The sequence below is a fragment of the Amycolatopsis sp. NPDC104863 genome (assembly GCF_055582965.1).
In genome coordinates this window covers 458,875-513,668 of the sequence record NZ_JBVJOW010000004.1, presented here as the reverse complement: position 1 = coordinate 513,668, position 54,794 = coordinate 458,875, and the positions used below count along the sequence as shown (strand labels likewise).

Annotated in this window: 54 protein-coding genes, 1 pseudogene and 1 riboswitch (1 of these 56 running past the window's edge); of the genes and pseudogenes, 26 read left to right on the top strand and 29 right to left on the bottom strand. The window is 71.0% G+C overall.

Annotated elements, in window-relative coordinates:
- The 3 genes in view from ACZ63J_RS24005 to ACZ63J_RS23995 are tightly spaced (at most 59 nt apart) and all read left to right on the top strand, a layout consistent with a single transcriptional unit that may run on beyond the window.
- Positions 1-956: the 3' portion of a DUF445 family protein gene (locus ACZ63J_RS24005; RefSeq protein WP_465406064.1), read on the top strand. Its footprint begins 274 nt before the window's first position; the window shows 956 of its 1,230 coding nt (coding positions 275-1,230); its start codon lies beyond the left edge, outside the window; its stop codon occupies positions 954-956.
- A gap of 59 nt (positions 957-1,015) precedes the next feature.
- A complete protein-coding gene (locus tag ACZ63J_RS24000) occupies positions 1,016-2,191 on the top strand; it encodes a DUF445 domain-containing protein (RefSeq protein ID WP_465302728.1) in 1,176 nt (391 codons plus the stop codon).
- A 36-nt stretch (positions 2,192-2,227) separates the two neighbouring features.
- Entirely contained in the window at positions 2,228-3,436 is a 1,209-nt protein-coding gene (locus ACZ63J_RS23995; RefSeq protein WP_465406043.1) for a DUF445 domain-containing protein, read from the top strand.
- Between the two features lie 403 nt (positions 3,437-3,839).
- Here ACZ63J_RS23995 and ACZ63J_RS23990 read toward each other — a convergent pair whose 3' ends face one another.
- The 3 genes from ACZ63J_RS23990 to ACZ63J_RS23980 are packed head-to-tail and all read right to left on the bottom strand — an operon-like array spanning position 3,840 to position 6,475.
- Complete coding sequence (locus tag ACZ63J_RS23990; protein ID WP_465301387.1) at positions 3,840-4,715, bottom strand: metal ABC transporter permease; 876 nt, start codon at positions 4,713-4,715, stop codon at positions 3,840-3,842.
- Between the two features lie 3 nt (positions 4,716-4,718).
- Positions 4,719-5,570: a metal ABC transporter ATP-binding protein gene (locus tag ACZ63J_RS23985; RefSeq protein ID WP_465301385.1), complete on the bottom strand. Its 852-nt coding sequence runs from the start codon at positions 5,568-5,570 to the stop codon at positions 4,719-4,721.
- A 2-nt stretch (positions 5,571-5,572) separates the two neighbouring features.
- Positions 5,573-6,475, bottom strand: a complete 903-nt coding sequence (locus ACZ63J_RS23980; protein WP_465406041.1) for a metal ABC transporter solute-binding protein, Zn/Mn family — start codon at positions 6,473-6,475, stop codon at positions 5,573-5,575.
- A 177-nt stretch (positions 6,476-6,652) separates the two neighbouring features.
- On the opposite strand from ACZ63J_RS23980, the gene ACZ63J_RS23975 reads away from it, so the two are divergent.
- From ACZ63J_RS23975 to ACZ63J_RS23955, 5 genes are all read left to right on the top strand, one after another.
- Positions 6,653-7,753 carry a LacI family DNA-binding transcriptional regulator gene (locus ACZ63J_RS23975; protein ID WP_465406039.1) on the top strand — a complete coding sequence of 367 codons (1,101 nt, stop codon included), beginning with the start codon at positions 6,653-6,655 and terminating at the stop codon, positions 7,751-7,753.
- A 110-nt stretch (positions 7,754-7,863) separates the two neighbouring features.
- Positions 7,864-8,355, top strand: coding sequence for a beta-class carbonic anhydrase (locus tag ACZ63J_RS23970; RefSeq protein WP_465334149.1), 492 nt, complete (start codon positions 7,864-7,866; stop codon positions 8,353-8,355).
- The gene (locus tag ACZ63J_RS23965) at positions 8,352-9,242 is read left to right on the top strand and encodes an aldo/keto reductase (RefSeq protein ID WP_465406038.1); all 891 of its coding nucleotides are present in this window, start codon (positions 8,352-8,354) and stop codon (positions 9,240-9,242) included. Before ACZ63J_RS23970 ends, ACZ63J_RS23965 begins: the two co-directional genes overlap by 4 nt.
- Before the next feature lie 23 nt (positions 9,243-9,265).
- The gene (locus tag ACZ63J_RS23960) at positions 9,266-10,141 is read left to right on the top strand and encodes an HhH-GPD family protein (RefSeq protein WP_465406037.1); all 876 of its coding nucleotides are present in this window, start codon (positions 9,266-9,268) and stop codon (positions 10,139-10,141) included.
- Between the two features lie 62 nt (positions 10,142-10,203).
- The gene (locus ACZ63J_RS23955) at positions 10,204-11,160 is read left to right on the top strand and encodes a peptidoglycan recognition protein family protein (RefSeq protein ID WP_465406036.1); all 957 of its coding nucleotides are present in this window, start codon (positions 10,204-10,206) and stop codon (positions 11,158-11,160) included.
- On the opposite strand, the gene ACZ63J_RS23950 is transcribed toward ACZ63J_RS23955, so the two are convergent.
- Positions 11,150-11,896 (bottom strand): alpha/beta fold hydrolase, encoded by a 747-nt coding sequence (locus tag ACZ63J_RS23950; RefSeq protein ID WP_465406034.1) that lies wholly within the window; start codon positions 11,894-11,896, stop codon positions 11,150-11,152. The two genes, ACZ63J_RS23955 and ACZ63J_RS23950, sit on opposite strands and share 11 nt — an antisense overlap.
- A gap of 75 nt (positions 11,897-11,971) precedes the next feature.
- Here ACZ63J_RS23950 and ACZ63J_RS23945 point away from each other — a divergent pair, with 75 nt between their 5' ends.
- On the top strand, positions 11,972-13,378 hold the full coding sequence (locus tag ACZ63J_RS23945) for a M1 family metallopeptidase (protein ID WP_465406033.1): 1,407 nt from the start codon (positions 11,972-11,974) through the stop codon (positions 13,376-13,378).
- On the opposite strand, the gene ACZ63J_RS23940 is transcribed toward ACZ63J_RS23945, so the two are convergent.
- Positions 13,364-14,752, bottom strand: a complete 1,389-nt coding sequence (locus tag ACZ63J_RS23940; RefSeq protein WP_465406031.1) for an AAA family ATPase — start codon at positions 14,750-14,752, stop codon at positions 13,364-13,366. The two genes, ACZ63J_RS23945 and ACZ63J_RS23940, sit on opposite strands and share 15 nt — an antisense overlap.
- Before the next feature lie 51 nt (positions 14,753-14,803).
- Between ACZ63J_RS23940 and ACZ63J_RS23935 the strand changes: the two genes are divergently transcribed.
- Genes ACZ63J_RS23935 through ACZ63J_RS23925 form a run of 3 tightly spaced genes read left to right on the top strand, consistent with a single transcriptional unit; the run spans position 14,804 to position 17,032 of the window.
- Positions 14,804-15,115: an antibiotic biosynthesis monooxygenase family protein gene (locus tag ACZ63J_RS23935; RefSeq protein WP_465301367.1), complete on the top strand. Its 312-nt coding sequence runs from the start codon at positions 14,804-14,806 to the stop codon at positions 15,113-15,115.
- Positions 15,108-15,956 carry an SIR2 family NAD-dependent protein deacylase gene (locus tag ACZ63J_RS23930; protein WP_465406029.1) on the top strand — a complete coding sequence of 283 codons (849 nt, stop codon included), beginning with the start codon at positions 15,108-15,110 and terminating at the stop codon, positions 15,954-15,956. Before ACZ63J_RS23935 ends, ACZ63J_RS23930 begins: the two co-directional genes overlap by 8 nt.
- On the top strand, positions 15,953-17,032 hold the full coding sequence (locus ACZ63J_RS23925; RefSeq protein ID WP_465406028.1) for a hypothetical protein: 1,080 nt from the start codon (positions 15,953-15,955) through the stop codon (positions 17,030-17,032). Before ACZ63J_RS23930 ends, ACZ63J_RS23925 begins: the two co-directional genes overlap by 4 nt.
- 39 nt (positions 17,033-17,071) lie before the next feature.
- Here ACZ63J_RS23925 and ACZ63J_RS23920 read toward each other — a convergent pair whose 3' ends face one another.
- Complete coding sequence (locus ACZ63J_RS23920) at positions 17,072-18,031, bottom strand: endonuclease/exonuclease/phosphatase family protein (protein WP_465406026.1); 960 nt, start codon at positions 18,029-18,031, stop codon at positions 17,072-17,074.
- 162 nt (positions 18,032-18,193) lie between these two features.
- On the opposite strand from ACZ63J_RS23920, the gene ACZ63J_RS23915 reads away from it, so the two are divergent.
- Both ACZ63J_RS23915 and ACZ63J_RS23910 read left to right on the top strand, forming a co-directional pair.
- Positions 18,194-19,174 carry an ATP-binding cassette domain-containing protein gene (locus ACZ63J_RS23915; RefSeq protein WP_465301359.1) on the top strand — a complete coding sequence of 327 codons (981 nt, stop codon included), beginning with the start codon at positions 18,194-18,196 and terminating at the stop codon, positions 19,172-19,174.
- Positions 19,171-19,977 (top strand): ABC transporter permease, encoded by an 807-nt coding sequence (locus ACZ63J_RS23910; protein WP_465301357.1) that lies wholly within the window; start codon positions 19,171-19,173, stop codon positions 19,975-19,977. The genes ACZ63J_RS23915 and ACZ63J_RS23910 overlap by 4 nt, the downstream gene beginning before the upstream one ends.
- 67 nt (positions 19,978-20,044) lie before the next feature.
- Here the strand turns inward: ACZ63J_RS23910 and ACZ63J_RS23905 are convergent, their stop codons facing one another.
- Entirely contained in the window at positions 20,045-23,209 is a 3,165-nt protein-coding gene (locus tag ACZ63J_RS23905; protein WP_465439610.1) for an AfsR/SARP family transcriptional regulator, read from the bottom strand.
- A gap of 163 nt (positions 23,210-23,372) precedes the next feature.
- Here ACZ63J_RS23905 and ACZ63J_RS23900 point away from each other — a divergent pair, with 163 nt between their 5' ends.
- From ACZ63J_RS23900 to ACZ63J_RS23890, 3 genes are all read left to right on the top strand, one after another.
- Positions 23,373-24,812, top strand: a complete 1,440-nt coding sequence (locus ACZ63J_RS23900) for a M1 family metallopeptidase (protein ID WP_465406022.1) — start codon at positions 23,373-23,375, stop codon at positions 24,810-24,812.
- A gap of 69 nt (positions 24,813-24,881) precedes the next feature.
- Positions 24,882-25,520: a pyroglutamyl-peptidase I gene (pcp, locus tag ACZ63J_RS23895; RefSeq protein ID WP_465406020.1), complete on the top strand. Its 639-nt coding sequence runs from the start codon at positions 24,882-24,884 to the stop codon at positions 25,518-25,520.
- The gene (locus ACZ63J_RS23890; protein ID WP_465406018.1) at positions 25,517-25,951 is read left to right on the top strand and encodes a hypothetical protein; all 435 of its coding nucleotides are present in this window, start codon (positions 25,517-25,519) and stop codon (positions 25,949-25,951) included. The genes pcp and ACZ63J_RS23890 overlap by 4 nt, the downstream gene beginning before the upstream one ends.
- On the opposite strand, the gene ACZ63J_RS23885 is transcribed toward ACZ63J_RS23890, so the two are convergent.
- On the bottom strand, positions 25,948-26,604 hold the full coding sequence (locus ACZ63J_RS23885) for an Ig-like domain-containing protein (protein ID WP_465406016.1): 657 nt from the start codon (positions 26,602-26,604) through the stop codon (positions 25,948-25,950). The two genes, ACZ63J_RS23890 and ACZ63J_RS23885, sit on opposite strands and share 4 nt — an antisense overlap.
- A gap of 159 nt (positions 26,605-26,763) precedes the next feature.
- Here ACZ63J_RS23885 and ACZ63J_RS23880 point away from each other — a divergent pair, with 159 nt between their 5' ends.
- From ACZ63J_RS23880 to ACZ63J_RS23870, 3 genes are read left to right on the top strand one after another with little or no spacing between them, the layout of a single operon-like run.
- Entirely contained in the window at positions 26,764-27,144 is a 381-nt protein-coding gene (locus tag ACZ63J_RS23880; protein WP_465406014.1) for a hypothetical protein, read from the top strand.
- Position 27,145: 1 nt separating this feature from the next.
- Positions 27,146-28,207, top strand: a complete 1,062-nt coding sequence (locus ACZ63J_RS23875; protein ID WP_465334119.1) for a hypothetical protein — start codon at positions 27,146-27,148, stop codon at positions 28,205-28,207.
- Positions 28,200-28,664 carry a YbaB/EbfC family nucleoid-associated protein gene (locus ACZ63J_RS23870; RefSeq protein ID WP_465406012.1) on the top strand — a complete coding sequence of 155 codons (465 nt, stop codon included), beginning with the start codon at positions 28,200-28,202 and terminating at the stop codon, positions 28,662-28,664. Before ACZ63J_RS23875 ends, ACZ63J_RS23870 begins: the two co-directional genes overlap by 8 nt.
- 30 nt (positions 28,665-28,694) lie before the next feature.
- Here the strand turns inward: ACZ63J_RS23870 and ACZ63J_RS23865 are convergent.
- The 4 genes and pseudogenes from ACZ63J_RS23865 to ACZ63J_RS23850 form a co-directional block, all read right to left on the bottom strand.
- Positions 28,695-29,834 (bottom strand): annotated as a pseudogene (locus ACZ63J_RS23865) (Hsp70 family protein); the annotation flags it as partial.
- A gap of 58 nt (positions 29,835-29,892) precedes the next feature.
- On the bottom strand, positions 29,893-30,255 hold the full coding sequence (locus ACZ63J_RS23860; RefSeq protein ID WP_465334116.1) for a helix-turn-helix domain-containing protein: 363 nt from the start codon (positions 30,253-30,255) through the stop codon (positions 29,893-29,895).
- 62 nt (positions 30,256-30,317) lie between these two features.
- Entirely contained in the window at positions 30,318-30,521 is a 204-nt protein-coding gene (locus ACZ63J_RS23855; protein ID WP_465406010.1) for a hypothetical protein, read from the bottom strand.
- 105 nt (positions 30,522-30,626) lie between these two features.
- Positions 30,627-33,185 (bottom strand): ATP-dependent Clp protease ATP-binding subunit, encoded by a 2,559-nt coding sequence (locus tag ACZ63J_RS23850; RefSeq protein WP_465301341.1) that lies wholly within the window; start codon positions 33,183-33,185, stop codon positions 30,627-30,629.
- 343 nt (positions 33,186-33,528) lie between these two features.
- On the opposite strand from ACZ63J_RS23850, the gene ACZ63J_RS23845 reads away from it, so the two are divergent.
- Positions 33,529-34,293 (top strand): (2Fe-2S)-binding protein, encoded by a 765-nt coding sequence (locus ACZ63J_RS23845; protein ID WP_465406009.1) that lies wholly within the window; start codon positions 33,529-33,531, stop codon positions 34,291-34,293.
- Here ACZ63J_RS23845 and ACZ63J_RS23840 read toward each other — a convergent pair.
- Positions 34,290-34,856 (bottom strand): TIGR03086 family metal-binding protein, encoded by a 567-nt coding sequence (locus tag ACZ63J_RS23840; protein ID WP_465406007.1) that lies wholly within the window; start codon positions 34,854-34,856, stop codon positions 34,290-34,292. The two genes, ACZ63J_RS23845 and ACZ63J_RS23840, sit on opposite strands and share 4 nt — an antisense overlap.
- 35 nt (positions 34,857-34,891) lie before the next feature.
- Here ACZ63J_RS23840 and ACZ63J_RS23835 point away from each other — a divergent pair, with 35 nt between their 5' ends.
- Positions 34,892-35,752, top strand: coding sequence for a DUF6597 domain-containing transcriptional factor (locus ACZ63J_RS23835; protein ID WP_465406005.1), 861 nt, complete (start codon positions 34,892-34,894; stop codon positions 35,750-35,752).
- A gap of 138 nt (positions 35,753-35,890) precedes the next feature.
- Here ACZ63J_RS23835 and ACZ63J_RS23830 read toward each other — a convergent pair whose 3' ends face one another.
- Together ACZ63J_RS23830 and lysS are read right to left on the bottom strand one after the other, a co-directional pair.
- Positions 35,891-36,241, bottom strand: coding sequence for a histone-like nucleoid-structuring protein Lsr2 (locus ACZ63J_RS23830; protein WP_465301335.1), 351 nt, complete (start codon positions 36,239-36,241; stop codon positions 35,891-35,893).
- 135 nt (positions 36,242-36,376) lie between these two features.
- Positions 36,377-37,888: a lysine--tRNA ligase gene (gene lysS / locus ACZ63J_RS23825; RefSeq protein ID WP_465406003.1), complete on the bottom strand. Its 1,512-nt coding sequence runs from the start codon at positions 37,886-37,888 to the stop codon at positions 36,377-36,379.
- 77 nt (positions 37,889-37,965) lie between these two features.
- On the opposite strand from lysS, the gene ACZ63J_RS23820 reads away from it, so the two are divergent.
- The 3 genes from ACZ63J_RS23820 (at position 37,966) to ACZ63J_RS23810 (ending at position 39,588) form a co-directional block, all read left to right on the top strand.
- Positions 37,966-38,715, top strand: a complete 750-nt coding sequence (locus ACZ63J_RS23820; RefSeq protein ID WP_465406001.1) for a class I SAM-dependent methyltransferase — start codon at positions 37,966-37,968, stop codon at positions 38,713-38,715.
- A 34-nt stretch (positions 38,716-38,749) separates the two neighbouring features.
- Positions 38,750-38,810: riboswitch (guanidine-III (ykkC-III) riboswitch) on the top strand.
- Between the two features lie 28 nt (positions 38,811-38,838).
- Entirely contained in the window at positions 38,839-39,153 is a 315-nt protein-coding gene (locus tag ACZ63J_RS23815; protein WP_465405999.1) for a DMT family transporter, read from the top strand.
- A gap of 33 nt (positions 39,154-39,186) precedes the next feature.
- Positions 39,187-39,588 (top strand): DUF6640 family protein, encoded by a 402-nt coding sequence (locus ACZ63J_RS23810; protein ID WP_465405997.1) that lies wholly within the window; start codon positions 39,187-39,189, stop codon positions 39,586-39,588.
- An 84-nt stretch (positions 39,589-39,672) separates the two neighbouring features.
- Here the strand turns inward: ACZ63J_RS23810 and ACZ63J_RS23805 are convergent, their stop codons facing one another.
- The 7 genes from ACZ63J_RS23805 to ACZ63J_RS23775 form a co-directional block, all read right to left on the bottom strand.
- Positions 39,673-40,449, bottom strand: a complete 777-nt coding sequence (locus ACZ63J_RS23805; RefSeq protein WP_465405996.1) for a type III pantothenate kinase — start codon at positions 40,447-40,449, stop codon at positions 39,673-39,675.
- Positions 40,450-40,454: 5 nt separating this feature from the next.
- The gene (gene panD, locus ACZ63J_RS23800; protein ID WP_465334102.1) at positions 40,455-40,952 is read right to left on the bottom strand and encodes an aspartate 1-decarboxylase; all 498 of its coding nucleotides are present in this window, start codon (positions 40,950-40,952) and stop codon (positions 40,455-40,457) included.
- A gap of 9 nt (positions 40,953-40,961) precedes the next feature.
- The gene (panC, locus tag ACZ63J_RS23795; protein ID WP_465405994.1) at positions 40,962-41,867 is read right to left on the bottom strand and encodes a pantoate--beta-alanine ligase; all 906 of its coding nucleotides are present in this window, start codon (positions 41,865-41,867) and stop codon (positions 40,962-40,964) included.
- A complete protein-coding gene (locus tag ACZ63J_RS23790; RefSeq protein WP_465334371.1) occupies positions 41,864-42,823 on the bottom strand; it encodes a Rossmann-like and DUF2520 domain-containing protein in 960 nt (319 codons plus the stop codon). Before ACZ63J_RS23790 ends, panC begins: the two co-directional genes overlap by 4 nt.
- An 89-nt stretch (positions 42,824-42,912) precedes the next feature.
- Positions 42,913-44,016, bottom strand: coding sequence for a PrsW family intramembrane metalloprotease (locus ACZ63J_RS23785; RefSeq protein ID WP_465406062.1), 1,104 nt, complete (start codon positions 44,014-44,016; stop codon positions 42,913-42,915).
- A 142-nt stretch (positions 44,017-44,158) separates the two neighbouring features.
- Entirely contained in the window at positions 44,159-46,411 is a 2,253-nt protein-coding gene (locus ACZ63J_RS23780) for a DUF6779 domain-containing protein (RefSeq protein ID WP_465405992.1), read from the bottom strand.
- Between the two features lie 69 nt (positions 46,412-46,480).
- Complete coding sequence (locus tag ACZ63J_RS23775) at positions 46,481-46,942, bottom strand: DUF3180 domain-containing protein (RefSeq protein WP_465405990.1); 462 nt, start codon at positions 46,940-46,942, stop codon at positions 46,481-46,483.
- 118 nt (positions 46,943-47,060) lie between these two features.
- Between ACZ63J_RS23775 and ACZ63J_RS23770 the strand changes: the two genes are divergently transcribed.
- Positions 47,061-47,996: a MerR family transcriptional regulator gene (locus ACZ63J_RS23770; RefSeq protein ID WP_465405988.1), complete on the top strand. Its 936-nt coding sequence runs from the start codon at positions 47,061-47,063 to the stop codon at positions 47,994-47,996.
- Positions 47,997-48,074: 78 nt separating this feature from the next.
- On the opposite strand, the gene folK is transcribed toward ACZ63J_RS23770, so the two are convergent.
- The 7 genes from folK to ACZ63J_RS23735 all read right to left on the bottom strand — a co-directional run bounded on the left by folK (position 48,075) and on the right by ACZ63J_RS23735 (position 54,663).
- A complete protein-coding gene (folK, locus tag ACZ63J_RS23765; RefSeq protein ID WP_465405986.1) occupies positions 48,075-48,566 on the bottom strand; it encodes a 2-amino-4-hydroxy-6-hydroxymethyldihydropteridine diphosphokinase in 492 nt (163 codons plus the stop codon).
- On the bottom strand, positions 48,563-48,922 hold the full coding sequence (folB, locus tag ACZ63J_RS23760; protein ID WP_465301313.1) for a dihydroneopterin aldolase: 360 nt from the start codon (positions 48,920-48,922) through the stop codon (positions 48,563-48,565). The genes folK and folB overlap by 4 nt, the downstream gene beginning before the upstream one ends.
- Complete coding sequence (gene folP, locus ACZ63J_RS23755) at positions 48,915-49,721, bottom strand: dihydropteroate synthase (protein ID WP_465405985.1); 807 nt, start codon at positions 49,719-49,721, stop codon at positions 48,915-48,917. The genes folB and folP overlap by 8 nt, the downstream gene beginning before the upstream one ends.
- A gap of 35 nt (positions 49,722-49,756) precedes the next feature.
- Positions 49,757-50,371 carry a GTP cyclohydrolase I FolE gene (gene folE / locus ACZ63J_RS23750; RefSeq protein ID WP_465405983.1) on the bottom strand — a complete coding sequence of 205 codons (615 nt, stop codon included), beginning with the start codon at positions 50,369-50,371 and terminating at the stop codon, positions 49,757-49,759.
- On the bottom strand, positions 50,340-52,736 hold the full coding sequence (gene ftsH / locus ACZ63J_RS23745; protein WP_465405981.1) for an ATP-dependent zinc metalloprotease FtsH: 2,397 nt from the start codon (positions 52,734-52,736) through the stop codon (positions 50,340-50,342). Before ftsH ends, folE begins: the two co-directional genes overlap by 32 nt.
- Positions 52,737-52,938: 202 nt before the next feature.
- On the bottom strand, positions 52,939-53,754 hold the full coding sequence (locus ACZ63J_RS23740; RefSeq protein WP_465334090.1) for an ESX secretion-associated protein EspG: 816 nt from the start codon (positions 53,752-53,754) through the stop codon (positions 52,939-52,941).
- A 123-nt stretch (positions 53,755-53,877) separates the two neighbouring features.
- The gene (locus ACZ63J_RS23735; RefSeq protein ID WP_465405979.1) at positions 53,878-54,663 is read right to left on the bottom strand and encodes an ESX secretion-associated protein EspG; all 786 of its coding nucleotides are present in this window, start codon (positions 54,661-54,663) and stop codon (positions 53,878-53,880) included.
- Positions 54,664-54,794 lie beyond the last annotated feature (131 nt).

Here is a 54,794-nt window from a genome sequence, read left to right as displayed (position 1 = left end):
TGGTCAAAGAGCTCGAAACACCCCTGCTCAAGGCCGTCGAGGAGGTCACGCGGGAGGTCATGGAGACCTACCAGCCACGGCTGTGGGAGCTGCTGCCGGCACGCGCGCAGCGGCTGCTGCTCGACCAGGTCCGCGCGCAGGCGCCCGAGGTCGTCAAGCGGCTGCTGCGGGAGGTCTCGACCAACATCGACGACGTCCTCGACGTCAACGACATGCTGATCAACGCCATGGTCCGCGACAAGTCGCTGACCTGCCGGCTGATCCGCGAGGTCGCCGCGCCCGAGTTCAAGTTCATCGCGCGGTCGGGGATCTGGTTCGGGTTCGTGATCGGGCTCGTCCAATTCGTCGCCTGGGCGCTGACCAAGGAGCCGCTGATCATGCCGGTCTTCGGTTTTGTCACGGGCTTCGTCACGGACTGGCTGGCTCTCAAGATGATCTTCTACCCGCGTGAGCCGCGCGGCTTCGGCTTCTTCCGCTGGCAGGGCATGTTCCAGAAACGACGTCAGGAGGTCGCCGCCGACTACGGCGCGCTGATCGCCGACGAGGTCCTGACCGTGCGGAACGTGATGGAGGCCGTGCTCACCGGCCCGCGCGCGGACAAGCTGTTCGTGATGGTCACCCGCGAGGTCCAGCGCACGATCGACGCCCAGGCCAGCATCGCCAAGCCGCTCGTCGCGCTCACCATCGGCGGCAAGCAGTATCAGGAGATGAAGCGCGCAGCCGCCGAGAAGGCCATCGCCTTCCTCCCCGAAACGGTGAAACACGTCGAGAGCTACGCCACCGGCGCGCTCGACGTCCGCAACACGATCGTCGAGAAGATGCGGCAGCTGACGCCGATCGAGTTCGAAGGCATCCTGCGTCCGGCGTTCAAGCAGGACGAATGGAAGCTGATCGCCGTCGGCGCGGTGATCGGCGGGCTGGTGGGTGAACTCCAGGTGTTGCTCCTGCTGCACTGATCACGGGCCGATAGCGTGCGCGGGTGGACTTCAGCTCGCACTGGCAGGTGTACGTCACCATGCCGTTCATCGCCGCGCTGATCGGGTACGTCACCAAGCGCGTCGCCATCGAGATGATGTTCCGGCCCGTCGAGTTCACCGGGATCAGGCCGTTCCTCGGCTGGCAGGGCGTGCTGCCGGCGAACGCCGAGCGCATGGCGGCGACGGCCACCGAGATGCTGACGACGAACCTCGTCGACCCGAAGGAGATCTTCGCCCGGCTCGACCCGGAGCAGGTCGCGAAGGAGATCGAGCAGCCGCTGCTGCGGGTCGTCGAGGACGTCACCCGCGACGTCATGGAGACCTACCAGCCACGGCTGTGGGAGGTGCTGCCGAACGGCGCGCAGCAGCTGCTGCTCAAGCGCGTGCAGGCCGAGGCGCCGAAGGCGATCACCAAGATCATGCGGGAGATCGCCGACAACATCGAGGACGTTCTCGACCTCAAGCACATGGTCGTGACGAACCTGGTGCGCGACAAGGCGCTGCTGAACCGGCTCATCCGCGACATCTCGCGGCCGGAGATGCGGTTCATCGCCCGGTCGGGGATCGGCTTCGGGTTCATCCTCGGCTGTGTGCAGCTGGTCGTGTGGGCGCTGACGAAGTCGCCGATCGTGCTGCCGGTGTTCGGCCTGCTCATCGGCTGGTTCACCGACTGGCTCGCCCTGAAGATGATCTTCCTGCCGCGCGAGCCGCGCCGGTTCTTCGGGCTCTACACCTGGCAGGGCGTCTTCCAGAAGCGCCGCGACGAGGTCGCCGCCGACTACGGCGACATGATCGCGCGCGAGATCATCACCATCCCGAACCTGCTGGAAGCGGTGCTGCGCGGGCCGAAGTCCGACCGGCTGTTCACGATGATCACCCGCGAGGTGCAGAAGACGATCGACGCGCAGGCGAGCGTCGTCAAGCCGTTCGTCGCCATCGCCGTCGGGACGAGGAAGTTCCAGGAGATGAAGCAGACGGCGGCGGCGAAGGCCGCGGAGCGCGTCCCGGAGACGATCCGGTACGCCGAGAACTACGCGATCAACGCCCTCGACGTGCGCAACACGATCGTCGACCGGATGAAGAAGCTGAGCGCGCTGGAGTTCGAGCAGCTGCTGCGCCCGGCGTTCCGGCAGGACGAGTGGAAGCTGATCGCCGTCGGCGCGGTGATCGGCGGGCTCGTGGGTGAGCTGCAGGTGCTCGCGCTGCTCGGGTAGCCGGTACGGTTTCGCTCTCGGGATGAGGAGGTCGGGGTGGACGCTGTCCTGCACGACCTCGCGCTGCACTGGCCGCTGTACGCGGCGATGCCGTTCATCGCGGCGCTGATCGGGTACGTCACCAAGCGCGTCGCCATCGAGATGATGTTCCGGCCGCTGGACTTCGTCGGGATCCCGCCGGTGCTCGGCTGGCAGGGGGTCGTCCCGAAGCACGGCGGCCGGATGGCGGCGGTGGCGACCGAGCTGCTGACGGCGAACCTGCTCGACCTTCGCGAAGTCTTCGGCCGGATCGACCCGGTGATCATCACGAGCGAGCTGGAGCAGCCGCTGCTGCGCGCGGTCGACCACATCGCGCGCGAGGTGCTGGCCGAGCACCACCCGCGGCTGTGGGAGGTCATGCCGACGCTGGCGCAGGAGATGCTGATCAAGCAGGTCCAGGCGTCGGCGCCGCGGCTGGTCCGGGAGTTCCTCGACGACGTCCGCGAGAACCTCGACGAGGTCCTCGACGTCCAGCACATGACGGTCCAGCGCCTGACCCGCGACCGGGCGCTGCTGGTGCGGCTGATCCGCGAGACGTCCCGCCCGGAGATGGCGTTCATCGCGCGGATGGGCATCTACTTCGGCTTTGGGCTGGGGCTCATCCAGACTCTGGTCTGGGCCTTCACGCGCGAGCCGTGGGTGCTCCCGGCGTTCGGCGGCGTGATCGGGCTGTGCACGGACTGGCTGGCGATCAAGCTGATCTTCGTGCCCCGCGAGCCGGTGCGGGTGGGCCGCGTGATCTTCCAGGGCAAGTTCCAGCGCCGGCGCGCGGAGGTGGCGCGGCAGTACGGCGAGCTGATCGCGACCGAGGTCCTGACGGTCCAGAACCTGCTCGACGCGGTGTTGCGAGGCCCGCGGGCGGACCGCCTGGCGGCGATGGTGGAGCAGATGGTGTCCACGGCGGTGGACGCGCAGATGCCACTGGCGTGGACGGTCGGCGGGACGCGCTTGCGGGAGATGAAGCACGCGGCGGCGGTGAAGGCGTTGGCGCAGCTGCCCGATACGGCTCGGTACGCCGAGGGGTATCTGACCGAGGCGATGGACGTCGCGAAGGTGATCGAGCAGCGGATGCTGGCGTTGACGCCGTTGGAGTTCGAAGGGTTGTTGCGGCCGGCTTTTAGGCAGGACGAGTGGAAGCTGATCGCCGTGGGTGGGGTGATCGGGTTTGTGGTCGGGGAGCTGCAGGTCCTGTTGATGCTGGGCTGACCCGTCGAAAACGCGCCCCGCCCTTCCCTGGGGGGCGTCCCCGGACCCAGTCTATCGGCTGGCCCCGACAGGAACCGCGAATCGGCGGGGACCTGGCCGAGTTGCCCACATTTGCCCGCGGGTGTGGATAACCGGCCTTCAGGACCGCTGCGATCGAGTCCGACCTGCGGGCACCGCGCAGAACGCGAGCCGCGGCGACCGGTACGCCCCGCGCTGTGCCGGCGGCAGTCGTGTGCGTCGGCGGACAACGAGGTCCACGCCACCGCCCACCTCGGCAAAGCCGCGGACTACAACCGGCCCGTTCGGTGGGGCAGACGGCGAGCAACGAGTGCCGCTTACCAGGCCATCGGCTACCCGAACTCGGACAGCACCGCGAAGAGCGACACGCTCCAGGTGCAGTAGCTCAAGCCGCCGCGACGAGGGCCGGTTCCACCGCGCTCACCCGGGTCCGCCGGTCACGCTGCCAAGCGATCACCCGGCACACCACGTAGATCAAGAACGAAATCGCCGTCACGAAGGCGCTCACCGGCAGGCCCGGCGCCAGCGACAGCACGATCCCCCCGATCGCCGACACCTCCGCGAAGACGATCGACAGCACCGTCGCCTTCCACGGTGACGCCGTCACGCGCGCAGCCGCGGCTGCCGGTGTCACCATCAACGCCACCACCAGCAGCGAGCCGACCACCTTCACGCTCAACGCCGTCGAGACGCCCACCAGCAGCGCGAACACCACCGTCAACGTCTTCACCGGGACACCCCGGGCAACCGCGACATTCCGGTCCACCGAAGCGAACAGCAACGGCCGGTAGACGACCGCCAGCACCGCCAGCACCACCACCGACGACACCACGAACAACGTCAGGTTCGTCGAATCGATCGTGATGATCTGCCCGGTGAGGATCCCGAACTTGTTCCCGGACCGTCCTTTGTAGAACGACAGGAACAGCACGCCCATCCCGAGCCCGAAGGACAGGATCACGCCGATCACCGAGTCGCGGTCGGCGTCGCGCGCGCCGAGGATGCCCAGCAGCAGGGCCGCCACCACCGCGCCGATCAGCGCGCCGTACTCGACGCCGATGCCGAGCAGCAACGCCGCCGCGCCGCCGGTGAACGCCAGCTCGGACGTGCCGTGGACGGCGAACGACATGCGGCGCATCACGATCAGCGGGCCCAGCACCCCCGCCACCAGGCCGAGAATGAGAGCGGCCAGCAGGGCCGTCTGGACACCAGGAAGCTCGGTGATCAGCTCCCAGGTCTTGCCGAAGTCGAACAGATCCAAGACTCAGCCCACTTGCTCTTCGACGTCGTGCTCGTGGTGGTGCGGCTCCTCCTCGCACAACGCGCTCTGCGCGCCCGCGATGTGGATCTGCCCGCCCACCTTCAGCACCTCGACGCGGGTTCCGTACAGCTCCGAGAGGGTCTCGGTGGTCATGACCTCGTCCGGCTTGCCGATCCGGAACGAGCCGTTGACCAGGTACAACACCCGGTCGACGAACGGCAGCACCGGGTTGATCTCGTGCGTCACGAACAGCACCGCGGTGCCGGCCGTGCGCCGCCGGGAGTCGATCAGCTCGCTGATCGCGCGCTGGTGCGCCAGGTCCAGGGACAGCAGCGGCTCGTCACACAGCAGCACCTCGGGGTCGCCGACCAGGGCCTGCGCCACCCGCAGCCGCTGCTGCTCGCCGCCGGACAACCGCCCGACCGGCTGCTTCGCGTAGCGGGTCGCGCCCACCGCGTCGATCGCCTCGGAAACCTGACGGCGGCGGGCCGCCATGCCGAACAGGCCCGGGCCCCAGCGGTGGCCGTCGAGGCCCAGCCCGACCAGGTCGACCCCGCGCAGCGTGAGCGACTCGTCGATCGCGCGCTGCTGCGGGATGTACCCGACCTTGCGGTTCGCGCCGCCCGGACGCCCGCCGGCGATCTCGACCGTGCCCGAGGACAGGCCCTGCATGCCGAGCAGCGCCTTCAGCAGTGAGCTCTTGCCGGACCCGTTCGGGCCGAGCACGGCGAGGAACTCCCCCGGCTCGACCACGAGGTCCAGCCCCGACCAGAGGGTGCGGGGGCCGAACGCGAGGCCCGCGCCGCGGACGCGGACCGCGGGGCGTACGTCGTCGGGGACGGAGGTGGCAGGCATGGTTACTTCAACGCTCCTGCCAGCGCGTCCACTTCCCCGGTCATCCAGCCAATGTAGTCCGTCACACCCGCGGGCAGCGTTTCGGTCACGTCCACCACGCCGATCCCGGCGGCCTTCGCCTGGCCGACGACGTCCTGGGTCAGCGGCGTCACCGTCTGCGCGTTGTTGATCAGCGCCTTGACCTGCTTGGTGGTGATGAGCTGCTTGTACTCGTTCACCGCGCCGGCCGGGACGTCCGTGTCGTTCTCGACGGCGTCCGAGAACGCCTTCGGGGTCGCGTCCGTCAGCTTCGCGCTCTGGAGCAGGTAGTGCGCGACGGGCTCGGTGACGACGACCTTCGTGCCCGGGTGCGACGCGCCCAGCTCGCCGAGGCGCTTCTCGAGCGCGTCGACCTTCGCCTTGAACGCGGTCGCGTTGTCGGTGAACGCCTGCTTCGACGCCGGCTGCAGCTCGCCGAGCTGCGCGGCCACCTGGTCGGCGACCTTGTCGACCCCCGGCAGGTCGTACCAGACGTGCTCGTTCTCGTCGCCGGTCGCGGCGATGTCGTAGGCGACGAGCTTCTTCGCGTCGCCGGCCTGGTCGGTGAGCTTGCCGAAGAACTCGTCGTAACCGCCGCCGTTGGACAGCAGCAGCTTCGCGTCCTTCGCCGCCAGGGCGTCGTCCGCGGTGGTCTCGTAGGAGTGCGGGTCGGCCGACGGGTCGTGGATGATCGCCTTGACCTCGACCTTGTCACCGCCGACAGCGCTCACGACGCTGCCCCAGACGTCGGTCGAGGCGACGACCTTGATCTTGCCGTCACCCCCGGACTGCCCACCGCCGTCGGCGCCGGACGTGCCGCCGGAGCACGCGGCCAGGGCGAGGAGGGACAGGGCCGAAGCGGCGGCGAGCACGCGGCGGGAACTCATCGGAGGACTCCTGGAGACGCAAATGGAAACCGTTGTCAGATTCACCTTACCCCATCCGGATGACTTCCTGGCCATCCGACCGGACCTTGGTGTATGCGTCTTCGTGCATGCGGATCGAGACATCGACCACGCGGGGTGTCTCTTCAGGAAAACGTTCTGAACCGTTACGGTTTGCTGATGGGACGTCCTATTCGCACCCGGAGGCAGGCGACGCTGGCGTCGCTCGCGGCGGAGCTCGGTGTGTCCAGGACCACGGTGTCCAACGCCTACAACCGGCCGGACCAGCTGTCCCCGGAACTGCGCCGCCGGGTCCTCGAGACCGCGCGCCGCCTCGGTTACCCCGGACCCGACCCCGTCGCCCGCTCGCTGCGCACCCGCAAGGCCGGCGCCGTCGGGCTGCTGCTCACCGAAAACCTCTCCTACGCCTTCCGCGACCCCGCGGCCGTCGGTGTCCTCGAAGGACTGGCCCTGGCCTGCGAAGACGCCGGTGTCGGCCTCCACCTGGTGCCGGCCAGCCCGGGCCGCGAGGACGTCGCCGCGGTGCACCGCGCGGGCGTCGACGGCTTTGTCGTCTACTCCGTCCCGGACGACGACCCGCACCTGGCCGCCGTGCTGGAGCGGCCGGTCCCGACGGTGATCATCGACCAGCCGAGCATCGAGGGCATCGACCGCGTCGGCCCGGACGACGCCGCCGCCGTCGGCAAGATCGCCGAGCACCTCGTGACGCTGGGCCACCGGCAGGTGGGGGTCATCTGCATGCGGCTGGCCCGCGAGCGCAACGACGACTTCGTGTCGCCGGCGCGCCAGAGCGGCGCGCACTTCCACGTCCAGCGCACCCGCCTCGAAGCCCTCGCCGTGGCGTTCTCCGGCGCCGGCGTCGACTGGGCCGGCGTCCCGGTGGTCGAACGGTTCGACCACACGGTGGACGACGGCGCGTCCGCGGCCCGGCAGCTGCTCGACGCGTATCCGCAGATCACGGCCGTGATCTGCACCTCGGACATCCTCGCGCTCGGCGCCATGGCCGAAGCCGAGCGGCGTGGGCTGCGCGTGCCGCAGGACCTGACCGTCACCGGCTTCGACGGCATCGCCGAAGCCGAGCGGATCGGCCTGACCACGGTCCACCAGCCGGTGCTCGAAAAGGGCAAGACGGCGGGCCGGCTGCTGCTCGGCTCGGCCGAGCGGAGCGCGCCGAAGGTGATCACGCTGCCGACCGAGCTGCGCGTCGGCCGGACGTCGGCGCCGCCGCGGACGGTGGAGGAGCCCTGGTTCGGCGGCTGACCACTGGCTTTTGCCGTGACATTGCTCGTAGTGCATTGCCCGCGAGTGTCCCGGCCGGTCAAATGGTGGAGCACGCCCGCGCTGCGGGGCCACTGGCCGGAAGGTGACCGATGACCTCGATCGACGTACTGCTCAAGCGCAACCAGGAGCTGGGCAACGTCACGCCCGGTGACCGCTCGTCGGCCAAGCCGTCGCTGCAGGTGGCCGTCCTGACCTGCATGGACGCCCGGATCCGCGTGTTCGAGCTGTTCGGCCTGCTCCAGGGCGAGTCCCACGTCCTGCGCAACGCCGGCGGCGTCGTCACCGACGACATGATCCGCTCGCTGGCCCTCTCGCAGCGCAAGCTCGGCACCCGCGAGGTGCTGATCGTCCAGCACACCGAGTGTGGCCTCTCGATGGTCACCGAAGACGACTTCAAGGACGAGCTCGAAGAGGCCACCGGCCTGCGCCCGACGTGGGCGGTCGAGGCGTTCCGCAACGTCGAGAACAGCGTCCGGACGTCGGTCGAGCGCGTGCGGCGCAGCGCGTACCTGCCGCATACGGACAACGTCCGGGGGTTCGTGTACGACGTCAAGACCGGGGTGCTGACCGAGGTCCGATGACGCACTGGCGCCTCGGCGACCGCACGGTCAACCGGATCGGCTTCGGGGCCATGCGCCTGCCCCAGACCGGCCGGGCGTTCGCGCCCGACGCCGTCCCGCGCGACCGTGACCAGGCGATCGCCGTGCTGCGGCGCGCGGTCGAGCTGGGCGTCGACCACATCGACACCGCCGCCTTCTACTTCTCGCGGACACGCTCGGCCAACGAGCTGATCAACCGGGCGCTGTCGCCGTACCCCGAAGACCTGGTGATCGCCACCAAGGTGGGGCCCCGGCGCGGTCCCGGCGGCGAGTGGCTGCCGATGGCCGAGCCCGGCCAGCTGCGCGGCGACGTCGAGGAGAACCTGCGCCGGCTCGGGCGCGACCACCTCGACGTCGTGAACCTGCGCGCCGGCGGCCGCGGCTCGATCGCCGAGCACTTCGGGGCGCTGGCCGGACTGCGCGACGCCGGCCTGATCCGCCACCTCGGCCTGTCCAACGTCCGGCCGGAGCACCTGGCCGAGGCCCAGGCCATCGCCCCCGTGGTGTGCGTGCAGAACTCCTACGGGCTCGGCTACCGCTCCCGGCAGGACGAGTTCGTCCGCCTCTGCGGCGAGCAGGGCATCGCGTTCGTGCCGTTCTTCGCCATCGCGGGCGCGGGCCGCGAGGCGGGGACCGGCGGCGGCGAACACGCCGAGGTGCTCGCGGTCGCGCGGGCGCACCGGGCGAGTGCCGCGCAGGTCCGGCTGGCCTGGACGCTGCGCCGCGGCCCGCACGTCCTCGTCATCCCCGGCACCGGCGACCCCGGCCACCTCACGGAGAACGTCGCCGCCGGCGAACTGCGGCTCACGCCCGGCGAGCTCGACCGGCTCGACGCGGTGCACCGGAGCGAGGCGGAGTCCCCGGCCTGAACGCCGTCGGGTTCAATGGGCGCGTGGCTGTGGACGCTGACGTGCTGCTCGACTGGTTCTCCACGCACGGCCGGGACCTGCCGTGGCGCGAGCCCGAATGCTCGGCGTGGGGTGTCCTCGTCAGCGAAATCATGCTGCAGCAGACCCCGGTGGCCCGGGTGCAGCCGATCTGGCACGAATGGATGACCCGCTGGCCGGTGCCGTCCGCGCTGGCCGCGTCGTCGCAGGGTGAGGTCGTGCGGGCCTGGGGCAAGCTCGGCTACCCGCGCCGCGCGCTGCGGCTCCACGAAGCCGCCGGCGTGATCGCGCGGGAGCACGGTGACGTTGTTCCGTCCGATGTGGACACCCTGCTCGCGCTGCCCGGGATCGGCGCCTACACCGCGCGCGCCGTCGCCGCGTTCGCCTACGGGCTTCGCGCGCCCGTCGTCGACACGAACGTGCGGCGGGTCGTCGCGCGGGCGGTGCACGGGGCCGGGGACGCCGGGCCCGCGTCGAACACCCGGGACATGGCCGACGTCGAAGCGCTGCTGCCCGCCGATGACGCCCCGGCCGCGAAGTTCTCCGCCGCGATCATGGAGCTCGGCGCGCTGATCTGCACCGCGCGCAGCCCGCGCTGCGCGGACTGCCCGATCTACGACGAATGCGCGTGGCAGCTCGCCGGGAAGCCCGAGTACGCCGGGCCGGCCAAGCCGGTCCAGAAGTTCGCCGGCACCGACCGGCAGGTGCGCGGGCTGCTGCTCGACGTCCTGCGCGGCTCCGAGGGGCCCGTCGAGAAGACCCGCCTCGACCTCGTGTGGCACGACAGCGGCCAGCGTGACCGCTGCCTCGACTCCCTGCTGGTCGACGGCCTGCTCGAACAGACCGCCGGTGGCCTCTTCGCACTGCCGGGCGAACACTAACGCGCTACGACAAAAGTTGGTCAATAGTTGTCAACGGCGCGATGCGGGGTTACCTTTTCCCGATGGTCCACGTTGACCGCCGGACCCTGCTCAAGGCGGGGGTGACCGCCACCGCGGCCGGCGCACTGGGGATGACGACCACGGGCACGGCCTCGGCGGCCGTGCCGACACCGACGATCCACCCGACGTCCGAATGGGGCGCGCGGGCCGCCACCGGCCCGATCGTGGTGGAGAACCACAAACCGACGTACATCGTCGTGCACCACGCGGTCGACCCGCCGATGAACAACGACTTCTCGCTGGCTCGCGCCTTCTACGTCGCGAAGTTCATCCAAAACCTGCACATGGACAAGAACGGCTGGATCGACAGCGGCCAGCAGTTCACGAACAGCCGCGGCGGGTTCGTCACCGAGGGCAGGCACCGCAGCCTGGAGATCCTGCGCGGCGGCACCCAGCACGTCCAGGGCGCGAACGTCGGCAACCACAACAGCGAGGTCATCGGCATCGAGAACGAGGGCCTCTACAGCACGGTCGACGTGCCACAGGCGCTCTGGGACTCGCTGGTGAACCTGGTCGCCTACATCGCGCACCAGTACGGCATCAGCCCCGAGTTCATCAAGGGCCACCGCGACTTCAACACGACCGAGTGCCCCGGCACGGTGCTCTACGACCGGCTGCCGGAGCTGCGGACGGCGGTGGGCCGCGTCCTCGGCGTCACGGTCGCGCGCGCCGAGGCGGAGTGGCCGCTGCTGAAGCCGGGTGATACGGGCCGTCAGGTGCAGCAGGCCCAGCGGTTCCTGCGCGCGTCCGGGTTCGGCGTGCCGACCGACGGTGTCTTCGGTCAGTCCACAAAGGACGCCGTGGCCGCTTTGACGGTTCAGGCCAGGCTGCCGCGCGACACGTGCACCGCGGCGAAGGCGGCCGACGAAACCGGCTTCCTCGGCTCGGACGTCTGGCCGCTGATCGTCCCCGCGGACCGCTCCACCGCGGCTTGGCGCGCCGACCTCGCTAGCGCTTGAGGACCTGGCTCAGGAAGGCCTCGACGGCGCCTCGGTAGGTCTCCGGGGCCTCGTCGTGGGGCAGGTGGGCCGAGCCCGGGACGACCAGGTGCTTCGCGCCCGGAACCCGAGACGCGACGAGCGCCTGCTGCCCCGGCGGCATGGCCGTGTGCTCCCCTTCGACCAGCAGCAGCGGGCAGCCGATCTTGTCCACAGTGGACCAGTAGTCGACGCGGCCCCACTCGGCGGCGATGACGTAGAGGTCCTCCAGGTCCGCGACCAGGTGAAACCCGTCGGAACGCTCCTCGACGCAGTCCGCGAAGTACGCACCCGCGTCCCCGAAGAACTCGCGGACGTGCTCGAGCGACTCGAACGGCACCGGCCAGCTCTCGAAGTAGCCGCGCCACGTCTCGACGGTCCGCCCGCGCTGGTCCGGCGCGAAGTCCTCGGACACGACCGCGCGCACCAGCTCCGGGTACCGCGCGGCCGTCGCCCACGCGTGCAGGCCGCCCATCGAATGCCCGATGAGCACGGCCGGGCCGGCGTCGAGGGTGCGCAGCGCGTCGGCGACGTCGTCGGCGAACCGCTCGGTCGTCCACGGCCCGACCCGCGGCGCGCTGCCGTGGCCGCGCGCGTCGAGCCCGTACACCGCGCCGTAGGGCCGGAGCCACTCCGCGACCCGCCACCACGTCCGCGCCCGGCCCATCAGGCCGTGGAGCAGGACGATCGGCACACCGCTGCCGCCGAAACAGAGCACGCGGCCACCTAACCACAAAATGCCTGGTGCGGAACGTGACCGAGCGGTCGCGCTCCATCACCTATGGTGGGGTGCATGCGCCGCCGACTCGCCGCCCTCGCCGTCTGCGCCGCGGTGGTCGTCGCCGCGGCGTGCACCGGTGACGCCGTCTCCGGCGCACCCCAGCCGCCGCCGTTGCACCCTGCGCCGGGCGCGGCCGGCGCCGGTGATCCGTATTACCCGGACGACGGCAACGGCGGGTACGACGCGCTGAACTACCACGTCGACGCCACCTACGACCCGCCGAGCGGGCACCTCGACGGCGACACGACGGTCACCGCGAAGGCCACGCAGGACCTGAGCCGGTTCGACCTCGACCTGCGCGGGCTCGACGTCCACAGCGTCGAAATCGACGGGCAGCCGGCCCGATTCACCCGCGAGAAGGCGTTCGAACTGGTCGTCACGCCGCCCGCGCCGATCCGCGCCGGGACGACGTTCCACACCCGCGTCCGGTACGGCGGTGACCCGGCGAAGACGTCACACGAGGGCGGCAGCGAGAACGGCTGGCAGCACTCGGCCGACGGCGGCGCGTACATGGTGGGCGAGCCGCACTCGGCGGCGTTCTGGTACCCCGTGAACGAAACCCCGCGCGACAAGGCGTCCTTCACGCTCACCGCGCACGTCCCGGCCGGCTGGACGGTGGTCTCGAACGGCCGCGAGGGCCCGCCGGGGACCTGGACCGAGCCGAACCCGGTGGCGAGCTACCTGACGACCATCGCGATCGGCAAGTTCAGTGTCGACAGGTCGACACTGCCGGGCGGCACCCCGGTCGTCACGGCCTACGCGCCGGGCACCGAGGACCGCCGCGCGATCGGCGACCGCCTGCCGGAGGTCCTCGGCTTCCTCAGCGGCAAGTTCGGGCCGTACCCGCAGTCGGCGGCCGGCGGGATCTTCCTGAACGAGGACGTCCACTTCTCGCTGGAGACGCAGACGCGGCCGACGTACGCGAAGTGGGCCGACCTGCCGACGGTGGTCCACGAGACCGCCCACCAGTGGTTCGGCGACTCGGTGTCGTTGAAGAACTGGTCGGACATCTGCCTGAACGAGTGCTTCGCGTCGTACGCGCAGTGGCTGTGGGCCGAGCGCGAAGGCCAGAGCCTGGACGACCGCTACCGCGCGGCGATCGAGATCACCCGCGGCAGCACCGACTTCTGGTCGCAGAAGCTGGTCGGCATGGGCCAGGGCCACGAGTTCGAGGGTGTGTACAACAAGGGCATCCTGGCCCTGCACGCGCTGCGCCGCGAGATCGGCGACCCGGCGTTCGACCGCCTCCTCCACGAGTGGCCGGCCCGCTTCCGCCACGGCAACGCGACCTGGACCGACTTCGAAGCGACGGCGACCCAGGTCAGCGGCCGCAACCTGCGGCCGTTCTTCGACGCGTGGTTCCGCGGGACGAAGCTCCCCGCGGACGCCGACCTCTTCCCCGGCTCACTGCGCAGCTGAGCTGCCGAGCAACGACCGCGTCAAGGCGCTGTGCGCGTCCTGCATCTCCCGCAGTGCCGTCGTCAGCTCCGCGTCGCCCACCACGACGTCCTCCTCCGGGCGCGCGGCCAGTGCGAGCAGCGACGCCCGCCGCAGCAGCTCCTTCGCGAACGACGCCGTCACCCCCTCGGTCGCCGCCACCACCGGGCCGAGATCCGCGGTCAGCTTCAGCCCTCGCGAGTACAGCCGGAGCAGCGCCTCGCGGCCGGCCGCGTCCGGCAACGGGATCTCCACCGCGAGATCCACCCGGCCCGGGCGGTCGGCCAGTGCCTTCTCCAGTTCGCCGGCGCGGTTGGTGGTGAGCAGGAACGTCACGTCCGCGTCGCCGCCCACGCCGTCCATCGCGTCGAGCAGGGTGAACAGCAGGGGCTGGACCATCGGCCCGTAGCTGCGGTCCTGCGCGATCAGGTCGACGTCTTCCAGCACGACGACGCTCGGCTGCAGCCGCCGCGCCAGCTCCGCGGCCTTGCCGATGAACTTCATCGCCGTGCCGGTCAGGATGATCACCGTGGTGTCCGGCAGGCGGCCCATCAGGTAGCGGACCGTGTGCGTCTTGCCGGTGCCGGGCAGGCCGTGCAGCAGCAGCCCGCGCTTGAGGTGCTGCCCCGCGGCCAGCAGCCGCTCGCCGTGTTCGGCGATGCCGACCGTGTGCCGCTCGATCGCGTCGAGCACGCCGTCCGGCAGCACGACCTCCTCGCCGGTCAGCGCCGGCCGCGGGAGGAACGTGAGCAGCTCGTTGCCGCGGTGCTCGCTGGTGCCGAAGGCCACCACCTGCCCGCGCAGGAGGTCGTGCTCGGCCATCAGCCGCTCGACGCGGTCGCGCACTTCGGTGGCGGTCACCCGCGACGTCGCGAGGACCTCCAGCCGGCACTGCTCGAGTCCCCACTGCACGTTCGAACCGCGGATGGCGAGCAGCACCGGCTCACCACCCGGGGCGCTCGTGCCGACGAGCCCGAGCTGCACCGCCTCGGTCGCCTGGTCCGGGCCGATCGCCGTCGTGGCGAAGTCCACCGCGCCGAGCTCGTACGTGCCCCGCATCCGCGCGGTCACGAGCATCCCGATCAGGTCCTCGTGGCTGCGCTGGCCGCCGGCGATCCCGAACCAGTCCACGAGCGTGCCGTGCTCGGCCAGGTAGGCGTCGACCCCGCGCTGGATGTTGGCGTGCTCCCACATCGGCCAGGACCGGGTCACGACGACCACCTCCGGCAGCTGCGCCCCCAGGTGGCCGGTCACGCGCTCGATGAGTTCACCGGCCCGGCCGTCGCCGACCTCGTCGGCCGTGGCGCGAACGATCCGGGCGATGTCGGTGGCGATGTCGCGCTCGATGCTCCCCATGCCTTCCACAGTGGCACTGATCACACCGCGGGGCCAACTAGTCTGGAGGCCATGAGTGTCGTGAAGATCAACGCGATCGAGGTTCCCGAAGGCGCCGGCCCCGAGCTGGAGAAGCGGTTCGCCGCGCGGATGCACGCCGTCGACCAGCAGCCCGGTTTCCTCGGCTTCGAGCTGCTGCGCCCGGTTTCCGGTGAGACGCGCTACTTCGTCTACACGAAGTGGGAGACCGAAGAGGCGTACCAGGCCTGGGCGACGGGCGGCCCGGCCGCGGCGGCGCACTCGGGCGAGCGGGCCAAGCCCGTGTCGACCGGGGCGAACCTCCTGGAGTTCGAGGTCGTCCTCGGCTCCCAGCCGGGTGAGTGAGCTCGACCGGGCGGCGAAGCTCCTGGACGGCGCCGGCGCACTGTTGATCTGCGCCGGCGCCGGCATGGGCGTCGACTCGGGGCTACCGGACTTCCGCGGCGGCGAAGGGTTTTGGCGCGCGTATCCGCCATATGCGCGGCTCGGGCTGCAGTTCGAGGAGCTCGCCGACCCGCGCCACTTCGCCGACGACCCCGGGCTGGCCTGGGGTTTCTACGGTCATCGGCTGTCGCTCTACCGCAAGACCGTGCCACACGAGGGTTTCCGGCTCCTGCTCGAGCTGGGTGCACGCCTGCCCGGCGGCACGGCCGTGTTCACGTCCAATGTGGACGGCCAGTTCCAGAGGGCGGGCTTCGGGCTCGTCTCCGAGGTGCACGGCTCGATCCACCACCTGCAGTGCCTCGCCGGGTGTTCGCCCGCCATCTGGCCGGCGCCGGAAACCGACGTTTCCATCAACCCCGAAACGATGCGCGCGGTGCCACCGCTGCCCGCGTGCCCCCGCTGCGGCGGCTTGGCCCGCCCCAACATCCTGATGTTCGGCGACGACTCGTGGGTCCCCGACCGCGGCCAGGCCCAGCTCGGCGAGCTGACAGCGTGGCGACGCGGGGTGCGCGACCTGGTGGTGGTCGAGCTGGGCGCGGGCCAGGCGATCCCGACGGTCCGCCGCTACGCGGAACTGGCCAGCGCGGCGACGGGTGCGTTGATCCGGATCAACCCGCGGGAGCCGGAGATCCGCCACAACCGAGGTGTTTCCATCGCGGCCGGCGCGCTGGAGACGCTCCAACAGCTCCTGGGCGACCGTCCGCACCGGGCGAGCATGGAGTCACAGGGGCAGCGGCCATGAGCGACCTGATTGCAGCTTTGAGCGAGCCCCAGCGGACCTTGCTCCAAGTCATCGCGAAGCCCGTCCTCACGAAGCAAGTCGCTCCGACCTGGCGCTACGTCGAAACGGAGATGCGCCGCCGAGGGCATCGGGGGCGCGATGTTCTCGATTCCCTCCCGCTCATCGGAAGTCATGGACCCATCACCCCGACTTACAGCACCGTGTGGTGCGATCGCCGGAACCTGTACCCGCAGAGCCAGGTGTTCCTGACGATCGCCGCGGCGCTGCACCTGCCGGAGTACGGCCGGACAGGGGCGAACTTCATGAGGTTCCTGGAGGCTTGCGTCCGCAGGATCCACGACGCGCCGAACGATCCCGTCGACCTGACCGATCCCCGGATTTCCGCAGCCGAGCTCAAGGCCGGCTCGGACCTCAGCGACGACTTCCTCGCCCGGCTACCGCAGATCGTGCAGCACGAGCCGTTCGGTATTGCCAGCAACTACTCGCTGCCGAACGACTCGCCGGACTGGGTGCTGACCATCGGCCAGGAGGCGCTCGCGTACGAAGGGGCGGAGACTGTACTCGAATACGTCAAACGCGTGTCCGCGCTCGTCGAGCAGGCAGGCGGGCGAGTCGATTTCTCCGGCGTGCACGTCGCTTCTTCGATCCAGCCTTCGCACAAGGGTGGTAGTCACCCCACCGCTTCAGAACCTTACGTGAGCCAACACGTCACCGAAGCGATCGAGGCCAAGCGCGGAAGCGCGTCGTTCAACCTGGACAAACTCCTGCAACTGATCCACGAGTTGAACCAGAATTTCGCTCAGCAGAATCCGTACGCCTGCCACGCCCTGTTGCGGGCGGTGCTCGATCACGTGCCACCGATCTTCGGCCAGGCACATTTCGGCGCAGTGGCCGCGAACCACGCCTGGTCGAGAACCGACGCGAAGTACATCAAGTTCCTCGTCGAGTTCAAGGTGCAGGCCGACGACGTTCTGCATCGCCCGATCAGCCCGTCGGCCAGCTTCATCGAAATGGACGATATTCCGCCGCGAGCGCGGGTCAACGCGCTGCTGACCGAGGTCGTCAAACTCCTGTGATCCGGCGGCCCTGACGGCGCCGGCCGAGACCCTCCTCGGCTAAGGCAGCTGCACCTCCGCGAACACCGCCCGATGATCACTGTCCGCAACCCCGAACACCCGGTAGTCCCGCACCGCCGCACGGTTGTCCACCACGACGTGGTCGATCGTCACCACCGGCGATGACGACGGCCACGTCGGCGTCAACCCAGAGCCGCGTGCCTCCGCCGCGTCGTTGTAGCCGCGGGAAAGCACTGTCCGGAACGCCGCGTGGTCGAGCGTCGCGTTGAAGTCGCCTGCCAAGATGCGCAGGCCGTGCTCGCCCGATGCGCGGGACAGGTCCTTCATCTCGCGCTCCCACTGCGGGGTGTCGACGTCCGGGGAGATCGGGTGGACCGCGACGATCTCGGCCACCACGCCGTCGCCGAGGTCGATCTGGGCGCCCGGCTGCTTGGCCGCCGAATCACCCGTCAGGTTGACCTCCTTGAGCGGGAAGCGCGACACGATCCCCGAACCGAACGCGCCGGGCGCCGGGTGCAGGACGCGGTACGGCAGCGTCTCGAACAGCCCGGCCGCGGTCAGCCCGTCGACCACGCGCGGGGTCATCTCGACCAGGTTGAGCACGTCGATCTTCTGCGACCGCACCAGGTCGACCACGGCCTTCGGGTCCGCCTGGCCGTAGAGGAGGTTCGACGCGAGCACGCGCAACGTCTTGCCGTGCACCTCGCGCTGGTCACTCGCCGAAAGCCGCGGGGCCACCAGCACGGCCAGCGCGACCGCCAGCACCAGCGCGACCCCGCCGACCCACCAGCGCCGCAGCGCCAGGGCCAGCCCGCCGAGCACCACCCCCGCCGCCGCCACGTACGGCGTCAGCGCCAGCGCGACGAGGGTGTACCAGTCGCCGTCGTAGCCGATCAGGCGCAGCGCGGTGACCCCCGCCAGCGGCACCACCGGAACCACCAGCAGGGCCGTGACCAGCGGGTTCTTCCGCCGAACGCGCGTCTCTTCCACAACGGTCATGTGCCGAGTATGCCGATCCGCCCGCCACCCGGCCCGGGTGCCGGCCACTCCTCCACAAGATCTCCACCAGCCGCTGCCAGCCCGTGCCAGCGCGCTGTGCGTGCGCTGCCAGCGGCCCCCGCCAAAGTGAGGCTCGACAGCGACTGCGAAGGAGGAACGCCCATGTCGCACGCGATCCAGGCCGAGGGCCTGGTCAAACACTTCGGGGACACCAAGGCGCTCGACGGGGTGGACCTCGAGGTCCCGTTCGGGCAGGTCGTGGGGGTGCTCGGGCCGAACGGCGCGGGCAAGACGACCGCCGTCCGCATCCTGGCGACGCTGATGAAACCGGACGCCGGGCGTGCCACGGTCGGCGGCTTCGACGTCGTCACCGACCCGGTGCGGGTCCGCAGCCTGATCGGGCTGACCGGGCAGTACGCGTCGGTCGACGAGGACCTCAACGGCATCGAGAACCTGATGCTCATCGGCCGGCTCTACGGCCTGCCCCGCGCCCAGGCCCGGACGCGGGCCACCGAGCTGATCGACCGGTTCGAGCTGACCGCCGCGGCGAAGCGGCCGATCCGGACGTACTCCGGCGGCATGCGGCGCCGGATCGACCTGGCCGCCAGCCTGGTCGGCGGGCCCGAGGTGCTCTACCTCGACGAGCCGACCACCGGGCTCGACCCGCACGCCCGCAACGAGGTCTGGGAGGTCGTCCGCGGCCTGGTCGCCGACGGCGCGACGGTGCTGCTCACCACGCAGTACCTCGAAGAGGCCGACCAGCTGGCCGACAAGATCACCGTGTTCGACCACGGCCGGGTCGTCGCCGACGGCCGGGCCGACGAGCTCAAGCGCCGCGTCGGCGGGCAGACGCTGCAGGTGCGGCCGACACAACTGTCCGACATGGACGCCGTCAACCGGATCCTCGGTGACCTGTCCGGCGTCCGGCCGACCCGCGACGACGCGACCGGGCTGCTCACCGCGCCGGTCGGCGACCCGGTGCTGCTGTCCACTTTGGTCCGCAAGCTCGACGAAGCCGGGATCACCGCGGACGAGCTGGCGCTGCGGCTGCCCAGCCTCGACGAGGTGTTCCTCGCCCTGACCGGGCACGCCGCCGAAGCGTCCACCGACGACACCCGAGACCTCGAAGGGAGCCTGGCATGACCACGCTGGCGCTCGACCGCCCGGCCCCGCCGCGGCACATCAGCCCCGCCAAGGGGTTCCAGCACGCGCTTTCGCTGGCCTGGCGCGGCATCCTGAAGATCCGCAAGAACCCGGAGCAGCTGGCCGACGTCACGCTGATGCCGATCATCTTCCTGGTCATGTTCGTCTACCTGTTCGGCGGCGCGCTGTCCGGGTCGACCGACGCGTACCTCCAGATGGTCGTGCCGGGCATCATGGTGATGAACATCCTGCAGGCGTGCCTCACCGTCGGCACGAACCTCAACACCGACATCACCAAGGGCGTGTTCGACCGGTTCCGCAGCATGCCGATCGCCCGCTCGGCGCCCCTCATCGGCGCGGTGCTCGCGGACATCGTGCGCTACATCGTCTGCCTGGTGGTGCTGATGGTCGTCGCGACGATCATGGGCTACCGGATCGCGACCAGCCCCGGTGAGTTCGCGGTGGCGATCCTGCTGGCGCTGGCGTTCGGCCTCTGCTTCTGCTGGGGCTCGGTGTTCGTCGGCATGCTGATGAAGTCGCCGGGCTCGGCGCAGGCGCTGATGTTCGTCTTCATCATGCCGCTCACCTTCGGCAGCAACGTCTTCGTCAGCACGGCCACCATGCCCGGCTGGCTGCGGGCGTGGGCCGACATCAGCCCGGTGAGCCTGATGGCGAACGCGTTGCGCGGCCTGATGAACGGCGGCGCCGTCGCCGGCCCGCTGGCCGGTGCGCTCGCCTGGATGGCCGGCGCGGTGATCGTGTTCTTCCCGCTGGCCACCTGGGCCTACCGCCGGCGGGTGTGAGGCGCGGGGGCACGGGGGTGTCCCGCGCCAGGGGGAGCTGAAGGGGACGTCCACACGGACGTCCCCTTCAGCCGATTCCGGCGTACACCGCCGCGATGGCGTCCTCTTTGGACATCGCCCGCGCTTCGGCGACCAGTTCTTCGTACCGGGTGTCGGAAAGCTCTGCGCGAAGCTGAGTGATCAGCTCGCGCACCTCCGGGCTGCCGAGGTCGAACCGGCCGCGGATCAGCGCGGACGTGCCGAGGATGCGGGCCGCCTCTTCCACCCGGCCCTGCTGCCCGCGCACCAGCGCGAGCAGCTCCACGGCCCCGGCGAGGTCCGGCATGTCCCCGCGGTCGCGGGTCGCGACGATCGCCTTGACCACGTGGGCTTCGGCCGCGTCGGGCCGGTTCTCGGCCAGCGCGAGCCGCCCTTCGAACGCGCTGACCCACTCCACGCCCATGCCTTCGGGGAACGCGGCGTCCCACGCCAGCGACCCGAGCTGGCCGAGCGCCTCACGCGCCTCGGCCGGCCGCCCGCCGCGCAGGCACAGCTCGATCCGGCCGAACAGCAGGATCGCCCGCAGCTGCGGGTTTTCGAACCCCTGCCCGTACCGCTCGGCGGCCTCCTGGTCGCGCCACGCGCCCTCGATGTCCCCGAGGCGCGCGCGTTCGACGGCCAGGCGCCACCAGTGCTGGACGATGTCCTCGTGCGAGCGCAGCTCCATCGACAGCGCCAGCCCCTGCTGGTAGACCTCGATCGCACGCTCGCCCTGGCCGGACTGGGACAGCGCGTTCGCCTTGAAGCTCAACGTCATCGCCGTGCCCCAGCGGTCGCCGACCTCGACAAAACCGGCGTGCGCCCGGTCCCGGGCCCGGTCCGCGCTCTCGACGTCCCCGGTGTCGTCGAGCAGGAAGCTCTCGACCCAGTACCCGCCCGAACGGGTCCAGATGTCGTCGTCGGCCTGCGCGCGGCGCACCTCGCGCATCGCCAGGTCGCGGTCGCCGCCGAGGAACGCCAGCATCGGCAGCGCCACGGCCAGTCCCGGGTACTTCCCCACCGCGCCGGTGCGGACGCACTCGTCGACCAGCTCGCGGACGCCGTCGAGCGGGAGCCGGGACGGCGCCTGGTGGAACAGCCGCGAGATCGCGCGGTAGGCGGCCAGGACGTCCGGCGGCAGCCGGTCGCCGAACCCGAGCACGGCGTCGATGAACTCCTCGGCCCGCTCGCCCTGCCCGAGAATCGTGTAGTACCAGAACATCCCGTTGAGCAGCCGCACCGAAGTGTCCACATCAGACATTTCGATGGCCACGCGCAGCGCGCCGGTGAGGTTGACCGACTCGGCCTCGTAGAGGTCGATCGAGGCCAGCTGCCCGCCGGTGCGCAGCAGCGGTTCCGCCCGTTCGGCCAGGTCGACGTAGTACCCGGCCATCACGCGCTGGAACGCGTCCCGCTCGCCGGACTCCGCGAGCCGCTCGCCGGCGTAGGCCCGCAACGTCTCCAGCATCCGGTACCGCGGTTCCCCGGCACGGTTCACGGTGTCCACAATGGACTTCTCGACGAGCGTGCCGAGCACGTACGGGACGTCGGCGACCGGCAGCAGCTCGTCCGCGCAGACCCGCTCGACGGCGTCCATCGGCACGCTGCTGGGGAACACCGCGAGCCGCCGCGCGAGCACCAGCTCCGGACCGGTGAGCAGGTCCCAGCTCCACTCGACGACCGCGCGCAGGGTGCGCTGGCGCGGCAACGCCGTGCGGCTGCCTGACGTCAGCAGCCGGAACCGGTCGTCGAGCCGCGCCGCGATCTGGGCCGGCGTCATCGAGCGCAGCCGGGCGGCGGCCAGCTCCAGGGCGAGCGGCATCCCGTCGAGCCGGCGGCAGATCTGGCCGACGTCGTCCACAGTGGACTCGTCGAGCACGAAGTCCGGGCGGACCGCGCTCGCCCGGTCGAGGAACAGCCGCGTCGAATCCAGCTCGGCGGCTTCGGCGGGCGCCGCGCGTTCGGCGGGCACGGGCAGCGGCCCGAGCGGGCACAACGCCTCGCCGGTGATGGCCAGCGGCTCGCGGCTGGTCGCGAGGATCCTCAGCCCGGGCACCCGGCCCAGCAGCTCGTCGGCCAGCGCCGCGGCCGCGTCGATGACGTGCTCGCAGTTGTCCAGCACCAGCAGCGCCTCCCCGCCGGCCAGCACCTCGACGGCGTGACCGAGCAGGTCCGGCCGCCGCCGCACCTCGGTTTCGGCGCTGCGGATGTCGCGCACTTCGAGCGCGGCGAGCAGGGCGCCGCCGACGTCACCGGGGTCGCGGACGCCGGCCAGCGGCACGAACCACACCCGGCCGCGCGCGTGCGCCGGGTGCCGCGACGCCGCTTCGGTCGACAGCCGGGTCTTGCCCGCGCCGCCCGGCCCGGTCAGGGTGACCAGCCGGGCGCCGCCGAGCAGCTCGGCCAGCAGCTTGAGCTCGTCGTCGCGGCCGACGAACGTGGTCAGCCGGGTCGGCAGCCGGTCGGCCACCGGGGGCGGCGGCGCGAACTCGCCGCGCAGCGCGGCGACGTGGACCTCCTGCAGCTCCGCCGACGGGTCGACCCCCAGCTGGTCGGCCAGCGTGCGCCGGATCCCCGCGTAGACGGCCAGCGCCTCCGACTGCCGCCCGGCCGCGCACAGCGCGCGGATCCGCAGGCCCGCGAGCCGCTCGCGCAGCGGGTCGGCGTCCGCCGCGGCGGACAGGTCGGGCAGGACCTCCGCGTGCTCACCCAGCCGGATCAGCGCCTCGAACCGGTCTTCGGCCGCTTCGGCGCGCAGGTCGGTGAGCCGCCGGGCGGGCGCCTGGGCGAACGGCGCGTCGAGGACGTCGGCGAGCGCGGCGCCCTGCCAGAGCGCAAGGGCCTCGCCGAGCAGCTCGGCCGCGTGGGCGTCGTGGCCCACGGTCAGCTCACGGCGGCCGTCGGCGGCGAGCCGTTCGAACCGCTCGGCGTCGACGTCGCCGGGCGCCACGGCGAGCCGGTAGCCGCCCGGGCCGGAGCCGACCGCCACCGGCAGCGCCTTCCGCAGCCGCGAGACCAGCGACTGGAGGGCGTTGGCGGCGTCGGCGGGCGGGTCGGCGCCCCAGAGGCCGTCGACCAGGGTGTCGGCCGGGACGGCGCGCCCGGCGTCCACCGCGAGCCTGGCCAGGAGCATGCGGAGGCGGGCGCCGCCGATGTCGATCGGCGTGCCGTCGTCTTCCGCCGCTCGCAGCGGGCCCAGCAGCGCAACGCGCATGGGACCAGCTTTCCAGACCCGGCCTGAGGGCCGGTGCGGAACTGCCCCGCCGGGCCGACGGAAGTGGTGATTATCCGGACAAACCCGACGGCACCCGGGAAATCATGCAGGACTGGGGATACGTTGCCCAGCGAGGTCCACCCCAGATCGGACAGGAGCGTTCATGAGGGGACAGAAACCGGTCGTGCTGGCGGCCGCCGTTGTCACCAGCCTTTGCCTCGGCGCCGGCATGGCCGCCGCCGGCAACGACGGCTGGGGCGCGCCGAAGCCCGGCAGCGACGGCGCGGGCGACAGCTACTACCCGCAGGACGGCAACGGCGGTTACGACGTCGCCGACTACAACCTGAAGGTCGGCTACGACCCCGCGTCGCACCAGCTCACCGGGGTGCAGGACATCTCCGCGCGGGCGACGCAGGCGCTCAGCTCCTTCAACCTCGACCTGCGCGGCCTGACCGTCGACTCGGTCAAGATCGACGGCCGCGGCGCGAAGTTCAGCCGCACCGGCGACCACGAGCTCGTGATCACGCCGTCGCGGCCGCTGCGGCGCGGCGAGCGCTTCGAGACCAAGATCGCCTATCACGGGGTGCCCGCGCCGATCCAGGACCCGTCGCTCGGCGCCAACGGCTGGCAGTATGCCAAGGCGGGCGGCGCATTCGCCGCCGGCGAGCCGAAGTCGGCCACGACCTGGTACCCGGTCAACGACACCCCGCTCGACAAGGCGACCTTCCACCTCGCGATCACCGTGCCCGACGAGTGGGGCGTGATCGCCAACGGCCGCGAGAAGCCGTCGGTCAAGGCGCCGGGCGGCGGCACCACGCACGTGTGGGCCGAGGAAACGCCGATCGTGCCGTACATGACGACGGTCGCGATCGACAAGTGGACCTTCGACCGCCAGCAGCGCAAGGACGGCACCCCGATCGTCAGCGCGTTCGCCCCGGGCGTCCCCGACTCGACGAAGCAGGCCGAGGCGCGGCTGCCGGAGATCCTCGACTTCCTCGAGTCGAAGTTCGGCAAGTACCCGATCGACGCGGCGGGCGGCATCTTCCTCAACGAGCAGATCGGCTTCTCGCTGGAGACGATGAGCCGGCCGATCTACTCCGCGGGCTGGGCGGGCACCGTCCCGACGATCGTCCACGAGAACGCCCACCAGTGGTACGGCGACTCGGTCGCCGTCGAGCACTGGCGCGACGTCTGCATGAACGAGTGCTTCGCGTCGTACGCGACGTGGCTCTGGGACGAAGCGAAGGAAGGCGTCGACCTGAACAAGCAGTACGCGGACGACGTCAAGAAGGCCTCGACGGCGTTCTGGAACGGCAAGCTCTACGACATGGGCGCCGGCAACGAGTTCACGTACGTGTACTCGAAGGGCCCGATGATGCTGCACGCGCTGCGCAACTACGTCGGGCAGGCCGCGTTCGACCGGGTGCTGAAGACCTGGCCGTCGCTGCACCGCGGCGGGAACGCGAGCATGCAGGACTTCCAGCGGTACACCGAAAGCGTCGCGCACCGGAACCTGCAGGGGTTCTTCGACGCGTGGGTGTACGGCGCCGGCAAGCCCGCCGACCAGTACCTCTTCCCGGGTGGGCTGAAGCCCGCCGCTTGATCCCGTGGTTCGTGAAGGCCACCTCGGTAAGGTTTCCCGAGGTGGCCTTCACGGCGTTGGGGAGGGTGTATGGCCAAGGTGCTGATGACGGGGTTCGCGCCGTTCGGCGGGGAGTCGGTGAACCCGTCGTGGCAGGCGGTTTCGCGGCTCGGCGCACGCCGGGACGACGTCGCGGCGGTCGAGCTGCCGTGTGAGTTTGAAGCGTCACTGCCCGCGCTTCGGCGTGCGGTGGCGGAACACCGGCCGTCGCTCGTGGTTTGCGTCGGCCAGGCGGGCGGACGCTTCGAGGTGACGCCGGAGCGCGTCGCGATCAACGTGGTCGACGCGCGCATCCCGGACAACGCGGGAGCGCAGCCGGTGGACGTCCCGGTGGTCTCCGGCGGGCCGGCCGCGTACTTCACGACGTTGCCGGTGAAGGCGTGCGTGGCGGCGATCCGCGCGGCGGGCGTGCCCGCGGCGGTGTCCCACACGGCCGGGACGTACGTGTGCAACCAGGTCTTCTACGGCTTGATGCACCTGCTCGCGGACCTGCCGGACGTGCGCGGCGGGTTCGTGCACGTCCCGTTCAGCCCGGAGCAGGTGGCGGCGGCCGGTAAAGCCGCGCCGTCGCTGGGGGTGGACCGGATCGCCGACGCGCTGGAGGTCCTGGTGGACACGGCGCTGAAGACCACGGAGGACATCGTGGTCACCGGGGGCGCGGAGTCTTGACCACCCAGCGCGACGTGTGGGCGAGACCCGGGGCCGTGCTGACCGTCGGCGTCACCGCGTTGCTGAGCGGCGCGGCGGTCGGCGCCTTCGCGCACGAGATCACCGTGGTGCAGAAGCAGGCTTGTGCGGCCGCCGACGCGGTCAACCCGGAGAGCATGTGCGGGTTCGGCGCCCTCGTCTGGGGGCCGATCGTCGCCGTCGCCGCGGCGGTCACCGCCGGGGTCCTGATGTGGCTGGTCCTCGCCGGGACGGGGATCGAGCCACGGCGGCAGCTCGTGACGATCGCGTCTCTCGGTCCGCTGGCCCTGGTCGAACCGTTCGGCGTCGCCGGGACGGTGACCTGGCCGGCCTTCCTCTTCGTGGGCCTGCTCTCCGGAGTCGTGCAGGCGCTGGTCGCCTGGGGCGGCGGAACGCGGTTCACCCGCCGCTAGCCGCCGCGGCCGGTGAGCTCCACGAACGCCGCCGGGCCCGGGACGTTGTGGTGGATCGTCAGGTCCGCGACGCGGTCGCCGCTCCAGTCCGGGGTGAAGCGCACGACCAGCGTGCACCGGCGGCCCGGGACCACGTCGTGGCCGACGCACGCGCTCGCGTCCACCGCGAAGTCCGTGCTGTCCAGCTCGACCCCGGTCACCCGCAGGTCACTCGAGCCGACACTGCGGACGGCCACCGTGCAGGTGGTCGTCGTGTGCACCGGCGTCGTCCCGCACGGCACCGACTCCGGCACGATCACCGCGGGCGTCGGGGCCGGGCCCACCGGGAACGTCGCCGGGCCGCCGCGCACGAGGTCGAGCACCGTCACGCCGGTCACCGTCAGCACCAGCGCGCCCGCGGCGAGCAGCACGATCGCGATCGCCTTGATGCCGTGGGCCATGCCGTCCCTGGCCGTGAACCCGCCGGCCGCGAGGACCGTCGTCACGAGCGTCGAAACCAGCGTCGCGGTCGGGCCGGCGCCGATCGCGGCCGGGACGAGCGTGCCGAGCAGCGACGCGGCGACCGTGACGCCGAAACCCGTCCAGGAGAAGCGTTTCGCCTCGCGCAGCTGGCGCCGCACGGACGGCGCGCGGGGCTTCGTGGTGGTGGTCATGCAGGTAAGAGCGCCGACCGTCCCGGGCAGGTACGCCATTCCCCCGTTCGGCGGTACGCCGGCGCTCTCGTGATCTGAAGCACACCGTTGTCAATTCACCCTGGCGGGCGAGCGAACGGTGTTTACATGTCCGGAACGTTACCCCGGAAGAGGTGAGTGATGATCGGATTCGAGACCGACCTGCAGGACCTGCGGGACTCGGCCGGAGCCCTCCAGGACGCCGCCGGCGCCGCGGAAACCGCGTCGAACGGCCTGCGTGGCACCGACGTCCCCGTCTCGTCTGACGGCGGTGGCCTCTTCGGCGGCCTGGGCGGCATGTTCCCCGTGGACAACGCCTTCGGCCGCACGCTCGGCATGCCGGCCGTCGCGAAGGCCTACAACGACCACCTGGCGAAGATCCAGAAGCTGGTCGCGCAGCTGCACGAGACCACCGCCGACACCAGCCACGCGCTGATGCGGGTCGCCGAGCTGTACGAGAAGGCCGACGCCGACTCCAAGCAGCGCGTCAACCGCGCCGCCGCGGGCCTGGAAGGGAACTGACGTGGACGGCTACTTCGACTCCGGGCTCGACGCCCAGCCGATGTCGGGCAGCGGGGACGACCGCCGGCCGGAGCTGCTCGAAGGGGTGTCCGCGGACCTGGTCGACGGCGCGAACGACGCGCTCGACGCCCTGCAGATCCTCAAGTACACCGACTGGGTCTTCGGCATCGGCACCGACGAAGCCGGCTTCAAGAAGATGCAGGACGAGGTCGCCGGCGTCTACCGCGAGTTCTCCGACGCCGACATCGACCACGAGTCGACCACCGGCCTGCAGCACCTGATCATGAAGCACGACGCCGTCTGGAAGCAGCTGCAGCGCGATTCGAAGCCGAAGCTGGACGACGCCCGGCAGTTCCTCGACGTGTGGCGCGGGTCCGCGGCGAACGCCGTCAAGGCGTACCTGAACCAGCTCGCGGACGCGTTCACCGAGGTGGAAACCAAGATCACCGTGCTGGAGAGCGACGTCGTCGCCGCGCGCGAAGCCATCGCGTCCGCCCGGCAGGACCTGAGCAACCTCGGCACGACGTTCCTGGAGACCGCGAAGAAGTACCAGGAAGACCAGTCCCGCAAGCGCGAAGCCGCCATGTCGAAGGTGCTGGCGGCGACGTTCGCCGGCGCGGTCGCCGGGCTGCTCACCGTGGCCAGCGCCGGGGTCGCCGCCCCGGCGGGCGCCGCGATCTTCACCGCCGCCAACGGCGCCCTGGTCGCCGGGAACGCCGCCGGCGGCGCGATCAGCGCGATGGTCGCGAACCAGGCGGAGATCACCGGCGAGAACGCTTTCGAGCTGTACCAGAGCTTCTGCGACAGCGCGGGCAAGATCCGCGACGGCGCCGGCGAAGCCGCCACGACCCTGGCGAACCGCATCGGCGACGAAGCCGTCGACCTGCCGAAGATCCCCGAGTCGCCGGACGTCAGCCCCGGCTCGAGCTTCGACCCGGACAACTTCGAGACCGACCACACTTCCCGCCAGACCGAGAAGAACGTCCGCGACGCGAACGTCGACATCGGCCGCGACGGCGAAGTCTCGAGCGGCGCGACGCACCTCGGGAGGCTGGATGGCTGAGCGTCCCGACCGCGAGTCCCTGCTGAGCGAGCTGTCCGCGCTGTCGGCGACGGCGACGTCCGACGACGGCGCCGTTTCGCTCGCGGTCAACACCGACGGCGTCCTGACCGGGCTCCGGCTGTCCGACGCCGTCTCCGGGATGTCGCCCGCGCAGATCGCCGACGCCGTGCTGCGGACGTATGTCGAAGCGCAGCGGGAGTCGGCGAAGCAGACCGGGCAGCTGCTGGCGCCGCTGGGCACGACCGGTTATCTGATGGATCGGCTGCGGTGGCGGATGCAGTACGAGCCGGCCGCTGCTCCTTCACCCGCGCCTTCGCCTTCGCCTTCGCCTTCGCCTGACGACGAGCGTGTCCTGATGGACCGGTCGGCGGAGACGCCGCCCACCCCGCCACCGGCCGGGCCGGAGCCCGACGACGAGTGGTACCGCAAGGGACCGCGGTTCGACCCGGCGTGGTGAGTGTCTACTGTGGACTGACGGTCACCACGGCCGCGGCGGCCGGACCGCCTGCCGCTGCCACGGCGGGCTCACGGGCGGGCGGACCGGCGCGAAGGCGGGCACGGTGAGGTCGCTGCCGCCGAGCGGCACGTGGTGCAGCCCGAACGCGACGGCCGTCTCGGGCTGGTTCTGCGTGGTCGGCACGACCCCGAGCTGACGGCCGAGAAGCGCGGCCAGCAACGGCATCCGGCTCGGCCCGCCGACGAGGTAGACCCCGGCCAGCTGCGCGGGGTTCAGCCCGGCGCGGCCGATCGTCGCGCCGAGCAGCTCGGCGCTGCGCAGCAGGCTGGGCCGGACGAGCGCTTCCAGCTCGTCACGGGTGACGAGGACGTCGCCGAACGGCTCGGGCATCGGCACGTGGGTCTGCGCGTGGCGGGAGAGGCTTTCCTTGGCGTCCCGGACGTCCTGCAGCAGCGCCCGCCGGTTGCGGCGGTCGGCGGTGGACTGGGGACGCAGAAGCCGTTGCCACTGCGCGGGATCGGCGTGCGACACCGAGCGTCCGATGTGGACGAGCAGCGCCTGGTCGATGTCGAGGCTGCCGAGATCGGCCAGGCCGTCCTCGGCGAGCACGGCGAACCCCAGCCGGTTGACCCCGACCACGGCGCAGTCGAAGGTGCCGGCGCCGAGGTCGTAAACCCCGATGGGCCCGGAGTCGCGGTTCCCGAGACTCGCGTAGTGAGCGGCCGCGGCAACGGGCTCGGGAATCAACCGGACATCATCGAGCCCGGCCTTCGCGGCAGCGGCCCGGAGCACGTCCTGCCGGGCGGTGTCCCAGCCGGCGGGGTGCGAGATCCGCGTCTGGGTGGCAGGTCGCCCCAGCTGCCGCCCGGCCTCCTCACCCATCCGCCGCAGGACGGCGGCGAAGGCGTCGGTGATGGGAACGGCGGTGTCGCCGAGCTGGAGTGCGCCCTCGTCGATCCGCCGTTTGGGACTCGCCTCGAACCGGCTGGGATCCAGCCGCGCCCGCTGCTCGGCGTCACGTCCTACGACGAGGAGGCCGTCGTCGTTGAGGAAGACGGCGGAGGAGAGGGTGACGGAGCCATCGACGTCGACGGCCCGGGGAGGCCGCCCGGCGCCGGAGAGCACCCCGACGGTGCTGGAAGTCCCGAAGTCGATCGCCAGCACGTCCACGCGGTATCCCCTCCCAAGGCCCTCGGGCATCGTCTCATGCGCTCTGATGTGGCCTTGGTCAGGCACAAACGTCGCTGTTGTCCCGCTGAGCCGCCGAAACAGTGACGTCGTGATCGTCGAAGTCCGCAACAACCCGCATCCGGCCCCCGAGAGCCGTGATGTAGCGCCGGAGGGTATCGAGCTCCATCTGCCCAGGGTCACCCTGCTCGAGCTGGCTGATCCGCGGCTGGCTGACCCCCATCCGCCGAGCGAGTTCGGTCTGGCTGATGCCGGCGTCCTCTCGGAGCTGGGCCAGCCGAAAGCCGAGCACATACGCCTGAGTGGCTTCGCGCGCGACAGTACGAGCGGCATCGACGTCCCGGCCGGTTTCCCGGTCAACGGCGGCCTTGTCCGCCTTCACGTCCTTCCACGATCGGCTCATGCCTCAGCTCTCCTCTCCCTCGGTCAGATGCTCGCGGAACCTCTGCTCCGCGATCGGGATGCTCAGGTCGTACCAGCCTCGCCAGTTGCCGGACTTGTCCCCGGCGACCAGAAGCAGCGCTCGCCGTACCGGATCGAAGGCAAAAGGATCCTGATCTCGCTCGTCCCAGCGGATGCCGGTCTCAGTTCCTTCAGATTGTGCAGGCTCGACCCCTTGACCCGGTCGACCAGCGGCCGGCCGAGGCGAGGACCTTCACGAGCAAGCATGTCGATCGCCTCCTCGACCCGGTCCGCGGAAACCGGACCTCACGACACAAGAAGGGCGGCTCCCCCCTGAGGGGGAACCGCCCTTCCTACGAACCACTCAGGCGATCACTCGCCTTCGGCTTCGCCGCCGTTCTCCTCGTGACCGGCGCCGATGCTGACCGGCGGGGCGTCCGGGACCGACGACGGCTTGCGCTCACCGCGGAAGGTGAACTTCGCCTGGTCGTCCTTGTCCTCGGGGTTGCCGCTCCAGCCTTCGACGTCGACCAGGATGATCTGGCCGGCCTCGACCTCGCCGAAGAGGATCTTCTCCGACAGCTGGTCCTCGATCTCGCGCTGGATCGTGCGGCGCAGCGGCCGCGCGCCGAGCACCGGGTCGAAGCCGCGCTTGGCCAGCAGGGACTTGGCCTTCGCCGTGAGCTCCAGCTCCATGTCCTTGGCCTTGAGCTGCTTCTCCACGCGCCCGATCATCAGGTCGACCATCTGGATGATCTGGTCCTGCGTGAGCTGGTGGAACACGATGATGTCATCGATCCGGTTCAGGAACTCCGGGCGGAAATGCTTCTTCATTTCCTCGTTGACCTTTTGCTTCATCTTCTCGTACCGGTTCGTGGTGTCGTTGGCACCGGCGAAGCCGAGCGAGACGGACTTCGAGATGTCCGACGTGCCCAGGTTGGACGTGAAGATGAGGACCGTGTTCTTGAAGTCGACCGTGCGACCCTGACCGTCGGTCAGGCGGCCGTCTTCCAGCACCTGCAGGAGCGTGTTGTAGATCTCCTGGTGCGCCTTCTCGATCTCGTCGAACAGGACCACCGAGAACGGCTTGCGACGCACCTTCTCCGTCAGCTGGCCACCCTCTTCGTAGCCCACGTAGCCCGGAGGGGCACCGAAGAGCCGCGAAGCGGTGTACCGGTCGTGGAACTCACCCATGTCGATCTGGATGAGCGCGTCGTCCTCGCCGAACAGGAACGCCGCCAGCGCCTTCGACAGCTCGGTCTTACCGACACCGGACGGGCCGGCGAAGATGAACGAGCCCGACGGGCGCTTCGGGTCCTTCAGGCCGGCACGCGTACGGCGGATCGCCTGCGAGACGGCCTTGACCGCGTCCTCCTGGCCGATGATGCGCTTGTGGAGCTCGTCCTCCATGCGCAGCAGCCGGGTGGTCTCCTCCTCGGTCAGCTTGAACACCGGGATGCCGGTCCAGTTGGCCAGCACCTCCGCGATCTGCTCGTCGTCGACCTCGGCGACGACGTCGAGGTCGCCGTCCTTCCACTGCTTCTCCCGCTCGCCCTTCTGGCCGAGGAGGGTCTTCTCCTCGTCACGCAGGCGGGCGGCCCGCTCGAAGTCCTGCGCGTCGATCGCGGACTCCTTGTCGCGACGCACGTTCGCGATCTTCTCGTCGAACTCGCGCAGGTCCGGCGGCGCGGTCATCCGGCGGATGCGCATCCGGGCGCCGGCCTCGTCGATCAGGTCGATCGCCTTGTCCGGGAGGAACCGGTCGTTGATGTACCGGTCCGCCAGGGTCGCGGCGGCGACCAGCGCCGAGTCGGTGATCGAGACGCGGTGGTGCGCCTCGTACCGGTCGCGCAGGCCCTTGAGGATCTCGATCGTGTGCTCCAGCGACGGCTCGCCGACCTGGATCGGCTGGAACCGGCGCTCGAGGGCCGCGTCCTTCTCGATGTACTTGCGGTACTCCTCGAGGGTGGTCGCGCCGATCGTCTGCAGCTCACCGCGGGCGAGCATCGGCTTCAGGATCGAAGCCGCGTCGATCGCGCCCTCGGCGGCGCCCGCCCCGACCAGCGTGTGCAGCTCGTCGATGAACAGGATGATGTCGCCGCGGGTCTTGATCTCCTTGAGCACCTTCTTCAGGCGCTCTTCGAAGTCACCGCGGTAGCGGGAGCCGGCGACCAGGGAGCCCAGGTCCAGCGTGTAGAGCTGCTTGTCCTTGAGCGTCTCGGGCACCTCGCCCTTGACGATGCTCTGGGCCAGGCCCTCGACGACGGCGGTCTTGCCGACGCCCGGCTCGCCGATGAGCACCGGGTTGTTCTTGGTCCGGCGGGACAGGACCTGCATGACCCGCTCGATCTCCTTGCCGCGCCCGATGACCGGGTCGAGCTTGCCCTCGCGGGCGAGCACGGTCATGTTGCGGCCGAACTGGTCCAGCACCAGCGACGACGACGGGGTGCCCTCACCACGGCCGCCGGAACCGGTTTCGGTGGACTCCTTGCCCTGGTAGCCCGAGAGCAGCTGCAGCACCTGCTGACGGACCCGGTTGAGGTCCGCTCCCAGCTTGACCAGGACCTGCGCGGCGACGCCCTCGCCCTCGCGGATCAGGCCCAGCAGGATGTGCTCGGTGCCGATGTAGTTGTGGCCGAGCTGCAGCGCTTCGCGCAGCGACAGCTCCAGCACCTTCTTCGCCCGCGGCGTGAACGGGATGTGCCCGCTCGGCGCCTGCTGGCCCTGGCCGATGATCTCTTCGACCTGCTGGCGCACGCCCTCCAGGGCGATGCCCAGCGACTCCAGCGCCTTGGCGGCGACACCCTCACCCTCGTGGATCAGACCCAGGAGGATGTGCTCGGTGCCGATGTAGTTGTGGTTGAGCATCCTGGCTTCTTCTTGAGCCAGCACAACCACCCGCCTCGCGCGGTCGGTGAACCTCTCAAACATGTGCACTCCCTCGACTGCTGCGCCGGCGGCCCGTTGTCCATCGTGCTTTCACCGCGATGGATTCAGCACCGTGAGACCACTCTAGTAGCCAGGCGGTCGCGCTGGCGTACCACTACGGCTCTTCGCGGTCTTTTCCGCACCCGGACGTGGCGTCTTCCGGGTGCTCCCATCATCAGGTTGCCCTGCACCTTTACGTCAAGCCCAACGTGCGGGCGGGCACTCGGATTCCGCCATCCGCGTGCTGTCCGCTCACCGCGAACAGTCCGCAACCTGGGAGTGCCGGGGCGCACCACCACCCGATCGGCGGAACCTGTTAGGTTAGGCACGCCTAAGGAGAGTGCCGATGACACACGCGGTGGCCGACGGGCTCGCGCCGTCCCTGCGGCGGCTCGACCTGCGGCAGGACGTCTCCCCGGGGTGGATGCGGTGCTCCGACGCGCTGACCGGCCCCGGGTTCCTCGATGAGTGGCGGACGCGCCTGGCCGGCTGGCTGCTGCGCGAGTACGACGAGGCGCCGCCCCGGACCGCCGACGCGTACCTGGTGGCCTGGTACCTGCACGTACCGGCCCGGATCGGCGCGCTGCTGCTGCACCACGAGCGGCGGGTGCCCTCGCTGCGGCCCGCCGACCTGGCCTTCCGCCTGGGCGCGGCCCAGCCGTACCCGGACGGCCTGGCGGTGCTCGGCGGCGGCTTCTGGTGCCTCCCGACCGACCCGGGCTCGGCCGCCCCGGGCGCGACCGTCGTCCGCGACGAGCGGGCCCTGGCGGCGGTCCTGCGGGCCCGGTACACGGCGCACGCGGCCCGGTTCGTCGAGGTCCACGCGCCGAGCAGCCGGTTCGGCCGCCGGACGCTCTGGGCCACGGCGACGGACGCGCTGGAGAGCGCGCTGTGGGAAGCGGGCCGGGCGGGCGGGACACCCGAGGCCGAAGGCGCGGGCGTCGCCGACGCGGCCTTGGTGCTGGACGCGCGCTACCCGCCGCTGACGTCGGCCTCGACGTTGCGTCTCGTGGACCGCGAGTGGACCCGGCGCCGGGAGAGCTGCTGCTTCTCGTACCTGCTCCCCGCCGAGTCCGAGTGCGACGGCTGCCCGCGCACCTGCGCCCGCTAGCCCCAGGCGGGGTCGCGCCCGGACGCGCCCAACGCCCGGTCCAGCGCCGACGCCCCCTCGGGCACCTCCACCGCGGCGCCGTAGACGCCCATCGCCCGCGCCTGCTCGCCCATCAGCACCGCGGACTCGTACACCGCCGTCGCCGCCTCGTCGGCGCAGCGGAGCTCCTGGCCGCTTGCCCGGGCCAGGTCCCAGCCGTGCAGGACGAACTCGCCGAGCACCATCGACCCGACCACCGACGCCGGGAGCCGCGCGGTGCCCAGCGACGTCGTCCCCGTCCACGCTTCCGGCGCTTCGAAGACGTCGACGAGCGTCTCCGTCTGCTTCTCCAGCGTCGCGCGCCAGTCGTCCGTGACGAGGTCCGACGTCGCTTCGTCGGCGCCCGCCGCCGGCGGTTCCTCCCGGCGGCCGGCCGCGAGCAGCCACGGCCCCCAGTAAAGGAGGTGGTTGAGCAGGCCGCGGACGTCGTAGCCGGCGCACGGCGTGCGAGCGGTCAGGTCGGGCACGCCGTCGGCGATGCGGAGGAACTCGGCCGCGGCGGGCCGCAAGAGCTCGGCAGTCATGGCCGTGATCCAAGCCGCGCGCCGCGGCGCCCGTATTGAACGAACGCGACAGCTACGGTGAGCGCGTGGCGCACCGGATCCCGCGCGGCATCGTGGCCGAAGCCACCGCGCGCACGATGTTCACGCTGACCAGGCGCCCGCCCGCGCCCGAGCTGGCGGATGTCGTCGAGTACCACTGGATCCTGCGGTGGGACCTGCGCGGCAAACCGCCGCACGAGCAGCGGGTGCTGCCGAACCTGGCGGTGCACGCGACGTTCTTCCCGGACGCGTCCGGCGTGCACGGCCCGTCCCACGAGGTCTTTTCCCACCACTTGACCGGGCAGGTGCAGGGCCTGGGTGTGCGATTCCGGCCCGGCTGCTTCCGCGCGTTCCTCGGCGGCCCGGTGAGTGACATAACCGACCGGGCTGTCCCGCTTGCGGACGTTTTCGGGCCGAAGGCGATCGAGACCGCGGAATCGGTGCGCACGGCGGCGGGCGACGCGCAAATGGCCGATGCCGTCGACAACTTGCTGATCGCAAATCCCGGACCGCTCACTCCGGGCGCGCGGCAGGCCGCGGCGGCCGTGGAATCAATCGCGGCGGATCCGGGAATTACCCGGGTGGCGCAACTGTGCGCGGATACTGGACTAACCACCCGGTCCCTGCAGCGGCTGTTCGCCGAACACGTCGGCTGCCCACCCAAGTGGGCGATCCGGATATACCGGCTGAACGACGCCGCGCAGCGGATCGCCACCGAAGGAGACGGGGATTACGCCGGACTGGCGGCTCGACTGGGCTATAGCGACCAGTCGCACTTCATCCGCGATTTCCGGACCGTGACCGGACAGTCGCCGGGCGAGTACGCCCGGACGGCCAGGACCGACGGCGAACGGCAACCGGACAACGATCGGACATGAACAAAGCCGCCGGGCGAATTCGCCCGGCGGCCCTCGCTGGAAACCCCGCGTCGAGGAGTTCGCCCCGCCACCGGCACCGCGGGTAGCCGCTGGTCAGGGACCCGCGAATACCGCGCCGGAGCAGCAGGCGAAGAATCCTCAGTTCTTCTTGTGGTAGGCCTCGACGACCTCGGAGGGGATGCGGCCCCGGTCCGAAACCGCGTAACCGTTCTTGCGCGCCCACGCCCGAATGGCCTGGTTCTGCTCGCGGTCCACCGCGGCGGGCCGCGACGGGCCCTTACCCGCGACCGGACGCACCGAAGCGCGCTTGCGGCCACCCGCGCGACGGGCGTGCTCGACATACTGGGCCAGCGCGTCCCGCAGCTCCTCCGCGTTATCCGAGGAGAGGTCGATCTGGTAGCTGACTCCGTCCAAACCGAACTCGACGGTCTCTTCCGCCTCACTGCCGTCCAGGTCGTCGACCAGCGAGACGAGCACCTTCTGTGCCATCTGTTTCCTCCTGCGGGGACTTGCTCAATGATCTGGTTACGGGGCGAGCCCCGGGACAGAAGTCTTTGTCTAGAACATTAGTACCCGCTTCGGGAGGACAGCGCAAATCTCATTGCGGTATACGACACTGCCGGGTTATTCGGGACGCACCAGCGGGAAGAGGATCGTCTCCCGGATACCGAGACCGGTGAGCGCCATCAGCAGCCGGTCGATCCCCATTCCGACACCACCGCTCGGTGGCATTCCGTACTCGAGGGCGCGGAGGAAATCCTCGTCGAGCCGCATGGCTTCGCTATCGCCCTGCGCGGCGAGCCGGGACTGTTCGGTGAGCCGTTCCCGTTCGACGACCGGATCGACCAGCTCGGAGTATCCGGTGGCGAGTTCGAATCCGCGCACGTAGAGGTCCCACTTCTCGGCCACGCCGGGCCGCGAGCGGTGCTGCCGCGTCAATGGCGACGTCTCCAGCGGAAAATCACGGACAAACGTCGGGGCGTGCAGGTGATCTCCGACGAGGTGTTCCCACAGTTCCTCGACCAGCTTGCCGTGCGTCAGCTTCGGATCCACTTCCAGGCCCCTGGCCTGCGCGAATCCGTGCAGTTTGGCGTCGGGGGTCTCCGGGGTCACCTCTTCGCCGAGGGAATCGGACAACGACTCGTACATTCCGAGTGTGGTCCATTCGCCGGAGAGGTCGTACTCCGAACCGTCGGGCAGGGTGACGACCTGCGTGTCCAGCACCGCCTGCGCGGCCTCCTGGATCAGCTCGCGCGTCATCACCGCATTCGTGTCGTACGTGGCGTAGGCCTCGTAGTACTCGAGCATCGCGAACTCCGGCGAGTGCGAAGAGTCGCTGCCCTCGTTGCGGAAGTTGCGGTTGATCTCGAAGACCTTCTCGATGCCGCCGACGACGCAGCGCTTGAGGTAGAGCTCCGGCGCGATCCGCAGGAACAGCTCCAGGTCGAAAGCGTTCGAGTGCGTGACGAACGGGCGGGCCGCGGCGCCGCCGTGCAGCGTCTGCAGCATCGGCGTCTCGACCTCGGTGAACCCGCGGCGGTGGAACGACTCCCGCAGCGACCGGACCACGCCGGCGCGCGTGCGCACGACGTCCCGCGCCTTCGGGCGCAGGATGAGGTCGACGTAGCGCTGGCGGATCCGCGTCTCTTCGGCGAGGTCCTTGTAGGCGTTCGGCAGCGGGCGCAGCGCCTTCGACGTGATGCGCCAGGCGTCGGCCATGACGGACAGCTCGCCACGCTTCGAGGTGATGACCTCACCCTGCACGAACACGTGGTCACCGAGGTCGACGTCGGACTTCCACGCCGCCAGCGCGTCCTCGCCGACCTTCGCCAGGCTGATCATCGCCTGCAGCTCGGTGCCGTCACCCTCCCGGAGGCTGGCGAAGCACAGCTTGCCCGTGTTCCGGAGGAACATCACGCGGCCGGTGACACCCACGACGTCGCCGGTCGCGGTGTCGACGGGCAGCCCTTCGTGCGCCGCCCGCACCTCGGCGAGCGAGTGCGTGCGCGGCACCTCGACCGGGTAGGGATCGATGCCCTCGGCGAGGATCCGGTCGCGCTTCTCCCGGCGCACCCGCATCTGCTCGGGCAGTTCGTCTTCGGCGGGCTCGCTGGTGGGAGGGGGCTTTTCGGTCATGGCCCATAGGGTACGAACCCGGTCGCGCGCTACGCCAACCGGATTACCTTTCCTTTCCGTCGATTAACCTCGGCGGGGTGAGCGACCTTCGCGCCCAACGGGCTTCTTCCTTCGGCAGCCGAGCCACCGCATACGCCGAGCACCGGCCCGGCTACCCGCGGGAGGCGATCGAATGGGGCCTTTCCGGCGCCACCGGAACCCCGCGCCGGGTGCTCGACCTCGGCGCCGGAACCGGCAAGCTCACCCTCGGCCTGACCGGGCTCGGCCTCGACGTCACCGCGGTCGAACCCGACGCGGAAATGCGCGCCGAACTCGGCCGGCGCGTCCCGGCGGCGACGTCGCTGGCGGGCCAGGCGGAACGGATCCCGTTGCCCGACGGCGACGTCGACGCGGTTTTCGTCGGCCAGGCGTTCCATTGGTTCGACGTGCCCGCGGCGATGACGGAGATCGCGCGGGTCCTGCGCCCGGGCGGCGTGCTCGTCCCGATGTGGAACTACGAAGACGATTCGGTGCCGTGGGTGGCGAAGTTCACCGAACTGGGCCGCGACGGCGCCCGCAAGCCGGCGTCGACCGACGATTTACGCCAAGTGGAGCACGCGGCCTTCGAGCCGTTCGAAAGCGACCGGTTTCGCCATCGGCAACGCCGGACGGCGGAGAGCCTCGTCGAAACCATCGCGACGTATTCCCTCGTGATCGTGTCGTCACCCGAGGAGTCTTCCGCGTTGCTGACCCGGCTGCGCGAGTTCCTCGCGGCGAATCCGGAGACCGCGAACGGCGAGTTCGACCTGCCATTGATCACGTGGGCCCTGCGCGCGCGACGCCGTTGACATTTTTTGTCATGGCGGCGTGCTAGCTTCGGAAGCGGTATCCCCGGATGCTCCGGACGAGCGCGTCGTACCCGGTCAGGACAAGACGGCGCAGTGACTGACCACCACTGCGAAAGGCTCACCATGTCCTGGCTCGTCCTCGTCCTGTCCGGAATCCTCGAAACCGTCTGGGCGGCCGCGCTCGGCGCGTCGAAGGGGTTCTCCCGCGCGGTCCCTTCGGTGACGTTCGTGGTCGCGCTCCTGCTCAGCATGGGCGGGCTGGCGTACGCCCTGCGCGACATCCCCCTCGGCACCGGGTACGCGATCTGGGTCGGCATCGGCACGATCGGCACGGCGACGTACGGCATGCTCGCCCTCGGCGACCCGGCGACGGCGCTGCGGATCGCCTGCCTGGCGCTGATCGTCGCGGGCGTCGTCGGGCTGAAACTGCTGCATTGACCTCCACCAATGTGGAGGTTCCATACTGGCCGGATGGCGAAGAAACCTTGGGGGCGGGCACTGATCTCGCTGGTGTCACTGGTGACGGCGGCGGGTCCGTACCGCGCCGACTGGAACGAGACCCACGTGAAGAACCCCGCGTGGCCCCCGCACGCGAAGTTCCACAACGGCCAGACGATGAGCCTCGGGCTGGGCCTGGGGGTGACCAGCCTGTGGCAGCTGTGGCGCGCACCCACCCGCGCCGGCCTCGACGCGGGGGCGGCGCTGGCGTCGCTGTACTGGGTGACGCAGATCTCGGCGCTGGCTTATCCGGGGTCGAAGGCGGTGGATCCGCCGGGGGAGGAGAAGTTTCCGCAGGCGAAGGTGGCTTTCCCGGCGTTGGCGCTGACGGCGGTGGGGTACGTGTTGGAGCGACGCCGGCTGTCCCGCGGCTGACCGCGTCGCGAATGGGTCATTGGGGACGTCCGGCGTCCCGAATGGGTCATTCGCGACACTCGAGCCGGGGCCGGCAGTCCGGCGTCAAGCCCGGATGTTGCGCTCGTACACCAGCCGCAACCCGAGCAACGTCAAATCCGGCACGTGGTCGGTGATCGTCTCCGACTCCTCGATCACCAGCGGCGCCAGCCCGCCCGTGGCCAGCACCGCCACCGGTTCCGTCCCACCCGGGGCCAGCTCGCGGACGATCCGCCGGACCAGTCCGTCCACCTGGCCCGCGAACCCGTACAGAATCCCCGACTGCAGGCACTCCACGGTGTTCTTCCCGATCACCGACCGCGGCGGCACCAGCTCGACCTTCCGCAGCGCCGCCGCGCGCAGCGCCAGCGCGTCCACCGAAATCTCGATCCCGGGCGCAAAAGCGCCGCCCAGGAACTCGCCCCGGGCGGAAATCGCGTCCACGTTCGTCGACGTGCCGAAGTCGACCACCACACACGCCGTGTCGTGGAGGTGGTGCGCGGCCAGCGTGTTCACCAGCCGGTCCGCGCCCACCTCCTTCGGGTTGTCCACCAGCAGGGCCACGCCCGTGCGGACCCCCGGCTCCACCACGATCTTCGGGACGCCGTCGTAGTACCGCGCGAGCATCACCCGCAGCTCGCGCAGCACCGCCGGGACCGTCGACAACGCGCTGATCCCCGTGACGGAGTCCGCGTGCGGGCCCAGCAGGCCGCGCACCGTCAACGCCAGCTCGTCGGCCGTCATGCGCGCGTCCGTGCGCATGCGCCAATCGCCGACGAGCGTGCTGCCGGAGTACAGCCCCAGCACGATGTTCGTGTTGCCGACGTCGACGGTGAGCAGCAAGCCGGTCAGCTTTCCGCGTGCAGCAGCGCGTCGAGGCGGCGCGCGTCCGCCGTCTCCGCGACCGGGAACACCGCCGTCTCCTCCTCCGGCGGCAGCGTCACCGTGCCGGACAGCAGCCCGGAGCCCTCCGGCGCGTGGCCGGGGTCGGTGTGCCGGTGGACGATCCGGTTGTCCGCGTCGACGAACACCACGCGCGGCTCGTACGTCGCGGCCTCGGCGTCCTCCATCTGGCCGTACGAGATGAGGATGACCAGGTCACCCGGGTGCACCAGGTGCGCCGCGGCGCCGTTGATGCCGAGCACCCCGCTGCCGCGTTCGCCCTTGATGACGTAGGTCTCCAGCCGGGCGCCGTTGGTGACGTCCACAATGGACACCTGCTCGCCGGGCAGCAGGTCCGCGGCCTCCATCAGGTCCTCGTCGACGGTCACCGAGCCGACGTAGTGCAGGTCGGCCTGGGTGACGGTGACGCGGTGGATCTTAGATTTGAGCATGGTGCGAAACATCGTGGACTCCTATTCCCCTGCGTCCAGCCGCTCCGGGTGCTCGACGGCGGCGCCGAGCAACACCGGGACGTTGTCGATCAGCCGGGTACTCCCCACCCGGGCCGCGATCAACAGTCGTGCCTCACCGTCGACGGGCGCGGGCCCGAGGTCGGTTCCCCTCAACTCCAGGTAATCCACCTCGACCGCGGGCCGCGCGGCGAGGGTCTTCCAGGCGGTCTCCAGGACCGCGCCGGCCCCGTCCCGGCCGACGAACGCCCCCGCGGTGAGGGCGGCCGACAGGACGATGGCGTCTTCGCGCTGCTCAGGCGTCAGGTAGACGTTGCGCGACGACAGCGCCAGCCCGTCACGTTCCCGCACGGTCGGGACGCCGATGACGTGCGTGTCGATGTTCAGGTCCCGCACCATCCGCTTGATCAGGACCAGCTGCTGGTAGTCCTTTTCGCCGAACAGCGCGTAGTCCGGGCGAAGCAGGTTGAACAGCTTCGCGACGACGGTGAGCACACCGGCGAAGTGGCCGGGCCGGACAGCGCCCTCCAGCTCGTCACCGAGCGGGCCCGGGTGCACGGTCACAACGGCGCCTTCGCCGTAGAGCGCGTCGGCGCTCGGTGTGAACGCGATTTCGACGCCGTCCTCGCCCAGCACGGCCAGGTCGGCCTCCAGCGGCCGCGGGTACGCCTCGAAGTCCTCACCCTCGCCGAACTGCAGCGGGTTGACGAAGATCGAGGTCGCCACGACGTTGTTCGGCAGCCGCTTCGCGCGGCGGATCAGCTCGCGGTGCCCGGCGTGCAGCGCGCCCATGGTCGGCACGAGCGCGAGCTTGCGGCCGACGCCGTGCAGGGCCTTGCTGACCTGGCTCACCTGCTCGGGGGCCGTGAACGTGTTCAGCGTGCCGCGACGGAATTTCGGTGTGGTCACTGGTCTGGGTGCCCTTCGGCGGGATCGTCGAGGAAGTCGTTGAGTTCTTTGGCGGCCGCGGTGTCCAGCAGCCCGGCCGCCGAAGAACGCGCGACCGTGCGCTTGGCCAGCGCCCGGTAGGCCGGCGCCACGTCCGGCGCCCGGTCCGCGAGCACCTCGAGGTGCTTGCGGACGGTGCCGACGTCGCCACGCGCGACCGGACCGGTGAGCGCGCGGTCGCCGTGCCGGAGCACATTATCCAACGCGGCCGAAAGCAGTGGTGCGACCAGGCGTTCGGATTGCCCGATTCCGGCTTCACGCAAGACTTCCGCGCAGTCCGCGACCAGCGTCATCAGGTGGTTCGCGCCGTGGGTCAACGCAGCGTGGTAGAGCGCTCGCGCGGAGTCGGGGATACGCACCGGCTCGGCGCCCATCTCGACGGCGAGCGCCTCGCCGACGTTCCAGGCCGCTTCGTCGTCCGCCGTCGCCGTGACGCCGATGCTGCACGCCGCCAGCCGCTCGAGGTCCTCCTCGCGGCCGGTGAACGTCATCACCGGGTGCAGCGCGAGCGGCAGCGCCCCGGCCTCGGCCGCGGGCGCCAGGACGTCGATGCCCTGCGCCCCGGACGTGTGGACGACGATCTGGCCCGGCCGCAGCGACTCCGTGGCGACGAGCCCGCGGACCATGCCGGCCAGCGCGTCGTCGGGGAGGGCGAGCAGCACCAGGTCCGCCCGCCGGACGGTCTCGTCGGGCGGCAGCAGGGGCACTTCGGGCAGCAGCCGTTCGGCCCTGGCCAGGGAAGCGGCGGACAGGCCGGACGCGGCGACCACCGTGTGTCCCGCCCGGGCCAGCGCGGCGCCGAGCACGCTCCCCACCCGGCCGGCGGACACCACCCCGACCGCCAGGCGAGCGGGCCTCATCATGGCGTGCGCCTGTGGACGCTCATGGTTGGCAGACTCCCTCTGCTCTCGTTCCAGTCCCGCTCCGGGTACCGGACGACGGCGCGAGACTAACTCGATTAAGCGCGAACCGTTGAACCCGGGTGACCAGCTTCACCCGGACCGGGTCACCCGCGAGCGGCCTCTGCGGCGAGGCGCGTCGCCTCCGCCCGGGCCGACTTCAACGTGCGCAGCAGCTCCTGCTGGCGCTGCCGGTCGGTGTCGGTGGTGAGCTCACGCCGGTCCAGGAACGCGAGCTCCGTGACGCTGGCCTGGTAGAGCGCGACGGCCTTCGCGGCCTGCTTGCCGGACTGGCGCTTCGCCTGGCGGCGCCACGCGCGGCGCCCGGGCAGGCTGGCCAGCAGGTCGACCTCCGACGGCGCGATCCAGCGCGCCGCGGCCATGTGCGGCAGCGCGGTGGCGATGATCCGCTGCTCCCGCCGTCGCTGCAGGACGACCAGGTAGACCACCCCGAGGAACAGCGGCAGCATGATCAGGAAGTACACGGTCAGGAACTTCGACCCGCCGAGCAGCGCGGCGCTGTTCCACAGCGCGTGCAGGCAGACCGCGGCCAGGTAACCGGCGATCGGCGCCAGGACCTTCAACACCTTCGTCGACGTCCGCGCGGCGATGCCGATCCCGATGCCGGTGAGCACCGCGAACAGCGGGTGCGTGAACGGCGCGAGCACACCACGCAGGAAGAACGCCGTGATGACACCCTGGCTGTGCCCGTCGCCGAAGCCGTAGTCGTTGAAGGCGCGGCCGAAGTAGTAGATGTTCTCGGTGAACGCGAAGCCGGCGGCGCTGAACCCGGCGTAGACGACGCCGTCCACGACCCCGTCGAACTCGTTCGACCGGCGCCACAGGATGAGCACGACGAACAGCGCCTTCGCGGCCTCTTCGAAGACCGGGGCGGACACCAGCGCGGCGAGCGTGTTGCCGCTGCCGGTGCCCAGCAGCTCGTCACCGACGGCTTCGGCGGTCGTGTTGATGAGCAACGCGGTGATCGTCGCGATGCAGGCGCCCCACGCGAACGCGAGCAGCAGGAACTTCGCCGGCTCGGGCTCCCAGCGGTCGACCCAGAGGAAGCCGGCCACCACCGCGGCGACCGGCACCAGCGCGGCCAGCACCCCGATCGCGACGGCGAGCGGGCCGACCCGCGCCGTCACGAGCCCGAACAGGAACAGGCCGCACAGGGCCACCACGATCAGCCCGAGCACCGGCAGCAGCACGGTGATCCGGCGAGGCCGCCGTCCGCGATCCAGTCCCGTCGCGGGCGAGAGGGTTCCGCTCACAGCCGGTCACCCTACGCAGACCGGACACGAACCGGAACGCCACCTGGCACACAGCGCCCCGATGTGTCGCGCGGAGACCTCAGTCCTCCGCGCGACGGCGGCGGCGGGGCGTCGAGCCCGTGCCGCCGTTCGCCGCCAGCAGCTCGCTGACCGACCGGCCGGCCGTGTGCGATCCGCTGCCCGGAGGGGCTTCGGGCGTCCGGTGGCCGTTGCGGGCGTGCCCGTTGCTGTGGCCGTTCTGGCCGTGGCCGTTGTGCCCGTTGCCGTTCTGCGGCACGTCCGCCGGGTCGACAGGGGTCATGTTGCGCCGCGACATCGACGCGCGCTCGGAGACCATGCCTTCCCATGCCGGCGGTTCGCCGTCCGGGCGACGGCGACGGCCGCCACCCGAGGGCTCCGGGGCGGGCACGGCGGGCATCTGCTGCGACTCGTCCGGCTTCCGGCGACGGCCGCCGAAACCACCCTGGAAGTTGCGCACCGACTCCGGGAGCGTCGGGTTCGCCACCGGCGCTTCGGCCTGGGCGGCCTCGGCGGGGGCGCGGTGCGAACCACCGTGCCGGGACGCCGAGGGCGGCGGCTGCTGCTCGCCGAGGATCGGCGACATGTCGGCCCGCGAGAACTGCTCCAGCCGCGACGGGCGCCGGCCGTCGGCGGCCGGGACCGGCGTGGTCGGCGGCACGACCGGGGGCAGGTCGGTGCGCGACGGCTGCTGCTGCCGCGACGGGCCGTTGCTCGGCACCGGCGTGGTCGGCGGGACGATCGGCAGATCGCTGCGCGAGGCCGTGGCGTCCCGCGGCATCGGCGGCTTGGCCGGCTTCGGCTCGGGCGGCTTCGGCCGGTTCGGCCGCTGCCGCTCGGCGAAGTCGTCACGGTTCTGGAAGGCCGCGCTCAGGTCGGTCACCGGGCGCAGGTCCGACCGGGACATCTCGGACGGCTTCGCGGGCGGCACGGTCGGCCGTCCCGGCGCGGGCCGCGGCGGCTCGGGAGCCTTGCGGGGCGGCGCGCCGTTCGACTGGCCGCCGACGCGGGGCAGGTCCGGCCGGGACATCTCGACGCGGGGGATGTCCGGGCGCGACATCTCCACCCGCGGAATCGCGGGCATCGACCGCTCGACCCGCGGAATGTCCGGCCGGGACATCTCGACGCGCGGGATGTCGGGGCGTGACATCTCCACCCGCGGAATGGCCGGCATCGACCGTTCCACGCGCGGGATGTCCGACCGCGAGACCTCGGCGGGCCGCACGGGCGGGCGCGCGGGGTCGACGCGGGGAAGGTCGGGGCGCGACATCTCGGCGGGCCGCATCGCCGGCCGGGACAGCTCGGCGCGACGGGCGGGCGGCGGCTCGGGACGGCGGATCTCCGTCTTCGGCTCCGGGCGCCGGATCTCGGTCTTGGGCTCGGGCCGCGGCACCTGGCGCGTCGGCTCGGCGGCGGCGTCGGGACGGCGCTCGGGCTGCTGGGCGACCTCGTCCTGCTTCGGCAGCCGCATCGGCTGCGACTCGGCCTGGCGGCGGGCCGCCTCGGCCCGCAGCTCGGCGGCCTTCAGCTCGCGCTGCGCGGCGTTCAGCGCCGGGTCGACCGACGGCACCGGCGGACGGCGTTCGCTCAGCGGCTTCGGCCGGGCGATCTGCTGGGTGCTCTGCGCGTTGACGTTCGCGGGCGCCTTCGGGGCCGGCTTCCCACCGAAGCCCTTGCCCTTGCCGAGGCCCTTGCCGTTCGCGGGCTTGCCGTTCGACGCCTTGCGGCGGCGCTCGTCCAGCACGCGGTCGATCAGCTCGGTCGGCCGCTCGCCCTCGGCCGGCTTCTTCCCGGCCATCAGCTGGGCCGGCTTCTTCTTCGGGGCGTTGTCGGGGATCAGGCGGTTCTCGTCGGAGACCTTGCGCATGCGGGTCGCCTGCGCGGTCAGCGCGACGCGTTCGAGCAGCACCTCGCCGCCGAACAGCGACTGCAGGCTGTCCCGCAGCGCGGACACCTCGGCGCGCAGCGCCTCCAGCTCCTCGCGGCTGCGGGAGTCGGCCGTCGTGCGGTTCTCGGCCTCCACCTCCAGCTCGTATTCGCGCCGGGCCGCGATCTCGCGTTCCAGCTCCAACTCGTACACAGCCTGCGCCTCGGCGACCGCGTCCTCGCTCTGTGCCGCGTGCTTGCGGTACTTCACGGCGAGGAACGCGCCGATCAGGGCAGCCCAGAGGGCGGCGACGATCGCAAGCCGGAGGTACCGGAGATCGTCGCTGAGCACCAGTGCGAGGGTGGCTCCGATGGCGAGGACAAATCCGACGACTAGCCACGGCCTGCCCAGAAGGCGGCCGCGCGAGTCGTCACCCACGCCGGTCATGCCTGACACCGTACCTGCTCGTAATCCGAACGAGACCTACTCGGTCCAGCGAGCGGTGGGAATCGAGCGCTAACCGGTCGTCCCGCGGGTGCGCTCACGATCTTGGTCGCGCGGGGTGCGGCAGCAGTGTTCGAGCCACAAACCGGCCGCGACCAGCAGTGCGGCGGAGACGACCCCGACCACGGCGGCCCGGGTGTCGAGCACCGCGGCGACGAGTTCGTCACGTCGGGGAAAAAGATAGGCGAGCGCCGCGAGCCAGGCGCCGCCCATGAAGGCTCCGGCGAGTGACGAAGCCTTCGCGAGGGCCACCGATCGGGCGATCCCGATGGCGGCAACCACCCGGCCGTTCTTGATCCGCGACCGGATGGAGAACGCGAGCACGGCTTCGACGACGGCCAGCACGGCGAAGGTGACCCCGGCGAGCAGGGGCAGCTGCGGCAGGGAGCCGTAGGCCACCTGGAAGAGCAGGTACCCGAGGACCAGGCCGAGCAGCCCGGCCACCACCAGGTCTCGGGGCCGGGTGAAGTGCATGGTCCAACCGTACCGAGCTGCGCCATCCGGGGCTCCGCCCCGGGCCGGGGGCTTCGCCACCCGGGTCCCGGCGAATAGCCTTGACTCTCCCCCGACTGGAGACTTCATCATGCGTCTAGTGGGCACCACCGCGACCTTCACCATCGGCGAGCTGGCCCGGCGGACCGGCCTGCCGGTCAAGACCATCCGGTTCTACTCGGACGAGGGCCTGCTGCCCCCGACCGAGCGGACCGACGCCGGCTACCGCCTCTACGACGCGGCGGCGATGGCCCGGCTCGAGCTGGTCCGCACCCTGCGCGAGCTGGGCCTGGGCCTCGCCGAAGTCTCGGCCGCGCTGACCCGCTCGTCGACGGTCGGCGAGCTGGCGACCCGGCACGTCGAGGCGCTCGACGAGCAGATCCGGCGCCTGCGGCTGCGCCGGGCGGTGCTGCGCGCGGTGGCCAAACGGGATTCCGAGCTGGAGGAAGTGAAACTGATGAACCGTCTCGCGTCGATGTCCGACGAGGAGCGCAAGCGGCTGGTCGACGAGTTCTGGGACGAGATGGTCGCCGGGCTCGACATCGACCAGGACTTCTACCGCCGCATGCGCGCCGGGAAGCCCGAACTGCCGGACGACCCGTCGCCCGAGCAGCTCGAGGCGTGGATCGAGTTCGCCGAGCTCGTCCAGGACCCGGAGTTCCGCGCCCTGATCCGCACGATGAGCGAAACGCAAGCCCAGCAGATCAAGGACGGCGAGTTCCAGCAGCCGGCGGAGGCCTGGCAGCAGAACTGGCCCGGGTGGGTGTCCCGCGCCGAAGCGGCCGTCGCGGCCGGGGACTCCCCGACGTCGGAGGTGGGGCAAACGCTTGCGGCCGAGATCGCGGCCGCGACGGCCCGGCCGGACCAGGACCCGGCGTCGGCGGAGTTCCGGACGGAGATGGCCGACCGCTTCGCCACCAGCGGCGACGCCCGAGCCGAGCGCTACTGGCAGCTGCTGGCGATCATCAACGACTGGCCACCGGTGCCGACGGCCCAGCCGGCGGTCCGGTTCATGATCGAAGCCCTGCGCGGCTGACCGCACCGGGGAAGCACCTCGGCGACCGGTCCGGCGAAGTCCGTAACGGACACCCCCGGTTCACCGATCATTCACGTTTCAGCGCAGCTCGAGGTCCGTCCGGCGGACTGTCGCAATCTCCTCCGCCGGACGGGCCGCGAGCAGCTCGGCGATCGGCCCGTGCCCCGGCAGGACCGCGTCCGGCTCGATCTCCACCCACGGCACCAGCACACTCGCGCGGTCAGGCGTGCCCGGGTGCGGGAGGAGCAGCTCCGGGTCGGCCGAGGTCACGCCGTCGACCGTGACGACGTCGACATCCAGGGTGCGCGGGCCCCACCGCAGCTCGCGGACGCGGCCGGCGGCCTGCTCCGCGGCCTGGCCCGTCCGCAGCCACGCCCAGTGGTCGCGGGCCGGGTCGTCGACGACGCAGAGCGCGTTCAGGAAGTCCGGCTGGTCCTCGACGCCCCACGCCTTCGTCTCGTACACGCTCGACACCACGACCAGCGCCGGCCGGACGGCGTCGAGCGCCAGCTTCAGGAACCCGAGCCGGTCACCGAGGTTCGAACCCAGCGAAAGGACGGCCCGGCTCATCGCTCGCGCCGGACCGTGACGGCCACGTCGTCGAAGGTCAGCGGGATCGGGGCCGACGGCTTGTGCACCGTCACCTCCACCGCGCCGAGCCGGTCGTCGCGCAGCACCGCGTCGGCGATCTTGCCCGCGACGCTCTCGATGAGGTCGTACGGCTCACCCGCGACGATCCCCGCCGCCAGCTCGGCCAGCTCACCGTAGTGCAGCGTCTGCTTCAGATCGTCGGTCGCGGCGGCCGGACCGAGGTCCAGCCACACGGTGATGTCGACGACGAACTCCTGGCCGTCGCGCTTCTCGTGCTCGAACACCCCGTGGTGGCCGAACACGCGCAGGCCGGTCAGCGTGATCCGGTCAGACATCCGGCGAACCCTTCCACCACGCGGCGGCCACCGTGACCGCGTCCAGCGACGCCCCGACCTCGTGCACCCGCACGCCCCACGCGCCGGCGGCCGCGGCGAGCGCGGAGATCGCCGCCGTCGCGTCCTCCCGGCCGTCCGGCGAACGCGGCGTACCGTCCTTTTCGGACAACAGCCGGCCGAGAAACCGCTTGCGCGAGGCGCCGACGAGCACCGGGAAACCCAGGGAGAGCAGCGAGTCCAGCCCGCGCAGCAACGCCCAGTCGTGCTCGGCGTTCTTGGCGAAGCCGAGCCCGGGATCCAGCACGATGGCGCTTTCCGCCACCCCGCCCGCGAGCGCATCGTCCACTCTGGACAGCAGCTCCGACCGGACATCGGCGACGACGTCTTCGTACTCGGCGAGGGCCTGCATGGTGCTGCTGTGCCCCCGCCAGTGCATCAGCACCCACGGCACACCGGTATCGGCGGCGACCCGGACCATGTCCGGATCGGCCAGCCCACCCGAAACATCGTTGATGACCCTCGCCCCGGCTTCGAGCGCCGCGGCAGCGACGGAGGCACGCGTGGTGTCGACCGACAGCTGGATGCCCTCACCGGCGAGGGTGCGGATCACGGGGATGACCCGCTGAAGCTCGGTCTCGGCGTCCACCCGCTCCGCACCGGGCCGGGTGGACTCACCCCCGACGTCGATCAGGTCCGCGCCGCGCGCCCACATCTCCCGGGCGTGCTCCAGCGCCTGGTCGAGCCCGAGGTACCGGCCACCGTCCGAAAAGGAATCCGGCGTCACGTTCAGCACGCCCATCACGACACACCGCCCGGGAGCGGGAAGCCCCACACTCACCGGCGCGCCTTGATCAGATCCAGCGCCTCCGCCCGCGACGACGGCGAGTTCTTCAGCTGCCCGCGGACGGCGGAGGTGGTGGTGCGAGCGCCGGGCTTGCGAATGCCCCGCATGGCCATGCAGAGGTGTTCGGCCTCGATCACGACGATGACGCCGCGCGGTTCGAGCTTCCGCACGAGAGCATCGGCCACCTGGGAGGTGAGGCGCTCTTGGACCTGGGGGCGCTTGGCGTAGAGGTCGACGAGGCGGGCGAGCTTGGAGAGGCCGGTGACCTTACCGGCGGCGTTGGGGATGTACCCGACGTGCGCGACGCCGTGGAAGGGCACCAGGTGGTGCTCACATTGGCTGTACATCGGGATATCCGTGACGAGCACCAGCTCTTCGTGGGACTCGTCGAAGGTGCGGTCCAGCACCGAGTCCGGCTCGGTGTACAGCCCGGCGAACATCTCGCGGTATGCCCGGGCGACCCGGGCGGGAGTGTCTTTGAGACCATCCCGCTCCGGGTCTTCGCCGCACGCCAAGAGGAGCTCGCGGATCGCCTTCTCCGCCCGGTCCTGGTCGAAGACCGGGCGGTCGGCGTCACTGGGACTTGTCGGGTCCGTCCGGGTCACGCCGCTCCCCCTCGCTCTGCTGGTTGCCCGCTTGATCGGCGAACCAGCCGTGCTCGCGAGGACGTTCGTCGCCACCGGGCCGCCACGACTGGCCCGGCTGACCGCCCGGCGAGGTCGCGGGCGTCCAGCCCGGAGGGGCGCCGTAGTTCGGCGGGCCGCTCTGGCCCGCCGGGCCGCCCGGCTGGCCGCCGTAGGTCTGCGGCCAGTGCGCCGAGCCGTTGGGGCCACCGTTCGGGCCGCCGTAGGGACGGCCGCCGTTCGGGTAGGCGCCCGGGGTCGGCGGGGCGTACGGGTTGGCGTTCGGGTCCGCCGGGGTCGGGTACGGCGGTCCGCCGGGCAGGTCGCCCGCGCCCTGGGCCGTGCCGACCGGGGTCGGCTCCGGCTTGAGGACCGGCTTCTCCTTCTCCGGCGGCGGCCACGGCTCGCCGCGCTCCATCGCCAGCTCGCCCGGGGTCTTGATCGGCGGCTTGTCCGACGGCGTCCGCTCACCGAACTCGTTGAACACGGTGATGTGCGGGCGCTTCTCGACCGTCGCGAAGATCCGCTCCAGGTCCTTGCGGGTCAGCGTCTCCTTCTCCAGGAGCTCGATGACCAGCTCGTCGAGCACGTCGCGGTAGGTGTTGAGCACGTGCCACGCCTCGGTGTGCGCGGTCTCGATGAGCTTGCGCACCTCCTCGTCGATCTCGTGCGCCACCTCGAGCGAGTAGTCCGCCTGACGGCCGGCCGAGCGGCCGAGGAACGGGTCACCCTGCTCCTGGCCGTACTTGACCGCGCCGAGCCGGGCGCTCATGCCGTACTCGGTGACCATCGCGCGGGCGATCTTCGTCGCCTGCTCGATGTCGGCCGACGCGCCGGTGGTGGGCTCGTGGAAGACGAGCTCCTCCGCCGTGCGGCCACCCATCGCGAAGACCAGCCGCCCGATCATCTCGGAGCGGGTCATCAGGTCCTTGTCGTCCTCGGGGACGAGCAGGGCGTGCCCGCCGGTGCGCCCGCGCGGCAGGATGGTCAGCTTGTAGACCGGTTCGATGTCCGGCATCGCCCACGCGGCGAGCGCGTGCCCGCCCTCGTGGTAGGCCGTGATCTTCTTCTCCTTCTCGGAGATGATCCGGCTCTTGCGCGCCGGCCCGCCGACCACGCGGTCGACCGACTCCTCCAGCGCGGCGTCGTTGATCACGTGCCCGTTCTGGCGGGCGGTGAGCAGCGCCGCCTCGTTGAGCACGTTCGCCAGGTCGGCGCCGGACATGCCGACGGTACGCTTGGCCAGGCTCGTGAGGTCGGTGCCCTGGGCGATCGGCTTGCCCTTGGCGTGCACCTCGAGGATCGCCTTGCGGCCGCGCAGGTCGGGCGCGGACACCGGGATCTGCCGGTCGAACCGGCCCGGGCGCAGCAGCGCCGGGTCGAGGATGTCCGGCCGGTTGGTGGCCGCGATCAGGATGATCCCGCCGCGGGCGTCGAAGCCGTCCATCTCGACGAGCAGCTGGTTCAGAGTCTGCTCGCGCTCGTCGTGCCCGCCGCCGAGGCCGGCGCCGCGCTGGCGGCCGACCGCGTCGATCTCGTCGACGAAGATGATGCACGGCGCGTTCTGCTTGGCCTGTTCGAACAGGTCACGCACTCGCGACGCGCCGACACCGACGAACATCTCGACGAAGTCCGAGCCGGAGATCGTGTAGAACGGCACGCCCGCTTCGCCGGCGACGGCTCGCGCGAGCAGCGTTTTACCGGTGCCGGGCGGCCCGTAGAGCAGGACGCCCTTCGGGATCTTCGCGCCGAGCGCCTGATATCGCGCCGGGTTCTGGAGGAAGTCCTTGATCTCGTACAGCTCTTCGACGGCCTCGTCGGCGCCCGCGACGTCCCCGAAGGTCGTCTTGGGCATGTCCTTGTTCAGCTGCTTGGCCTTGGACTTGCCGAAGTTGAGGACGCGGTTGCCGCCGCCCTGCGCGTTGTTCATCATCCACATCAGCAGGCCCAGCACGAGGGCGAGCGGGATGGCGAAGATGAGGATCTGCGTCAGCACGCCCTGCTGGGTGACCTTGGTGGTGAACTTGACCCCGGCGTCACCGTTCTTCGCGGCCAGCAGCTTGTCGTAGATCTCAAGCGACGCGTTGGCCGGGTACTGCGCGATGATCTGGGTGGTCTGCTGCCCGTCGACGTCGATCGGCTTCGAGAGGAGCAGCTTGACCTGCTGTTCCTTGTCCTCGAGGCTCGCTTCCTTGACGTTGTTCGTGGTGATCTGGGAGTTCGCCACCGAGATGGGTGCCTGGGTGTACCCACGATCACTGTCGAAGATCGTGTTGTACGCGAACAACGCCAGCAACCCCGCGACGATCCACAGCAGTGGGTTCCTGAGCACGCTCTTCCGGTTCATACGACTCGGCCCTGGTGGCCTCGACCCTCCCTGGTTGGGCGGCTCCTGTGATACCCGCCATCACGATCTTGACAACCCGCGGTGCCTGGACACCCGTCCCAACAGGGTACCGTCCGCTGCCGCGTTCATCCCCTGTGAGCCTCTCGCAGGTCAACGGGCGATACCGCGTCCGGGTTCCCGTTCGGCCTGCACCCTCGTCACGCTATCGCGTGCCGTCCGACACACTGTTCACCATCTCGCCCAGCCGGGTCCGCAGTGTCTTCGGGTCGGCCGGCGCCACGGTGACCCACTCCCGGCCGTCCGTACCTGCGCGGGAGACGCTCAGGTACCGCCCGGTCGCGGTGTCGAACCAGGCCAGGACCCGGGACCGTTGTTTGGCCCCGACCTGCGAACGGCTGTTCGCCGCCAGCTGACCGCCCCGCATCCGCGGCTGCCCGGCGATCCGCCCGTAGGCCTCGCGCGGGTCGGCCGTGGTCCGTTCGCTCAACGGCGTCCGGCGCGCCTTGCCCCGCTCCTCGCCCGCGTTCGCCGGGAGCGATACCGGGATGCGGATCGGCGCGGTGCGCAGGGCGTCGTCCAGCGGGAGTGTGACCGACGCCTCGCTGCCGCGCGGGCCGGCGGGCAGCACCCCGACGACGGCGGAGACCAGGCCGTCCCGCGGGACGTCCCGCAGCCAGATGCCGTCGGCGTCCTGGACCGCGAGCACACCCTGGGTCTCGTCGGCGGCCGCGAGCACGCCGATCGTCGGCGCTTCGAACTGCGGGATGTGCAGCGCGTCGATGGTCAGCGGGGCGAAGGCCAGCAGGTGGAGGGCGTCTTCGATCGGCGGCGCGAGCCGGCCGCGCGGGTCGCGGACGCCCCGGGCCTTCAGCTCGGCGTCGGTGCGGTGGCGCAGCGAGACTCGCTCGTCCTCGGTCGCGCCGTGCGACCGGACCAGCAGCGGGTACGGCAGCTCCCCGACCTGCGCCGACTCCCAGAGGAAGTCGAACGCCAGTGGCGAGAAGAACTCTTGCATCACTACTCTCCCGGATCGGATTCTTGCTCAGCGTAGCCCGCACCACCGACAAAAAGTGATCGTCGGACTGGGCACGCTCGGAGAAGCCGGGCCTGATCTTGGCAGAGAGCGTGAACGGCCGCGTCGTCAGACCGTGCTGGTGGTCGCCGCTCCCGCGAGCATCTCACCGAGCCGGTGGCGCAACGTCGCCGCGTCGGCCGGGGCGATCGTGATCCAGTCGCGGCCGTCACGGCCCTGGGTCGCCTGGGTGAAGTAGCGGCCCGACTCCGTGTCGAACCAGCTCAGCACCGGGGTGCGCGTGCGGCCGCCCATCCGGGACCGCGCGTTCGCCGCGATCTGGCCGCCGCGCAGGCGGGGCTGGGCGTGCAGCCGGGCCAGCGCCTTGCGGTCGTCGTCCGCGCCCGCGCGCTCCTCGCCGTTGCTGCGGCGCTGCAGGAAGTCGACGCCGTGCGGGCCGACCAGCTGCTCCAGCGGCACGGTGATCGACTTCTCGCTGCCGCGCGGGGCGCCCGGCAACAAGGACACGATCGCGCTCGCCAGGCCGTCCGCCGGGCACGGCTGCAGGTGCAGGCCGCGGGTGTCCTGGACGGCCAGCAGCCCCTGGCCGCCCAGCACGCCGGCCACCGCGAGCAGCGGTTCGGCGTCCGGGGCGATCAGCTGGATCGCGTCCAGGCTCAGCTCGGGGGTCGCCAGCACCCCGAAGTAGTCCTCGACGTGCGGTTCCGGGCGCCCGCGGCCGTCGGCGAGCCCGCGCGCGGCGAGCCCCTCCAACGTGCGACGGCGCAGCAGCGACCGCTCGTCGGCGGTTTCCCCGTGCGACCGGACGCGCAGCGGGTACGGCAGCTCGCCCAGTCCGGCGGACTCCCACAGGAAGTCGACCTCGGCCGGGGTGAGCAGCTCTGCGTTCGGCATCGAGCCACCCCCAGGAGAAACCGGGCCGGGGGGGGGGGGGGGGGGGGGGGGGGGGGGGGGGGGGGGGGGGGGGGTGGTGTGTTTCCGCCCCGCGGCTGAGCCACAGGGGGGGGTGACAGTGTGTCTTTGTG

Excerpts from the sequence above, each read along its gene's own strand:
- ACZ63J_RS24000 (WP_465302728.1), top strand. The coding sequence starts at position 1,016 with ATGCCGTTCATCGCCGCGCTGATCGGGTACGTCACCAAGCGCGTCGCC.
- ACZ63J_RS23985 (WP_465301385.1), bottom strand. The coding sequence starts at position 5,570 with ATGCCTGCCACCTCCGTCCCCGACGACGTACGCCCCGCGGTCCGCGTC.
- ACZ63J_RS23980 (WP_465406041.1), bottom strand. The coding sequence starts at position 6,475 with ATGAGTTCCCGCCGCGTGCTCGCCGCCGCTTCGGCCCTGTCCCTCCTC.
- ACZ63J_RS23975 (WP_465406039.1), top strand. The coding sequence starts at position 6,653 with ATGGGACGTCCTATTCGCACCCGGAGGCAGGCGACGCTGGCGTCGCTC.
- ACZ63J_RS23970 (WP_465334149.1), top strand. The coding sequence starts at position 7,864 with ATGACCTCGATCGACGTACTGCTCAAGCGCAACCAGGAGCTGGGCAAC.
- ACZ63J_RS23965 (WP_465406038.1), top strand. The coding sequence starts at position 8,352 with ATGACGCACTGGCGCCTCGGCGACCGCACGGTCAACCGGATCGGCTTC.
- ACZ63J_RS23955 (WP_465406036.1), top strand. The coding sequence starts at position 10,204 with ATGGTCCACGTTGACCGCCGGACCCTGCTCAAGGCGGGGGTGACCGCC.
- ACZ63J_RS23945 (WP_465406033.1), top strand. The coding sequence starts at position 11,972 with ATGCGCCGCCGACTCGCCGCCCTCGCCGTCTGCGCCGCGGTGGTCGTC.
- ACZ63J_RS23940 (WP_465406031.1), bottom strand. The coding sequence starts at position 14,752 with ATGGGGAGCATCGAGCGCGACATCGCCACCGACATCGCCCGGATCGTT.
- ACZ63J_RS23935 (WP_465301367.1), top strand. The coding sequence starts at position 14,804 with ATGAGTGTCGTGAAGATCAACGCGATCGAGGTTCCCGAAGGCGCCGGC.
- ACZ63J_RS23925 (WP_465406028.1), top strand. The coding sequence starts at position 15,953 with ATGAGCGACCTGATTGCAGCTTTGAGCGAGCCCCAGCGGACCTTGCTC.
- ACZ63J_RS23920 (WP_465406026.1), bottom strand. The coding sequence starts at position 18,031 with ATGACCGTTGTGGAAGAGACGCGCGTTCGGCGGAAGAACCCGCTGGTC.
- ACZ63J_RS23915 (WP_465301359.1), top strand. The coding sequence starts at position 18,194 with ATGTCGCACGCGATCCAGGCCGAGGGCCTGGTCAAACACTTCGGGGAC.
- ACZ63J_RS23910 (WP_465301357.1), top strand. The coding sequence starts at position 19,171 with ATGACCACGCTGGCGCTCGACCGCCCGGCCCCGCCGCGGCACATCAGC.
- ACZ63J_RS23905 (WP_465439610.1), bottom strand. The coding sequence starts at position 23,209 with ATGCGCGTTGCGCTGCTGGGCCCGCTGCGAGCGGCGGAAGACGACGGC.
- ACZ63J_RS23900 (WP_465406022.1), top strand. The coding sequence starts at position 23,373 with ATGAGGGGACAGAAACCGGTCGTGCTGGCGGCCGCCGTTGTCACCAGC.
- pcp (WP_465406020.1), top strand. The coding sequence starts at position 24,882 with ATGGCCAAGGTGCTGATGACGGGGTTCGCGCCGTTCGGCGGGGAGTCG.
- ACZ63J_RS23885 (WP_465406016.1), bottom strand. The coding sequence starts at position 26,604 with ATGACCACCACCACGAAGCCCCGCGCGCCGTCCGTGCGGCGCCAGCTG.
- ACZ63J_RS23880 (WP_465406014.1), top strand. The coding sequence starts at position 26,764 with ATGATCGGATTCGAGACCGACCTGCAGGACCTGCGGGACTCGGCCGGA.
- ACZ63J_RS23870 (WP_465406012.1), top strand. The coding sequence starts at position 28,200 with ATGGCTGAGCGTCCCGACCGCGAGTCCCTGCTGAGCGAGCTGTCCGCG.
- ACZ63J_RS23860 (WP_465334116.1), bottom strand. The coding sequence starts at position 30,255 with ATGAGCCGATCGTGGAAGGACGTGAAGGCGGACAAGGCCGCCGTTGAC.
- ACZ63J_RS23855 (WP_465406010.1), bottom strand. The coding sequence starts at position 30,521 with ATGCTTGCTCGTGAAGGTCCTCGCCTCGGCCGGCCGCTGGTCGACCGG.
- ACZ63J_RS23850 (WP_465301341.1), bottom strand. The coding sequence starts at position 33,185 with ATGTTTGAGAGGTTCACCGACCGCGCGAGGCGGGTGGTTGTGCTGGCT.
- ACZ63J_RS23845 (WP_465406009.1), top strand. The coding sequence starts at position 33,529 with ATGACACACGCGGTGGCCGACGGGCTCGCGCCGTCCCTGCGGCGGCTC.
- ACZ63J_RS23840 (WP_465406007.1), bottom strand. The coding sequence starts at position 34,856 with ATGACTGCCGAGCTCTTGCGGCCCGCCGCGGCCGAGTTCCTCCGCATC.
- ACZ63J_RS23830 (WP_465301335.1), bottom strand. The coding sequence starts at position 36,241 with ATGGCACAGAAGGTGCTCGTCTCGCTGGTCGACGACCTGGACGGCAGT.
- lysS (WP_465406003.1), bottom strand. The coding sequence starts at position 37,888 with ATGACCGAAAAGCCCCCTCCCACCAGCGAGCCCGCCGAAGACGAACTG.
- ACZ63J_RS23815 (WP_465405999.1), top strand. The coding sequence starts at position 38,839 with ATGTCCTGGCTCGTCCTCGTCCTGTCCGGAATCCTCGAAACCGTCTGG.
- ACZ63J_RS23810 (WP_465405997.1), top strand. The coding sequence starts at position 39,187 with ATGGCGAAGAAACCTTGGGGGCGGGCACTGATCTCGCTGGTGTCACTG.
- panD (WP_465334102.1), bottom strand. The coding sequence starts at position 40,952 with ATGTTTCGCACCATGCTCAAATCTAAGATCCACCGCGTCACCGTCACC.
- ACZ63J_RS23780 (WP_465405992.1), bottom strand. The coding sequence starts at position 46,411 with ATGACCGGCGTGGGTGACGACTCGCGCGGCCGCCTTCTGGGCAGGCCG.
- ACZ63J_RS23775 (WP_465405990.1), bottom strand. The coding sequence starts at position 46,942 with ATGCACTTCACCCGGCCCCGAGACCTGGTGGTGGCCGGGCTGCTCGGC.
- folK (WP_465405986.1), bottom strand. The coding sequence starts at position 48,566 with ATGAGCCGGGCCGTCCTTTCGCTGGGTTCGAACCTCGGTGACCGGCTC.
- folB (WP_465301313.1), bottom strand. The coding sequence starts at position 48,922 with ATGTCTGACCGGATCACGCTGACCGGCCTGCGCGTGTTCGGCCACCAC.
- folP (WP_465405985.1), bottom strand. The coding sequence starts at position 49,721 with ATGGGCGTGCTGAACGTGACGCCGGATTCCTTTTCGGACGGTGGCCGG.
- ftsH (WP_465405981.1), bottom strand. The coding sequence starts at position 52,736 with ATGAACCGGAAGAGCGTGCTCAGGAACCCACTGCTGTGGATCGTCGCG.
- ACZ63J_RS23735 (WP_465405979.1), bottom strand. The coding sequence starts at position 54,663 with ATGCCGAACGCAGAGCTGCTCACCCCGGCCGAGGTCGACTTCCTGTGG.